Annotated in this window: 51 protein-coding genes (2 of these 51 running past the window's edge); 30 read left to right on the forward strand and 21 right to left on the reverse strand. The window is 46.4% G+C overall.

Translation table 11 applies throughout. The annotated features are described in order from the left end of the window. The 5 genes from hflK to HMPREF1222_RS03680 form a co-directional block, all read right to left on the reverse strand. Positions 1–823 carry the 5' portion of an FtsH protease activity modulator HflK gene (gene hflK / locus HMPREF1222_RS03660; RefSeq protein ID WP_016518256.1) on the reverse strand. The gene continues 116 nt to the left of window position 1, outside the view, so the window shows 823 of its 939 coding nt (coding positions 1–823); the start codon lies at positions 821–823; its stop codon lies beyond the left edge, outside the window. 241 nt (positions 824–1,064) lie between these two features. Then, positions 1,065–1,532: a protein-export chaperone SecB gene (locus HMPREF1222_RS03665; RefSeq protein ID WP_016518257.1), complete on the reverse strand. Its 468-nt coding sequence runs from the start codon at positions 1,530–1,532 to the stop codon at positions 1,065–1,067. Beyond that, positions 1,514–1,795 carry a hypothetical protein gene (locus tag HMPREF1222_RS03670; protein WP_006189886.1) on the reverse strand — a complete coding sequence of 94 codons (282 nt, stop codon included), beginning with the start codon at positions 1,793–1,795 and terminating at the stop codon, positions 1,514–1,516. Before HMPREF1222_RS03670 ends, HMPREF1222_RS03665 begins: the two co-directional genes overlap by 19 nt. Beyond that, positions 1,792–2,292: a hypothetical protein gene (locus HMPREF1222_RS03675; RefSeq protein ID WP_016518258.1), complete on the reverse strand. Its 501-nt coding sequence runs from the start codon at positions 2,290–2,292 to the stop codon at positions 1,792–1,794. The genes HMPREF1222_RS03670 and HMPREF1222_RS03675 overlap by 4 nt, the downstream gene beginning before the upstream one ends. A gap of 145 nt (positions 2,293–2,437) precedes the next feature. After that, positions 2,438–3,391 (reverse strand): D-2-hydroxyacid dehydrogenase, encoded by a 954-nt coding sequence (locus tag HMPREF1222_RS03680; RefSeq protein WP_016518259.1) that lies wholly within the window; start codon positions 3,389–3,391, stop codon positions 2,438–2,440. Positions 3,392–3,640: 249 nt separating this feature from the next. Between HMPREF1222_RS03680 and HMPREF1222_RS03685 the strand changes: the two genes are divergently transcribed. The 5 genes from HMPREF1222_RS03685 to HMPREF1222_RS13390 all read left to right on the forward strand — a co-directional run bounded on the left by HMPREF1222_RS03685 (position 3,641) and on the right by HMPREF1222_RS13390 (position 11,270). Continuing rightward, the gene (locus HMPREF1222_RS03685) at positions 3,641–5,776 is read left to right on the forward strand and encodes a TonB-dependent receptor plug domain-containing protein (protein ID WP_016518260.1); all 2,136 of its coding nucleotides are present in this window, start codon (positions 3,641–3,643) and stop codon (positions 5,774–5,776) included. Between the two features lie 13 nt (positions 5,777–5,789). After that, a complete protein-coding gene (locus HMPREF1222_RS03690; protein WP_016518261.1) occupies positions 5,790–7,049 on the forward strand; it encodes a hypothetical protein in 1,260 nt (419 codons plus the stop codon). Between the two features lie 120 nt (positions 7,050–7,169). Beyond that, positions 7,170–9,053 (forward strand): dentilisin complex subunit PrcA, encoded by a 1,884-nt coding sequence (gene prcA / locus HMPREF1222_RS03695; RefSeq protein WP_016518262.1) that lies wholly within the window; start codon positions 7,170–7,172, stop codon positions 9,051–9,053. Between the two features lie 15 nt (positions 9,054–9,068). Beyond that, positions 9,069–10,937 (forward strand): dentilisin complex serine proteinase subunit PrtP, encoded by a 1,869-nt coding sequence (gene prtP / locus HMPREF1222_RS03700; RefSeq protein ID WP_016518263.1) that lies wholly within the window; start codon positions 9,069–9,071, stop codon positions 10,935–10,937. A gap of 162 nt (positions 10,938–11,099) precedes the next feature. After that, positions 11,100–11,270, forward strand: coding sequence for a type II toxin-antitoxin system HicA family toxin (locus HMPREF1222_RS13390; protein ID WP_196799915.1), 171 nt, complete (start codon positions 11,100–11,102; stop codon positions 11,268–11,270). A 124-nt stretch (positions 11,271–11,394) separates the two neighbouring features. Here the strand turns inward: HMPREF1222_RS13390 and HMPREF1222_RS03705 are convergent, their stop codons facing one another. The 5 genes from HMPREF1222_RS03705 to HMPREF1222_RS03725 all read right to left on the reverse strand — a co-directional run bounded on the left by HMPREF1222_RS03705 (position 11,395) and on the right by HMPREF1222_RS03725 (position 16,571). After that, entirely contained in the window at positions 11,395–14,043 is a 2,649-nt protein-coding gene (locus tag HMPREF1222_RS03705) for a cadherin-like beta sandwich domain-containing protein (protein ID WP_016518264.1), read from the reverse strand. Positions 14,044–14,150: 107 nt separating this feature from the next. Continuing rightward, positions 14,151–14,819 carry a hypothetical protein gene (locus HMPREF1222_RS03710; RefSeq protein WP_016518265.1) on the reverse strand — a complete coding sequence of 223 codons (669 nt, stop codon included), beginning with the start codon at positions 14,817–14,819 and terminating at the stop codon, positions 14,151–14,153. 28 nt (positions 14,820–14,847) lie between these two features. After that, the gene (locus HMPREF1222_RS03715) at positions 14,848–15,513 is read right to left on the reverse strand and encodes a TonB family protein (protein ID WP_016518266.1); all 666 of its coding nucleotides are present in this window, start codon (positions 15,511–15,513) and stop codon (positions 14,848–14,850) included. Then, entirely contained in the window at positions 15,494–15,895 is a 402-nt protein-coding gene (locus tag HMPREF1222_RS03720; protein ID WP_016518267.1) for an ExbD/TolR family protein, read from the reverse strand. The genes HMPREF1222_RS03715 and HMPREF1222_RS03720 overlap by 20 nt, the downstream gene beginning before the upstream one ends. Then, positions 15,882–16,571 (reverse strand): MotA/TolQ/ExbB proton channel family protein, encoded by a 690-nt coding sequence (locus HMPREF1222_RS03725; protein ID WP_016518268.1) that lies wholly within the window; start codon positions 16,569–16,571, stop codon positions 15,882–15,884. The genes HMPREF1222_RS03720 and HMPREF1222_RS03725 overlap by 14 nt, the downstream gene beginning before the upstream one ends. Before the next feature lie 156 nt (positions 16,572–16,727). Between HMPREF1222_RS03725 and HMPREF1222_RS03730 the strand changes: the two genes are divergently transcribed. The 7 genes from HMPREF1222_RS03730 to HMPREF1222_RS03760 all read left to right on the forward strand — a co-directional run bounded on the left by HMPREF1222_RS03730 (position 16,728) and on the right by HMPREF1222_RS03760 (position 24,879). Further along, the gene (locus HMPREF1222_RS03730; protein WP_016518269.1) at positions 16,728–17,147 is read left to right on the forward strand and encodes a hypothetical protein; all 420 of its coding nucleotides are present in this window, start codon (positions 16,728–16,730) and stop codon (positions 17,145–17,147) included. Next, positions 17,125–18,270, forward strand: coding sequence for a nucleotide-binding protein (locus HMPREF1222_RS03735; RefSeq protein ID WP_016518270.1), 1,146 nt, complete (start codon positions 17,125–17,127; stop codon positions 18,268–18,270). Before HMPREF1222_RS03730 ends, HMPREF1222_RS03735 begins: the two co-directional genes overlap by 23 nt. A gap of 10 nt (positions 18,271–18,280) precedes the next feature. Beyond that, the gene (locus HMPREF1222_RS03740) at positions 18,281–20,482 is read left to right on the forward strand and encodes a FapA family protein (protein WP_016518271.1); all 2,202 of its coding nucleotides are present in this window, start codon (positions 18,281–18,283) and stop codon (positions 20,480–20,482) included. An 11-nt stretch (positions 20,483–20,493) separates the two neighbouring features. Next, a complete protein-coding gene (lgt, locus tag HMPREF1222_RS03745; RefSeq protein ID WP_016518272.1) occupies positions 20,494–21,483 on the forward strand; it encodes a prolipoprotein diacylglyceryl transferase in 990 nt (329 codons plus the stop codon). Between the two features lies 1 nt (position 21,484). Continuing rightward, entirely contained in the window at positions 21,485–21,931 is a 447-nt protein-coding gene (locus HMPREF1222_RS03750) for a hypothetical protein (RefSeq protein WP_016518273.1), read from the forward strand. Positions 21,932–22,072: 141 nt separating this feature from the next. Beyond that, on the forward strand, positions 22,073–23,626 hold the full coding sequence (locus HMPREF1222_RS03755) for a 5'-nucleotidase C-terminal domain-containing protein (RefSeq protein ID WP_425314951.1): 1,554 nt from the start codon (positions 22,073–22,075) through the stop codon (positions 23,624–23,626). A gap of 77 nt (positions 23,627–23,703) precedes the next feature. Further along, complete coding sequence (locus HMPREF1222_RS03760) at positions 23,704–24,879, forward strand: YibE/F family protein (RefSeq protein WP_016518275.1); 1,176 nt, start codon at positions 23,704–23,706, stop codon at positions 24,877–24,879. Positions 24,880–24,903: 24 nt separating this feature from the next. Here the strand turns inward: HMPREF1222_RS03760 and HMPREF1222_RS03765 are convergent, their stop codons facing one another. The 3 genes from HMPREF1222_RS03765 to HMPREF1222_RS03775 all read right to left on the reverse strand — a co-directional run bounded on the left by HMPREF1222_RS03765 (position 24,904) and on the right by HMPREF1222_RS03775 (position 27,422). Continuing rightward, entirely contained in the window at positions 24,904–25,182 is a 279-nt protein-coding gene (locus HMPREF1222_RS03765) for a type II toxin-antitoxin system YafQ family toxin (RefSeq protein ID WP_006189829.1), read from the reverse strand. Then, a complete protein-coding gene (locus HMPREF1222_RS03770; RefSeq protein WP_006189830.1) occupies positions 25,175–25,384 on the reverse strand; it encodes a hypothetical protein in 210 nt (69 codons plus the stop codon). Before HMPREF1222_RS03770 ends, HMPREF1222_RS03765 begins: the two co-directional genes overlap by 8 nt. A 76-nt stretch (positions 25,385–25,460) precedes the next feature. After that, a complete protein-coding gene (locus HMPREF1222_RS03775) occupies positions 25,461–27,422 on the reverse strand; it encodes a RecQ family ATP-dependent DNA helicase (RefSeq protein ID WP_016518276.1) in 1,962 nt (653 codons plus the stop codon). A 191-nt stretch (positions 27,423–27,613) separates the two neighbouring features. Here HMPREF1222_RS03775 and HMPREF1222_RS03780 point away from each other — a divergent pair, with 191 nt between their 5' ends. Both HMPREF1222_RS03780 and HMPREF1222_RS03785 read left to right on the forward strand, forming a co-directional pair. Then, on the forward strand, positions 27,614–29,230 hold the full coding sequence (locus HMPREF1222_RS03780) for a DUF438 domain-containing protein (RefSeq protein ID WP_016518277.1): 1,617 nt from the start codon (positions 27,614–27,616) through the stop codon (positions 29,228–29,230). Beyond that, positions 29,230–30,432, forward strand: coding sequence for an alanyl-tRNA editing protein (locus HMPREF1222_RS03785; protein WP_016518278.1), 1,203 nt, complete (start codon positions 29,230–29,232; stop codon positions 30,430–30,432). Before HMPREF1222_RS03780 ends, HMPREF1222_RS03785 begins: the two co-directional genes overlap by 1 nt. Positions 30,433–30,614: 182 nt before the next feature. On the opposite strand, the gene HMPREF1222_RS03790 is transcribed toward HMPREF1222_RS03785, so the two are convergent. Then, positions 30,615–31,484 carry an alpha/beta hydrolase family protein gene (locus HMPREF1222_RS03790; RefSeq protein WP_016518279.1) on the reverse strand — a complete coding sequence of 290 codons (870 nt, stop codon included), beginning with the start codon at positions 31,482–31,484 and terminating at the stop codon, positions 30,615–30,617. Positions 31,485–31,598: 114 nt separating this feature from the next. On the opposite strand from HMPREF1222_RS03790, the gene uvrC reads away from it, so the two are divergent. Next, the gene (uvrC, locus tag HMPREF1222_RS03795; RefSeq protein WP_016518280.1) at positions 31,599–33,596 is read left to right on the forward strand and encodes an excinuclease ABC subunit UvrC; all 1,998 of its coding nucleotides are present in this window, start codon (positions 31,599–31,601) and stop codon (positions 33,594–33,596) included. Here uvrC and HMPREF1222_RS03800 read toward each other — a convergent pair. Both HMPREF1222_RS03800 and HMPREF1222_RS03805 read right to left on the reverse strand, forming a co-directional pair. Then, positions 33,591–34,490, reverse strand: a complete 900-nt coding sequence (locus HMPREF1222_RS03800) for a radical SAM protein (RefSeq protein ID WP_016518281.1) — start codon at positions 34,488–34,490, stop codon at positions 33,591–33,593. The genes uvrC and HMPREF1222_RS03800 overlap by 6 nt on opposite strands. Before the next feature lie 6 nt (positions 34,491–34,496). Continuing rightward, a complete protein-coding gene (locus tag HMPREF1222_RS03805) occupies positions 34,497–35,279 on the reverse strand; it encodes a sulfite exporter TauE/SafE family protein (protein ID WP_016518282.1) in 783 nt (260 codons plus the stop codon). Positions 35,280–35,440: 161 nt separating this feature from the next. On the opposite strand from HMPREF1222_RS03805, the gene mraZ reads away from it, so the two are divergent. From mraZ to HMPREF1222_RS03855, 10 genes are all read left to right on the forward strand, one after another. After that, positions 35,441–35,890: a division/cell wall cluster transcriptional repressor MraZ gene (mraZ, locus tag HMPREF1222_RS03810; protein WP_016518283.1), complete on the forward strand. Its 450-nt coding sequence runs from the start codon at positions 35,441–35,443 to the stop codon at positions 35,888–35,890. Positions 35,891–35,895: 5 nt separating this feature from the next. Next, positions 35,896–36,843: a 16S rRNA (cytosine(1402)-N(4))-methyltransferase RsmH gene (gene rsmH, locus HMPREF1222_RS03815; protein ID WP_016518284.1), complete on the forward strand. Its 948-nt coding sequence runs from the start codon at positions 35,896–35,898 to the stop codon at positions 36,841–36,843. Between the two features lie 5 nt (positions 36,844–36,848). Continuing rightward, positions 36,849–37,130, forward strand: a complete 282-nt coding sequence (locus HMPREF1222_RS03820; protein ID WP_006189855.1) for an FtsB/FtsL family cell division protein — start codon at positions 36,849–36,851, stop codon at positions 37,128–37,130. A gap of 4 nt (positions 37,131–37,134) precedes the next feature. Next, the gene (locus HMPREF1222_RS03825; RefSeq protein ID WP_016518285.1) at positions 37,135–38,526 is read left to right on the forward strand and encodes a UDP-N-acetylmuramoyl-tripeptide--D-alanyl-D-alanine ligase; all 1,392 of its coding nucleotides are present in this window, start codon (positions 37,135–37,137) and stop codon (positions 38,524–38,526) included. After that, positions 38,523–39,659, forward strand: coding sequence for a putative lipid II flippase FtsW (ftsW, locus tag HMPREF1222_RS03830; protein WP_016518286.1), 1,137 nt, complete (start codon positions 38,523–38,525; stop codon positions 39,657–39,659). The genes HMPREF1222_RS03825 and ftsW overlap by 4 nt, the downstream gene beginning before the upstream one ends. After that, positions 39,659–40,498, forward strand: a complete 840-nt coding sequence (locus HMPREF1222_RS03835) for a cell division protein FtsQ/DivIB (RefSeq protein ID WP_016518287.1) — start codon at positions 39,659–39,661, stop codon at positions 40,496–40,498. The genes ftsW and HMPREF1222_RS03835 overlap by 1 nt, the downstream gene beginning before the upstream one ends. After that, on the forward strand, positions 40,491–41,735 hold the full coding sequence (gene ftsA / locus HMPREF1222_RS03840) for a cell division protein FtsA (RefSeq protein ID WP_016518288.1): 1,245 nt from the start codon (positions 40,491–40,493) through the stop codon (positions 41,733–41,735). Before HMPREF1222_RS03835 ends, ftsA begins: the two co-directional genes overlap by 8 nt. Before the next feature lie 16 nt (positions 41,736–41,751). Next, positions 41,752–43,032 carry a cell division protein FtsZ gene (gene ftsZ, locus HMPREF1222_RS03845; RefSeq protein WP_016518289.1) on the forward strand — a complete coding sequence of 427 codons (1,281 nt, stop codon included), beginning with the start codon at positions 41,752–41,754 and terminating at the stop codon, positions 43,030–43,032. Positions 43,033–43,181: 149 nt separating this feature from the next. Further along, entirely contained in the window at positions 43,182–44,039 is an 858-nt protein-coding gene (locus tag HMPREF1222_RS03850) for an Rpn family recombination-promoting nuclease/putative transposase (RefSeq protein ID WP_016518290.1), read from the forward strand. Positions 44,040–44,251: 212 nt separating this feature from the next. Beyond that, complete coding sequence (locus HMPREF1222_RS03855) at positions 44,252–45,145, forward strand: tyrosine-type recombinase/integrase (protein ID WP_016518291.1); 894 nt, start codon at positions 44,252–44,254, stop codon at positions 45,143–45,145. 12 nt (positions 45,146–45,157) lie between these two features. Here HMPREF1222_RS03855 and dpaL read toward each other — a convergent pair whose 3' ends face one another. After that, entirely contained in the window at positions 45,158–46,369 is a 1,212-nt protein-coding gene (gene dpaL, locus HMPREF1222_RS03860; protein WP_016518292.1) for a diaminopropionate ammonia-lyase, read from the reverse strand. A 556-nt stretch (positions 46,370–46,925) separates the two neighbouring features. On the opposite strand from dpaL, the gene HMPREF1222_RS03865 reads away from it, so the two are divergent. The 3 genes from HMPREF1222_RS03865 to rlmB are packed head-to-tail and all read left to right on the forward strand — an operon-like array spanning position 46,926 to position 49,390. Further along, a complete protein-coding gene (locus tag HMPREF1222_RS03865) occupies positions 46,926–47,138 on the forward strand; it encodes a hypothetical protein (protein ID WP_016518293.1) in 213 nt (70 codons plus the stop codon). 18 nt (positions 47,139–47,156) lie between these two features. Beyond that, positions 47,157–48,563: an MBL fold metallo-hydrolase RNA specificity domain-containing protein gene (locus HMPREF1222_RS03870; protein WP_016518294.1), complete on the forward strand. Its 1,407-nt coding sequence runs from the start codon at positions 47,157–47,159 to the stop codon at positions 48,561–48,563. 2 nt (positions 48,564–48,565) lie between these two features. Then, entirely contained in the window at positions 48,566–49,390 is an 825-nt protein-coding gene (rlmB, locus tag HMPREF1222_RS03875) for a 23S rRNA (guanosine(2251)-2'-O)-methyltransferase RlmB (RefSeq protein ID WP_016518295.1), read from the forward strand. A 304-nt stretch (positions 49,391–49,694) separates the two neighbouring features. On the opposite strand, the gene HMPREF1222_RS03880 is transcribed toward rlmB, so the two are convergent. The 4 genes from HMPREF1222_RS03880 to cfpA form a co-directional block, all read right to left on the reverse strand. Then, positions 49,695–50,474, reverse strand: a complete 780-nt coding sequence (locus tag HMPREF1222_RS03880; protein WP_016518296.1) for a TrmH family RNA methyltransferase — start codon at positions 50,472–50,474, stop codon at positions 49,695–49,697. A gap of 144 nt (positions 50,475–50,618) precedes the next feature. Beyond that, entirely contained in the window at positions 50,619–53,297 is a 2,679-nt protein-coding gene (locus HMPREF1222_RS03885) for a putative PEP-binding protein (RefSeq protein WP_016518297.1), read from the reverse strand. Between the two features lie 9 nt (positions 53,298–53,306). Then, entirely contained in the window at positions 53,307–54,341 is a 1,035-nt protein-coding gene (locus HMPREF1222_RS03890; RefSeq protein ID WP_016518298.1) for a hypothetical protein, read from the reverse strand. 225 nt (positions 54,342–54,566) lie between these two features. After that, entirely contained in the window at positions 54,567–56,618 is a 2,052-nt protein-coding gene (gene cfpA / locus HMPREF1222_RS03895) for a cytoplasmic filament protein CfpA (protein WP_016518299.1), read from the reverse strand. A gap of 183 nt (positions 56,619–56,801) precedes the next feature. Here cfpA and HMPREF1222_RS03900 point away from each other — a divergent pair, with 183 nt between their 5' ends. Continuing rightward, positions 56,802–57,464 carry a vWA domain-containing protein gene (locus HMPREF1222_RS03900; RefSeq protein ID WP_016518300.1) on the forward strand — a complete coding sequence of 221 codons (663 nt, stop codon included), beginning with the start codon at positions 56,802–56,804 and terminating at the stop codon, positions 57,462–57,464. A 62-nt stretch (positions 57,465–57,526) separates the two neighbouring features. Beyond that, positions 57,527–57,671, forward strand: partial view of a pallilysin-related adhesin gene (locus tag HMPREF1222_RS03905; protein ID WP_016518301.1) — the 5' portion only. The gene runs 1,289 nt beyond the window's last position; only the first 145 of its 1,434 coding nucleotides appear in the window; it begins with the start codon at positions 57,527–57,529; its stop codon lies beyond the right edge, outside the window.

A 57,671-nucleotide genomic window follows, 5' to 3' on the forward strand; every position in this document is an offset into this window, starting at 1 on the left:
GCCGCTTGGTGATATCGGGCGCCTTGCTGTATTCGACATACACCGCATTAAATCGGGCAACATCCCCTTCAGCCTTGTTGACCCGTTCCGCCGCATAGCCGCGCGCTTCTTGAATCATCCGGTCGGCATCGCCTTTCGCTTTGGGGATTTCCTTGTTGTAGGCTTCTTTGCCTTCGTTAATCATCCTGTTCATATCCTGAATGGCGATGTTAACGTCCTCAAAGGCTTGCTGCACGTCTTCCGGCGGAACAACGTTTTGCAGCTGCACCGACGAAACCGCAATGCCGAGCCCCAGCTGCTTATACTTTTCGTTCATAATCTCCTTTGCGGAAAATTGAATTGAGTCGCGTTCCGATCCCATAATATCCAAAATAGCGCGATCGCCGATTAAACTATTGATCGCCGCAGTGGACACATCGCGGACGGTGTTAATCCGCTCACTCGCTTCAACATTGAACAGCCATGCCTTAGGGTCGATAATGCGATACTGCACCGTCCATTCAACATTGATAATATTGAGGTCACCGGTCAGCATAGAAGATTCGCTTACGATATTGTTCCGGTACTGACTCCGGTCGGAAGCCATCGTAGTACGGAAACCGAACTCTTCTTTTTGAACGGTCGTAACAGGAATATGGTACACCCGTTCGACAATCGGGATAATAAACTGCAACCCGGGCTGTAGCGTCCGGTTGTACTTACCAAGCCGAGTTACCACCCCGTTATCCGTTGTCGAAACAACGGTAAAACTGAAAAATGCCAATATGACGAGCACAACCGCTGCACCTATCGCAACAAGCTGTCCGTTTTTTAATTGCTTCATAAGTTCTCCTCTTCAAATAGACCATTTAAAATATTTAGAGTTTCCCGGTAATTGTTTCTATTTCTTGTACGGTTAGACCGGTAGCTTGTGCGATTTTTTCGGTTGATAACCTCATAGCGTATAAGTTACGTGCAGTTTCGAGGGCTTTACGGTGGGAACCTTCTGCGAGCCCAAGGGATTTACCTTCGGCAAGACCTCTCCCTTATTCTCATGAATACCGGAGACTTATTTTAACACTATATCACCTTTCGATGACTTTTATCTTTGTATCATGTGCCATTGCACTAACATTTATCAGCGGCATAATAGGAACAGCAAAACCTGCATTATACAATGTCTGAGAAATGACAGCTCTTACATAGGGAAATAAAATCGTCGGTCCCTGTATTCGTGCTAAAACATCTTCTTGCTCTTGGGTAAAAGCCCCCGTGCCAACGAACAAGCCCGTAATTTCAAATAATCCGTTAGCCATTTCATGCCGATCTTTCCGGGAGACTATAGAAACTTGAACTTTTATACCCGTCACATATAACACCTTGTCCGCAACGTTCTTATATTTTGAAGCATCTCTAAAAGAAAAAGCATACTGAACTTCATAGTCATCCTGCTTACCGGCAAGCGTTAAAAGGGATGGCTCTACAGAGAATTCTATGTTGGTAAGCTTATATGAATCAAACTGGAAGCCTGATTTTACGCTGCTGTCATCCACTGCATTTCCTCCTCTTTTAAAAGAGTATACGTATTAGTATTTATAAGGTCTCCTTCTTTTTGATACGAAGCAGAATAATTCGCATCTGATTTTAGGATTATCGAATTATGACTATCACAGATAGTATTATACACTATGTTCTCAAAATCTTTTTTGAATGAGGGAGAATTTTTATAAAAATAGTCAAAGAATTCATCGTTTGTCATTGTGCAGAAAAAATCGCATACTTCCGCAAGTTTTTTCAGTTCTTCATCTCTTCTCATTGTTTTACCCATTGCCTCTTAGTTACTAAGTGCGGATTGTTCCGTACAGTATATACATCGACGCATTTTCCCGTCAATTTAGAACCATAAAGCAAATCAGCTTCCGGTTTTTTCTCGTAATACAGATGCGCTTTAATACCTGTGTAGGTATCGGATAATATTTTACATGTCTCAAAAAGATAATTTAGTTTCAAGCCTAACTGTGCCGGTTTTATACCTTTTTGTTGCATGACAGAGTTAAATTTATCTGCGATTCTTGAAATATACTGAAGTTTTTCGTCATCCGTTAAATCCAGTACGTCCGTCAAATTTAACTCTGCTTTTACAATACTCTCTTTATGCTTTTCTGTAAGCCACCATTCGGCACGAGATTCGTGCTCCCAAAAATACATTCCCTTGCCTAAAAAATCAGTATCATTGCTATCAATTATAAGATAATTCCGATTAGTGATAAACTCAGAACATCGACTGCGGTCATTAGCATGATACCCTATCATTTTGCAGACAATTTCTCCCCTTTTCTAAATCTATATCAAATAGTATCATATTCCTTGAAATTATTTCAAGTATTTTATTTCCACCCCGCCCCCTCACAACCGTTTAAAATATTTATATGCGTTTGCCCATTTTATAATAACCTTTTTATACTACATTCTGCGGTTTGCCGGAAAGAAAGCTTTTTAAATTATCCGCGGCAATATGCAACAGCCGTGTCCGCGCTTCGCGGGTTTGCCACGCAATGTGCGGCGTTATGAAGCAGTTGGGACAGCCGAACAGCGGATGGTTTGCAGGCGGCGGTTCAACGCTTAGAACATCGGCCGCATAGCCGCCGATGGAGCCTTTTTTCAGTGCGGCGGCAACCGCTTCATCATCGATAAGCTGTCCGCGGCCGGTATTGATAATGAACACACCCGGCTTTACTTTCGAAAGCGCCGCGGCATCGATTATTTTTTCGCTTGCACTGTTAAGCGGTGCATTCAAGCTGATAATGTCGGATTCGGCAAGCAAGGTTGCAATGTCAACCTGCTTTGCTGCAGCAAGTTGAGGTACCGTTTTAGGCGAACGGTTGACGTAGAGTACCCGCATTCCCATCACAAGCGCAATTTCCGCAACCCTTTGCCCGATGTGCCCAAACCCGATAATACCGAGCGTCTTCCCCGTCAGTTCAAACGTCGGAAACGAGGTATAGCAGAAATGCTCACTGCGGCTCCACTTGCCGTTATGCACCTCGTCGCTGTGTTCTTTTACATGCCAATAAAACTGTAAGATGAATGCAAATACCAGCTGTGCGACGCTGTCCGTGCTGTAGCTGGGGATGTTCGTTACGGTGATACCGGCCGTGTGCGCAGCTTCTATGTCGATAACATTATAGCCGGTTGCCAGCACACCGATATACCGCAGCTTAGGTAAGCGTGCAATCAAATCTTTTGAAAACACAATTTTATTCGATAAGACCGCCTCGCAGTCTTTTACCCGCTCATATACCTCATCGGGCGCGGTTTTGTCATATATCGTGATATCGGCAATATCCTGTAAAATACGCCACGACAGATCTCCCGGATTAAGCGTGAAGCCATCCAATACAACAACTTTCATAACAAATTCCCTCCATGTGATAAAGCTTTTTTTTATTATAGATTTTATAGGTTAAAATTATAGATTAAAAATGCCTTTTTTTCAATTATTATTGAAGACATCTAAAAATCCAACCGGGTTTTCAGCAATACCCGCGAATCTTTAAAATGTAAAAAATTTTCATAAAGTATGAATGTCAACGTTGACTTATCTTTTTAATTTATATATAGTGGGTGCCGCTAAAAATAAAAATAGAGAACGGTAAACATTATGAAATACTATAAAAAATGTATGATAGCAGCAATGGTATGCTGTAGTGTTCTTTTATCCGCGCAAGAAACTGAAAAGCCCCCGGTTATCGTCGTTACCGGAAACAAGATTGAACAGGTTGCCGAAGAGTCGGTTGAAAAAGTAACGGTTGTTGCCGAAGAAAAAATAGCCGAAATGGGCGCAAAAAATGCGGCGGAAGTGCTGCAAAATATTCCCGGCGTTACCGTAACGGAACATCCGATGGAAGGGGTGTCCATGCAAGGCTTCAGCGGCGCTTACGTCAAAGTGCTGATCGACGGGGTAGCAGTCGGCGGAGATGTCGGCGGCGCTTCCCCTATTGCGCTTATTCCCGCTTCGGACATAGACCATATCGAAATTGTAAAAGGTGCGTCGTCCGCCTTATACGGTTCGGATGCGATGGGCGGCGTTATCAATATTATTACAAAAAAGAACCGGACAAATTGGTCTGTCATTACAAAGCAGGAAATAGATATCCATAAGCACTATTACGGTATGGCCGGCTTCTCCTTTAAAAATAAGGCGTTCGGGATACAGGGGATAGGTTCATTTGACAATATGCCCGGTATGATAACCCGCAATGCCGATCCGCTCGGACGGCAAATAGATACCTTTATTTTCCCCAAAACACGCATGGGATTCGGGAGACTTACAGCCGACATTTATACCACGTACGGACCGGTAAAGCTGTACGGAGTATATACAAATCATAACCGTTATATGAATCAGTCGGAAGATATTGCAAACCGATTTATCAGCGAAAAGGGAGAAGCCGGTATAAAAAGCTCGCTGACATTCGGAGAAATGGCACAGGTCAATATTTTTTCAAGCTACAAATACTTCAAACATATCTTTGATGAAATATATACGGCATCGGGAACTCCAAACCGACGGAATTCAGTATTCCATGAACTTGAAAACGAGATTAACGCTAACTTTGATTTTTCCATCGCACATTCATTACTCGCAGGTATAAACGCAAAATGGGCGATGATGCAAGGCAGAGAGTTTCCGAAGCCCAAACATTCAGTGTTGTTAGGACTGTTCACCCAATACACATGGAATATGCAGGGAGAAGGCGTACTGCGGCTTATTAGCGGATTACGTTTTGATATTGCCCCGCCTCTACAAAAAGGAGAAGGCACTTTAGCCCAGTTTACCCCTAAATTCACCTTACGATACGACCCGCTGGATTCCCTCACGATTCGCTTTTCTTATGGAATGGGCTTTAAAGTTCCGACCTTGCAGCAAAAATATTGGCTGTTTTTCCATTCCGCACCGGCGAACTTTGTGTTATTAGGCAATCCGGCGCTCAAACCGGAATACTCTCACGGTTTTAATGCATCCATCGAATATAAACCGGTGAAAGGCCTGACATTCGGTATAAGCGGTTACTTTAACTATGTAAATAACCTGATATTCGCAGTTGAAACCGATAAACGGACAGGCACATTTCCCGATGCGAACGGCGTTCTCCATAGGGTTACCGGTATCCGCCAATATCGGAATATCGACCGTGTTATGACAACCGGCGGAGATTTTTCCGTTCAATACCAATGGAAATGGATAGAAACGTCGCTGACATACACCATTGCCGGTATGTACAATTACGATCCTCAAAATAATCGGTATTATCACGGCGCCTATTTTGTACCTCATCAGATTAAGTTCAACATTACCGGCATTATTCCGGTCTGGCTGACACGGATAACAGTAGGCTTGAGTTGGGATGCGCCGCAAAATATCCGCAGCGGATATGACATCAGGGCAGCCGATAAGCTGAAATTGACTGATGAAAACTATATTGCGAGCCCTGATAAGCTGCTGCTCAACCTGCACATCAGCCAAAAGTTCTGGAGCGACCGTATCGAAGTATACGCCGGTATAAAAAATGTACTGAACAACATCAGCTTTATGAAGGGAACCGACGGGCGCTCAATGAAAGACTTCTACGGTTTGCAGGAAGGAATTGTAGGATACTTCGGTGTCGGAATTAAATACGATGCCGCTCCTTCTAAAAAAGGACAGGCGCCTGTACAAGAAACGGAAACTCCTACCGTAAATATGCCGATGCCGTCCGAAGGAACGATGCCGATGATGCCCGGCGTACAGCAATAAGCGAGGAATGATGATGAAACGACATATATTGATAACACTGCCGATGCTGTTGTTATTCGGCTTAATAAGCGGATGCACGCCGGTAGTGGTAAAAACTCAAGATAATGCGATAAAGAAAGATACCTATACCTTTACATCCGTAAAGCTTCCGGCTGAGCCGAAACGGCCGTTCCCGACGGTAAATGTCGATTACGATAATCACAACCGGATGATTTTTTTCGATTTTAATACCGGCATACAGAAAACGGTAGACAGCGATGCCTGGGATATCGCCATTGTTGTAGGAGATACACCCGATAACATCCCAACCGGTTCAACGGCTTCGGCACCCAAAGCAATATATGCGGTAACAAATTCCGGGGATTACGGTGAACATGCCCGTTTGCTTCCCTTTAAAGCAGGCAAAACATCTGCCGATTATGCGGGGCAGCTCTTGAATAAAATTCAGCAGGCATCGTTTAAGTACGGAGAGCAGGAACTTTCTCCCTTCCAAAACGACCCCGATACGGATGCACCGGTTGCAAATCCGTTTTATACGGCGCTAGAAACCGGAAAACATTATTTATTAAGAACCGGTAAAACCGACGATACGGCAAAAGTATATGAAATTTGGTTTGACGGTATAACGCCGGCTGTCGGAGCTTCCTTCACGCTGCACGTTAAACCGGCGGAACTTTCACAAGCAGAGTCTTCGGAAACAAAGCCTAAAACCGTAACCGGCTTTAGAGCGGAGTATACGCTAACCGGAAACATAAACGGCGATTACAGCTTTAACTACATTAAGCTTGGTACCGATTCGGCACGGATACTTGATAAAGACCATGACGGCATCCCCCAAAAAAACGAATGGCAGCTCCTCTTTATACGAACCAATGTATACGCCAAAGAAATGGGGGAACTATTGGGAACGGACGGTATTGTCAGTACGTCGTCCATTCTTACCAACTCACCTGCCGGTGTAGAAACAGCGGCTCTTTACGGATGGGACTTCCCCGAAGTAACGGCAATTCCCGATTCGACGTATTTTGCCAAGCAAATCGACGGAGTCGGCAAGGGATTTGCCAATTCTCTAAACGATAATTCCGAAAAGCGCCGGAAAGCGTGGTACTACGGCTTAAGCATGCCGCCGACTTTTTATTTATCGCGCATAACATACATTTTTAAATGGGAGACGGCTTCCCAAACCCATTACGCTAAATTCCGGCCGGGAACCTTTTACGGCTCAAACGGTGAAAAATTTTGTGTAACCTTCCGCTATGCGGTAACCCCGTAATAGGGCGCCTATAAAAGAACCTAGTATCAACTATTAAAAGTATCGCCGTAACCGTATAGCCGAAAAAAATAATATTCCATAAACGATATTACATATTTTCAAAATATATATGGAGAAATTATGAGAAAATTACACTGTTATTCTTTGTTTAAGAGCGCGGCAGCATTATGCTGTATCGGTACACTTGTCTGTCTGTTTGCGGCTTGCCCTAACGGACAAACACGCAAAAATCAAGCCACTGTTATCGTTAACGTACTGGATTCGGTAGGAGGGGTTCCCATTACGGAACCGGCCGCGCTTACCGTATATAAGGTCGATACGGAGCGTTCATTGTATAGCCAAGTGCAGGTTATCAATGGGACAGCCCAGCTCTCCCTTCAAAAAAATGAACGGTATGATTTCAGTTTGGGCGGAACGGAAAACGGGCGTGCAGCTTCCGCCATTGAAAACTATTGGATTAGAAGTGCGGATATACAAACCGTTACGATGATTCAGCGCATGATTCAAAAAGGCGCACGCCCCGAAGCACCGTCAATCCAATCCGTTACACTAAACGGCAAGTCGTTCGAGGACGGCGGCGTCTGGGCGGGGGCAGCCGGTCAAACAATGAAGCTGCAAATCGTATTCAAAGCACCTTCGCGGGCGATTCAAGCGAGGTCGACCGACACAAACTTCGGCTGTGCCATCGGAGTCGGAACGGCGCCTTCCTTCTACAACAACATTGCCTCCGCTTCACCGGACTGCGAGCGCAACGCGGACGGAAGCTGGAAATGCACTGCAAACTTTGCACTCCAAAAGATTTCTTTTCCCGATGAATTTAACAATTTTATTATTACCGCGTATGATGTTGCCGGTAACCGTGTAGAACGGCATATCAATTCAATTCAGTTTAAAGAACGCCGACCGGCTTTAAAAACAATAGAAGGGGCTTCGATTCAAGAGTTTAGAGTTGAAATGCGCCGCTACCCTCACTCGTTAAAGATTTTTAATACGCAACAGCAATCGGAACTGCGGCCGCGCAGTATTTCTCCCCACAACGGAGAAAGCACTTCATACGAAGTGCTGCTGTGGTTTCAAATTAAAGATCTCGCATCGCAGGATTTACCTATTAGAGGCTTTGATATATACCGGCGCGTACAGGGACAATCCGCATGGACGCTCGTAGGCCGCAAGCAATACGCAGCCGATTACACAGGCGAACAGGACTCCCGGTATTCCACATACATGGGATTTCACAACGGCTACGATACCGACCCGTCGCTTGAGGAAGGAGTAACCTACGAATATAAAGTAGAGCCTTTTACCGACGGAACTCATCGTCTCGTTTCTCCTACTGCAACTGCACGGCTGCTACCGGCCTCTACCATAGAGTTAATAAACCCTGCGGATAACGGCGTTGTAAAAAAGTCGGAACTGGATAAGCTCAGCTTTTCCTTTAGAATAACCAATCCTGCTATCTGGGATAACCGGTTGGCTGATTCATTTATGTTCGGATTACTTGTTACCGACAAAACTTCAAGCGAAAATGTAATATTTGCCGGAAAAATAAGCGTGTACCTGAAACGATCGGCCGGAAGGAGATTAGGACTGCAATATGCCGTATCGGGGAATCCGAAAGAATACTCCTTTGCAGAATTACAAGAACGAGGCTATATCCCGGCAGATGCTACAGAAGATGATTTTATTTCGTACAGCAACGGCATCGTAACGATTAAGCCCCGATACCTCACAACAGCCGGATTCAATCATCCGTTATTCAGAGATGCAGCGTTTAAAACAGGCTATACCTATAGCTGGGACATTCTCGATTGGGGGAAAGATGCAAAAGAGATTCTTGATAACGAACCGGCAGAATTTACAGCAGTGTGGCAGAGTAAAGATATAGAAGGCCATGAGATTCCCTATCCTACCGAACCGCTCAGTTCAAGCGAAAGCTTTGTAAGCCATCTTAGATATCCGGGCAGTTTAAACGGACAGTGTTATTTTAAAGTAATAGACGAATAAAGAGGGATGAGATTTATGATCAAACAAAAAAAATTCCGTTTTACGCTATTTTTTATAACGTCAGCACTTGCCGCAGTGTTTGCAGGCTGTGCTATGGGCTTTGTCAATAACAGTGCAAAATCAGACGGAACAGGTAGTGTGCATGGCACAGCGGATTCCAACACAGTGTTCAATTCCAAATGGATTATCAGCCAACAGGAGCGGCACGATAAAGGTACTGTTGTTCGGGAAGGATACTCGATCGTCAAGACCGTGGACTCCTTTAATCCGGATAGTTTTACGGCCTTAAACGGCAGCGTTGCCGCAACCCAAGACTTACACGACGGATACCTGTACTTCTTAATAAAAACCGAATCCGACGCCGCACAGTTCCGTACGGCAGTGCGTACGCTTGAAGGAGTACTCTATGCACAGCCCGACTATCACTATGACGCGCCTGCGGCAATGGTTGATAACACTGCCCGCCCGCCGGTTAGGAACCGCGGAGCAGCCGGCAAAGGGACTTTGGGTACAGCTGACGGCAATCTTGATAACGACCCCAAAGCAGCCCTTGCCGATTGGGGTTTAACCGCAACCGGCGCCCTTGAAGCGTTTAAACGCTATGATGCGAAATATCCGGTACTTGCAGCCATTATCGACACCGGCGTAAACAGCTTGCACGAAGATTTTTATGATAAAAATAACAAATCCATTATTCTTTATGCGAAATCTTCGCTGCATAGAGGAGACGTTACACAATATACTAACCCCATACCCATATCGCTCGATGAAAACTGGGATAACCACGGCCACGGAACCCACTGTTCGGGAACCATCGCAGCCGTCGGAAATAACGGTATAGGAATTTGCGGCGTTTCCCACGCGAACACCAAACTTATCACATACCGCGGCTTGGATGCATCGGGAGGAGATACCTATGCAACCTATTCGTGCCTCGGAGACCTCGCCGAAATAATTACCGAGCTGCGTAAAGAGCCCGGCTCGCGCAATTCCGCAGTTTTTGCGGGGTTACCGCCGGATGTCATCAATTATCCTCAGCTGAGACAAAAAACGGTTCCCGTTAATTTATCGCTTGGAGGTCCTGCAGGACACCCATACGAGGTGGAGATGATGAATAAAGCATTGGCAGCGGGGGTATTACCGGTTATCGCCATGGGTAACGACGGAAAAACGCTTGCCGAATATCCGGCAGCACTGCAGGGAATTCTAGCCGTAGGAGCCACTACGATGGATGACACGCGCGCTGCATTCAGTAACGGCGGAACTTGGATGAGCGTGTGCGCCCCCGGAGAAAGCATTTACAGCTGCGGCAACGGCGGACAGAACTGGGCGAATTCTCATTCACCCGATGTAAAATCAAGCTACAGATGGATGAGCGGAACATCGATGGCAACCCCGTTTGTAACGGGCGTAGTTACCTATCTTTTATCGATTAATCCCGATCTCAGCCCATACCAGATTAAGGCACTTCTTGAAAATACCGCCGATAAGATAGATCGGGGCTCACCCTACGGACAATATGATTCGCGCGGTTTTTCAAAATGGTACGGCTATGGGCGGGTAAATGTACTAAAAGCGACGGAAGCATTAGTTACCGGAAGCAACATCCCTGCCGAAGGAAGCGTATACAGTGAAAAGGCGGTAATGATAACACTGAAGAAAGCAGGGGCTGCCCAAAAAAAGACTCCGGTATGGCTGTACGAAAAGGCAACGGGTATTTGTGCAGCGGTCGGCCTTACCGACGAAACTAACGGAATTGTCCGTTTTTACGGCTTGCGCACCGGTCTTGAGTATGAAATAGGCGTTAACGATGCCGGCACATACAAAACATACATCATTACCGCTACAAACGATTCCGATATCGACTATACATTTTTATTGTAAAAAACTTTAAAATCAGTGTAATTAAAAATTATAAACTGTTCCGGCCAAAAGCCTCTGAAAGTTATATAAGGGAACGGGGATGTCCTGAAAGTAACCAACTTTTGGGACATCCCCGTTTTCATCTATTGACAACACGTGTCATACGTATTATATCATATAGATATGAAAGGCAAAGACCTTTTAAAATTATTATTAAAGGACGGTTGGGAATTAATATCGGTGAAAGACAGCCACCACAAAATTACAAAAGGCGGAAAAACTGAAATTATCCCAGTACACACGATAAGGACATCAAAAAAGGGCTTTTGTCTGCCATATTGTGCAAAAAATTAGATCTGGCACTGTAGTGCGGCTTGCAACAAGTGTTTGCCCTCATCATCCTCTACCTACAAAACAAAAGCCCGCTGCTATGCAGCGGGCTTTTGTTTTGTGTTTTATTTATTTTTAATCAATCGGCTTACTGTGCAGCTTTTAAATTAATTGTGCAATTATTTCCAGATGCTGCCGTTTCAAAATCAGTTACCGTATCGTAATACAGAAGAGTATCCTTACCGAATATTTTCTCATGTATGTATACGTCTATTCTGCACTTACGTCCTATCGGTATGCCGCACAGCGGTATATCCGTCGGGAAGCTTATTCCGCTCACCGGAAGTTCATTGCTTACAAAGACTACATCCTCTTGTTTAACCCACCACTCGTCATCAACTGCAACAATACTCATCGTTGCGTTCGCAGGAATGGTAAACTCCGACTTAATTGTTACCTTAACGGTCGCAGTAAGTACCGTATTTCCCGTTATGGTAACCGGTACACGTGTTACGCCGACAGCAAGCCCTTGAATATTGAAGGCTCCGGCCTTTATGTCTCTGAGTCCGTTCGGAAGCTCTTTTAATGCATCTAAAGGTAAAACGGCTTTAAATGTAGTCGATCCGGTTAACTCTGCCTGTACCCATTTTCCTCCTTTTTCCATTTGAATAGGTAAGCCGGAAGAACCTACCCATATATCAGAAACGTAGCCGGAAGGATTGGTAAATGAACCGGTTACCGTTAACCCTTCTGACGGTAAATTGCTCAGATCGATCGTTTGTCCTTCCACAATATTCTCGATTTTTATCGTTGTTGCGGGCAGCGATGTAGGTTTAATAGTATATTCTTTTCTATCACCATTTTGCGCAATAACCGGAATTTTTATTTCTTTATCAAACGGTGCAAAAAAAGCGTTTGTCAGACTTCCCCGCCAACCGTCAATGTACGCTTTTTGACTTTCCGGTGTCGCCGTTACTCTAATTTCCGTAACACCGAAGGGCAACGTTACCGTATAATCCGTTTTTGTAGATACAAATGTTTCGTTCAATCTAATTTCATAAAATTTATAGCCGTTTCCGTAATACTGAACTTCGAGATTAGTCAGCGAATTTTTATTTTCAGCAGCCGTATCTACTTTTTTTATCCACAACGTATAGACATTCGGAGAGTATTCGTCAACTACCAATACATCTGACAGAAGGATTATCTGCACGCGGACATACCCCGGTGACGTCAGCATCTCCTTTGTTAAATCGATTGTTTCCGAGCCGTTAAAGTCCTTTGCGGCATCTTGATTGATTTTAATTTTCATCTTGGTAGTGACGGGAAATTCCGGTGCTGCGGTTATCGTTGTGCTGGGAAGATCTTTAGACACCGTCGCGTCAAAGTTTTTAGAACCAATCTTTCCTTTTTCTTTATACTCGTCCAACCATTCTTTATAAAAATCGTTTAAACCGGTACCGCTGAACGTTGCAAGGACAAAGCTGCCTGCTGGTCTATTCGCTTTAACGGTATAGGTTTTCGTGGTAAGTGCGTTTGCCGCAGTAACGGTAATAACAAAAGTGTTCTCGCCGGCTTTTAACGGTGTAAACTTTGTGCTTTTACCGGACTCTAAAAGAAGAGAAGCACCGCCATTTGCAGAAACAGTCATGGCAGCATTTGCTTCACCGGGTGTTGCAGTAATATAAAACTCATTGCAATACGCATTCATTGTGCACGTATAGGTATCCGTTGCCGGATTGAATGCAGCGGCTGCATCGATGAACGTTTGCGGAATTCCTCCAAATTTACTTTCCAATGTCAATGAACCGAGTGTAGCGTCGGAAGAAGCGTTGGCTGGCGCTTTTCTTACGGTTAGCGTATATTCATAGGTATTGGTAGAATTATCTGCTTGCACTGTCGTTACTTTTATTACATTATTGCCTTCCTGCAGCGCATGTATTTCCCCGTCCACAATTGTCGGATTAATACCGGTATCTGCCGAAGCCTCTACTTTTATTCTATTGACGGTTGCCGGAACCGCAATCGTATAGGAAGAGTTGTATTTCTGAAAGCGCGGTGAAAGCGCAAACACTTGGCTTTCATCATCCGCATTTTTTACCGTAATGCCGGTAAGTACGGGATCTTTCGGGGTAAGTGCAGGATCGAGGTAATGAATAGTTATCTTCTCCTGTTCTTCAACACCGTTATGTATAACTTGCACCGTTAGTGTTTTTTCTGTTTCCTTATCGCCGAAGTCTACATCTACCGTTTTTGTTTCAGCACCGTCGATTTTTACGGTGTCTGCAGTATCAAATGTTTCCACCTGCACTTTTGCTTTTTTCGTTCCCACACTTGCAACATAGCCGGCATTGCCTGAATAACTTACCCGAGCTTCGTTACCATTATTGTCGGTAACGGTGATTTTATTCAGTGCACCTTTATAATACCGGAGCGTTAGGGAATGGGTTTGTTTAGCATCGTTATAGCTAATAACGACAGTAACCGTTTTGCTTTCTCCATGCGTGGAAAATGTCAATTCTTTTTGTTTTGTGTTTTCACCGTCTATCAACACCTCCGCATTAAACGGTCGAACGGTTACAGTAAGTGTCGCCTTATCGGTCTTTACCGTTGCGCTGTGTGCGGTGCCGTCATCGGTAAGGCTGCATGCATTACCTTCCGCATCCGTCACGGCAAATCCTGCGGTTATGGTTGCCGATCCGTTGCCGGAAGTACCGACATTGGGATTACAACCGGCGATAATAATAATAGTTAAAAAAAGAAAAATAGTACAAAAATACTTTTGTAAACTTTTCATATAAACTCCTTGTTCCATTCCGTTGTCCGGAAACGGAACGATTAAAAGATTAATTCCGCCATAAGGCGGTATACGAATACGCAGAGCATCCTTTCGGTATGCTTCCGCTATTGTTTTACTCCTGCATTCATTGCCGACGACATCGAATTATGCGAGCCTTCAGGTATTGTAGGAAATGTCTTCCGTGTTGCTACCGTATCGTATTCAACATGGAAATGGATATATACTTTCCCGTCTTTTTTATAGATAAAACCTTTAATGGAGGTCTGTGAAGGCACAGTACGAGGCTCATCGCTGCGTTTAGGATAAAACGATAGGGAACCGTTTTTACCCTCAAACGAAAAAGACTTTCCATCCGATGCAGGCGTAAGAGTAAACTCAGTATCGGACAAGGCTGTTTTTTCAAATTCATAGCCGATATCTACCGGCATATTTTCATATACCGTTTTTTCGGCTCTAAAAAATAAATTATTACCGACAGATGTCCTGCCGAGTCTAATTTTTTCCGTATACGGTCCATATTGCTTCCCGTCCATTTGTACATACGTAGAACCTTGGTATCTTCCAAGGACATCGGCTTCGGAAATCTCTTCCAGCTCCGCAGCAGGCGGCAGCTTTCCTTCATCCGGCTCAAACTGGTCGGTACGATTAGGGGTATTTCCCATGCCGCATGCCGAAAGCCCAACAACAAGCGCTAAGAGAGCGAACACAGCAAGGATTCCTCCTGCATAGGCCTTAGCCTGAAAGCGCTTAAAAAACCGGAATTTTTGTTTCATAATTCCACTCCTTCATTTTTCTTTTTCCTTATCCTTCAAGCCGGTACTCCAGCGTAACCGTCAGCTCAATTTGTTCCGGCGCGGAATCTCCCAACGGAAACGGAGCTGCGGCGCGGACGCTTGCAAGTGCCGCCTCATTTAAGAACTTATAGGGACAGGGGCTGATAATATCCGCTCTGACAAGCTGCCCCGAACCGAGCACAAGAACGCTCAGGGTAACGGTACCCTCCTGATTATGTTTGCGTGCGGCCTTGGGGTATATCTTTTTTGCCGCTATCCGCTGCAGAATAATAGCCCTTGCATCAGCAACAGAAAGACCGCCTTGACCGGCTGTACCGGCAGCAAATTCTTCCTGCGCAGTCTCCGATGCGGCCGCAGCCGAATCGAGCTCGGCGGCTTCCGTTTCCGCAGCCGGTTCAGGTTGTTCTTCTTGAATTTCCTGCGGGGTTGCTATTTTTTCCGGCGCCGGCGTCTGTTTTTTTTCCGCAGGTTTCCGTACCTGCTGCTTTTGCGGTGCGCGGGGGGCTGCCGGTGCAGGCAGCGGGGGACTCTGCATTACAAATTGAGTTTGTCCCGGCGCCGGCATATCAAACGAAAAGTGTAAAAATGCGGCGGATATAACGATAAAATGCAAAACAGCAGCAGCCGCAAAAACTGCAACGGAGGCAATACCGTTAGTTTTGCGGATAATCATGTTTTACCGCCGCATTCCGTATGCCGCTCTTGTTCAACACATCCATAACCGCAACAAATTGTTTAAACGCTAAATCTTTATCACAGGATAGAAATGCCGCCGCATTGGGATTTTCCGCCGTTCGTTTTTTTAGAAATGTTTCCAATTCGGCTAAATCATAGCGCTGCATACCGATATATACTTCCCCATCTTTATTTACGATAATCTCTATATTTTTTTCGCGGACCGGAGCACCGGATTCGGCTTCCGGCAGGGCGACTTTCATTACCGGTTTTTCAAAAGTAGAGCCGATCATAAAAAAGATGAGCAGAATAAAAACGACATCAATCAATGACGTAATATTAATTTCAGCCTTCCGGCGCTCCGGTTTAAACCGTTTCATTACAGTTCTCCGCGCCCCCGGACGGCAGATTGGAACTCACGTGCGTCGCATGAAATTCGTTCAATACGGAAATCAGCTGTTCCATATCGCGAACTCTCCGCGTACTTACCCAATCGAACAATTCATATACGGCAAAAGAAAAAATTGCGGTTACCAATCCGGTTGCGGTTGTAATCATTGCTTCCCAAATACCGCCCGATAGCACTGCAATATCCACACTGCCGCCTAAAGCCGCAATTTTTTGGAATGCAGCCATCAAGCCGGTAACGGTTCCCAGCAATCCAAGCAGCGGGGCAATGGCTGCAATACGCGAAAGCAAAATAAACCCGCGTTCCTGCACGGCTATCAACCCCTGTACGGTACGCTCAAAGGCTTCCTCAAGCATTCCCGCTTGGGCAAATCGATACTCAAAAAAGACCTCACCGACACTTTCAATGCATGAGTTATGCAATTCTTTCCTTTTAAAGATATCTGCCGGAAGTTCTTTTTTATTTAAAAAAGCGGTTTCGCATTCTTTTAGAACAGCATAAAAAATTTTCCGTTTATACCGTGTCGTTATATAATATACAAGCCGCTCTGCCGCTGCAGCAAGCGCGATAATATAGAGCAGTAAAATAACATAATTTACTGTTTTGCCTTTTTGCATTAAATCGATAAAATAAAATAGTCCGTCCACGATTGATCCCGCCCCTTAATGTAACCAGGGGATTACTTATTTTCAATGGGCGCAATATTACTGAAAAATATTTCATTTGTCAAGAAAATTTTCTTCAAAAAAACGGAAAATCGGCGGCCCTTGACCTAACCTACTCTTGCGCATACACTCTATCGGATGAACAAGAAAACGGTTGCTGCCTATTGTGCCGCTTTTGTATACGAAATAATAAAAGTTTTTTATATTGCTGTTTTTTCTTCCAATTCTCTGCAAGAGACGGCATTCTCCCGGTACAGCGCACTTGCAGCGCTCTGCGTACCGGTACTCTTATGGCTGATGCTGGCATTAAACGAGAAAGCCTTTCATTGGGCGCTCTACGCAGCGGCGTTGTTCAAATTAACTTCCATTTGTGCGGAATCCCTCTGTATTTTTCGGCGGGAATTTGCTATAATAGGAATTGCTTTCGCCTCGGCACAAATCAGCAGCGGTTTTGATTTTTCAAAGGAAGTCCTTTTTTTTCTCGCAGCCGATACCGTGCTGCTGTTTTATTCATTTATAAAAGGGAGTGTGTATTATGCAAATAATACCGATTGCTAGCGGAAAGGGAGGGGTCGGGAAAAGTCTTCTTTCCGCGAATCTTGCAATTGCACTCGGTCAGGCAGGAAAAAACGTGCTTATTGCCGATTTGGATTTAGGGGCATCGAATCTTCATTTAGTCCTCGGGCAGCAATCGAATGCGCATGGAATCGGTACTTTTTTGTCGGGAAACTCGTCCTTTGAAGATACTATCGTCAACACCGGCTACCCGAACGTACGTTTTATCCCCGGAGATTCCGAAATTCCCGGCTTTGCAGCCTTAAAAGCTTCCGATAAAAACAATTTAATTAAAAATCTGCTTAAAATGGATGCAGACTATCTTATACTGGATCTCGGCGCAGGAACACACCTCGGCATTCTGGACTTTTTTTTACTTTCTCCTCAGGGTATCGTCGTTACGGCGCCGTCCGTTACCGCTATACTGAATGCGTATCTTTTCCTAAAAAACGTCGTATTCCGCATGCTTTACGGGGCATTTAAGCGCAATAGTCCCGGTTTTAAGTACCTCGAAAAGCTCAAAACGGATTCATCGTCCATGCAGAGGATGTACATTCCCCGCATCATCACCGAGCTGGAAAAAGTCGACCCTAAAAACACCGAACTGTTTTTATCCAATCTACGGAAGTTCAAACCGCGGCTCATTATGAATATGCTCGACGATCCGAAAGATGCGGATAAAGCATTAAAAATCCGCCGTTCATGCCAGGAATACCTCAATATCAACTTGGAACACCTCGGCGTTATTTACAGGGATATGATACAGGATACGGCGCTTGCATCGCGGCTGCCGGTAATCCTCTATAAACCGCAGGCGATGATTTCACAAGCAATCTACCGCATTGCCGACAAAATCTTACAATCCGAAACCGAAACCTTTCAAAATGCAGCGGATTATGCCGAATATACCGACGAAACATTTCAGTCTGCCGAACTGGAGGCTGAAACGGACTTCCGCTCAAAAATGGGATATATCGAAGACCTTATCGGAAGCGATGCATTAACGATGAATGATATCGCCGAAATGCTCAAGAGTCAGCAATATGAGATTTCCGTTTTAAAAAAGGAAAACGCCCTGTTAAAACGGAAGATAAAAACAGCCCTTGAACAAGGGTATCGTATATAAGCGGTACAATATGAAATGGACGATAAAACAAAACGCGGGCAATAAAAAGTGGTACTTTTCCGTTAGCGACGTAGAAAATGCGGAGAACTGCGTATTCCCGAGCTATGAAGAAATCGCAGCGCAGGCTCAAAAACAAGGACTCCCTGCCGAAAACCTCATCAATGCGCGGCAATTTGAACGTTATTTTGATAAGGTCTTATATGGCAAGACATTGCCGCTCCCGCTCGAAATCGAACTTGATTCGTCCTTTGACACACGGCTGATTATTGAATCGGATAAAACCAAGGCAACCCTGTATATCCGGAAGGCAAAAGATACACCGCGCAATATCGATAAAAAGCTTATCACCACAATGCTGAACAACAGCGGCATAAAAAACCTCGATTTTAAAGCGCTGGACGAGAAAATAAACGACTTTATCGAATCACCTGAGCGGGAAATAGAGCTTGTTATTGCAGAAGGCACGCTGCCCGGCCGCGGGAAAGACAGGGCGCTTATTCCGCATATTACGAAACTGGGAGAAGAAGCAGACCTCCTGCTGCGTAAAAAGCTACTCCATGCCGTAGAAAACGCTCGCGAGCAGCCGCAGATGATATACGACAAAGATTTTCCGCTTTCCGAAGCGCAGTCTCTTTCGGTTGTTACAAAACACGATTTATTGTTTGAATTTTCAAAATCGGAACCGGGAGCAAGCGGAGCGGATATTTACGGAAACGCCATTCAGGGCTTACCGGGGAACGACCCCTTTGTGCTCGATTTGCGTAACATCGTACAAACCAACGACGAATTAAAGGCTGGGTGCAACGGTATCCTATTATCGGCGGAAAGTCCGGACGGGCTCAAGCTGCGCATTATTCCTTATAAAGACGCAACGGTTAAAGCCGTTATCAGCGACGATAAAATGGAAGCGTCCCTTATCCTCGAATCGGGAAGAGGCGCAGGTACCCGCCTTTCGCTTTCCCGATTACGAAAGGCCTTGGACGAAGTAAACCTGCCTCCCGACCGGTATAACGACAAGATACTGCGGGCAGCCATTTACGAAGCGCGCCTTTCTTCCGCACCGGTTGAATTTACCGTCAGCAGGGGTATACCACCGGTTGCCCCGCATTCGTATCAATTCGACTGGAAGGTGGACTTCGGCCATTCAAACACAGTTTCGGTAAAACGGGGAGAAACTCTCCTCGAAACGCTCTTTCGGGAAACGGGCGAAAAAGGTTCCGACGTATTCGGAAATACAATAGAAATCAATAAGGCGGCACTGTTAAAACTGCCGCAAACCGATAACACAATCCGCATTATCAAACAAGGAAAAAAAATCTCGTTCGTGGCAGCCGTACACGGAGAATTGATAAAAACCGGAGAAAGGCTCAAGATACTTAATTCAAAGATTATCGATACCGATGTGAATAAAGAAACCGGCGATATCATCTTTGCCGGCGATGTGATTATCAATGGAGACATCGACACCGACCGTAGCGTAAAAGCGGGCGGCTGTTTAACCGTCAACGGAGATGCGGGCGTATCGTTAGTATATACGAAGGAATCGCTTCTAATGAACGGCGGCATACGCGGAGAACACCGCGGTACGGTATGGGCAAAGAACACCATGGCGCTCCACTTTGCCGAAACGGCACGGCTGTTTGCAGGAGGGAATATTTATATCAATGAATACAGCTTCCGCTGCGTTGTTAAAACAAACGGCGAGCTGATTATGAACGGAGAACCGGGCAGCTTTATCGGCGGAAATGCCCATGCCGCCCGCGGAATCAACGTGCGCAATTTAGGCGACTATAAAACCGTCCGCACGATTATCTCTTTCGGACAGGACTATCTGATAAAAGATAAAATAGAGGTATACGAAAAACAAACGCAGGAAAATCTGCTGGAAATTGCGCGCATAGAAGCGGAGTTAAGCGATACGGAAACACCTGCCGACCGCATCCAAGAACTGCGGGAACAAAAAGTCATATTGCTGAAATCAAATACGGCGCTCGGCATAAAAATTTTTAAGCTGAAAGAAAATTTTGAATCGCATATTCCCTCGGAGATAAAAATAACCGGCACCGTGTATCCGGGAGTTATTTTGGAAAGCCACGGCCGGTATTACGAAGTACGCGAGCCGGCTTCTCATGTCATATTTACCTTTGATTCAAAACAGGGCAGAATAGTCTGCAAGCAAATTGAAGATAAAATAGAACTTACGGCGGAATAAGAGGTGTTTTTATGATTTGTGCTATTCAATATCCGTCGTGGATTAAACCCGAAATTATTCCGGGCTTTCCTTTTTTACGGTGGTACGGCTTTATGTACCTTGTCGCTTTTACGATAGCCTTTGTGCTGTTTAAGGTGCAGGTAAAAAAAGGGGAATTACAACGGTATGCAAAAAGTGAAAAGCCTATTACCAATGAAGATATCATCGATTTTTTTACATGGTCGCTTTTAGGATTGATGCTCGGTGCACGGATTTTTGCAACCCTCGTGTACGAACCGACATGGCTTTACTGGCAAAAACCGTGGCTGATCTTTTGGCCGTTTTCGGAAGCGCGGGAATGGACTGGTTTGCAAGGAATGTCATACCACGGAGGCTTTATCGGTTGCTTCTTAGGCGCCTTTCTCTGGACAAAGCGGCATAAGCAGGATTTCTTTGCATGGGCGGATACCGCAGCGGCGGGAATACCGCTCGGATACACCTTCGGCAGAATAGGTAACTTTTTCAACGGCGAACTGTACGGGCGCATTACGGCGAGTCCTATCGGCATGATCTTTCCGTCGGTGCCGCTGCACGACTGCTTTCCCGTCAAAGAAGAATGGGTACGGGAGTTCGCAGCCAAAGCAGGCGTCGCCATACAGGAAGGTGCGCAATATGTCAATTTACCCCGCCATCCGAGTCAGCTGTACGAGGCGCTTTTTGAAGGAGTTCTCCTTTGGGTTGTAGTATGGCTGGTACGCAATAAGAAACCGTTTAACGGCTTTTTATTTTGCTTCTATACAATCGGCTATGGGTTTGTCCGTTTCTTTATCGAATACTTCCGCCAGCCCGATTATGAATTGGGGTTCCGGATTGCCGCCGCTGCGGACAAAGCGAATATTTATATCTTTAACTCGTTTAAAAATATTTCTACCGGACAGATATTTTGTTTTATGATGATTGCAGGCGGCCTTATCGGTATCGCTCTTTTAGCCCGCTATAACCGGAAAAGGAAGCGTGGATAAGATGCTGCCGCAAAAAAACCGGAACGATATGGTTACCTTTTCGCTCTTTTCGGCAAGGGTTCGAGCAGGCTATGCTGTGATGCTGCTGTGTATCGGAGCCGCCTCCGTTCTTATGTATAGTGAACGGCATGAGCTGCCTATTATTGGAATAATATTGGGCTGTTTTTCGCTGTTTGTGCTGTGCTATGTAGACCGCTGGCGCTTTAACTGCGCGGAACAGACGGTAGAGTACCGGGTAGGCCTTGTGTTTTTTGCGTTGCGTACGTGCTATTCTTTCTCCGACATCGAAACCACGGAAACGGAGCGCTTTATCAAAGGTGTCTTTAAAACGCAGTTTGTAAAGTGTATATTGTGCTTCCGTACCGGAGAAAAAAAGACGGTCTCCATCTTCCCCGCACGCAATAAAGGACTTGAACGGCAATGGGAAACCGTTTCCGCCCTGTTTTAGAGATTCCCGTAACTTCTGTTTTTTAGCGCTTTTTCCTTGCATTTTTCGTCTATCCGTTTTACACTGAAAAGTAGGAGGAGTATGCAAATGACGCAGAAAAAAGTTTTTAAGGCGCTGTTCGTTGCTTTGGCGACTGCATTTATGCTGTTCCCGTCGTGTAAAACAACCGAACCCGCTCCTGCAGCTGTACCTAAACAATATACAGCTATTGAAGCCAAAGCACCTGCCAATCAGGTAGATGTTCTATTATTTAACGACTTCCACGGCAATGTCGCGGAAGATACCCGTCCCGGCAAAGGAAGAAACGCCGGTATGGCAAAGCTGCTCGGCTATATGCACACAGCTCAAAGGGAAAATCCGAATACGATCATCGTATCCGGCGGCGATAACTATCAAGGTACCGCTATTTCCAATTTGACGTACGGTGCACCGGTTTCCGCAATGATGAAGGCTATGGGAGTCCCTGTATGCGCTGTCGGTAACCACGAGTTTGATTGGGGTGTAAGCCACATGAACCAGTGGCAAAAAGAGGGCGGATTTACCTTCTTAGCTGCAAATATCGTGGACAAAAACACCAAAAAACCTGTCTCTTGGGCAAAGCCGTACATGATTATCACCAAAGGCGGATACAAAATTGCGTTTGTCGGTTTAGCACATCCCGATACTGTCCATTTGGTAAAGGCCGAGCATGTCAGCGGTTTGGAATTTACCGATCCCGTCGAGGCAGGACAGCAATGGGTTGATTACCTGCTAGCAGGAAAGGCCAAAGAAGGAAAGCCGGACGCCATCATCACCTTAACCCATATCGATTCCGATCAAAAAGGTGAAGAAATAAGCGGAAATGCAGTTAAACTTACTCAAATCAAAGGATTGGATGCGGTTCTTTCAGCTCACAGCCACAGAACGGTAGCAGGTGTCGTAAACGGTATGCCGATTATGCAGGCCTATTGCCACGGTAAAGCAGTCGGAAAACTCAGTATTACTTTTGATGCAAATAAAAAAATTACGTCGATCACTCCTGCTGTCGATGAAATCGGCAGTCATAAAACAGATATCATAGTCGATGAAGAAGGTATTGCAATTTACGACAGATACAATGCCGATCTTAAACCGATTTTAAGTGAAGTGATTGGAACCGCTGCCGGGGAATTTACCCATAACCGAAGCGAAAAAGGCAGTAATACCCTGCTCGGCGCATGGGCGGCAGAAGTACAGCGCAAAGTTGGAAAGGCTGACATTGCTATTCAGAACGGAGGCGGATTACGCCGGACGCTTGCTGCAGGTGATATTACCATCGGCGATATGTACGAGATCATGCCGTTCGATAACTTCTTGGTTACGTTCGATCTTACCGGAGCAGAAATTAAAAAAGCGATTGACCACGGTATTATGAACCCCAACATCACGGACGGGCAGTTTGCCGGTCTTCGGGTTGAATACGACGGTACAAAACCCTTTGAAAACCGTGTTACTTCCATCGCATTATCCGACGGAACCCCGCTCGATATGAACAAATCGTATAAGGTTGTTGTCAACGACTTTATGTTCCCCGGCGGCGATAAATACGATTTCTCCAAGGCAACCAATGTAGTCGAAACATATATTCCGATTCGAGATGCCTTGATCGATGAAATTAAAGCGGCAAAAACCATTACGCCGAAAGCTCCGGATTACATCAAAGATATCAGCAAATAGCTAAAACGGAGTTTTAACACAAAACAAGCAATGTATGTTCTCTCGTACATTGCTTGTTTTTCTTTTCGGTATTTATCATGCAGCAGAAAATCAAACAGTCTTTTATTTTTTTTATTTTTACAGCTATCCTTACAATACAGCTTCCCTTATTTGCAGAGACAGACACTGATTCAAAAGATGCAGGACTGCGATCTTATTACGACACGCAGCTTAATATGCCTAAGAACCAAGTGGTAAAAGCGCGCGTTATCGAAATCGTATACGATGACCTTGCGGAAAGCAGGCCGGATGTTCCGATTGAATCCGACTTCCGGTATCAGCATTTAAAAATAAAAATTTTAACCGGTAAACATAGGGGCGAAGTGTATACTGTCCGGAATACGATTGAACTGGCAATTCCGTATCGGCTTATTTTCCGTCTCCATGAAAAAATGATCTTGCAGTTGGATGAAGATGAAACGGGAAAAATCATCAACTTAAAAATCTATGAACGCGCACGGGACACCAAAGTGTATGCGCTCATTGTCATATTTGCGGCGGCGCTTATTCTCGTCGGCAAAAAAAACGGACTAAAAGCTCTGATCACACTCGCTATTACCGTAGGACTTATCTTTGGGATATTTCTCCCCTGCATTATACGGGGCATGAACCCCATCCTATTGGCGCTTGCCGTATGCAGTTTTGCTACAGTCATTACACTGCTGATCATCAGCGGAAATAATAAGAAAACCTATACGGCCATTATGGGCACCATCGGCGGTGTTATCATCGCGGGTATATTCGCATTTATTGCCGGTAAGCTACTCGCGCTGACGGGGCTGGGAAACGAGGATGCGCAAATGCTCGCGTTTATACCGCAGCATCGCAGGATAGACTATCAGGGCTTACTGTTCGCAGGTATTATGATCGGCGCACTCGGTGCGGTGATGGATGTCGCAATGTCCATTTCTTCTGCAATGTGGGAAATTGTTTCCGTAAGCCCCGACATATCAAAAAAACAGCTGATAAAATCGGGCATGAACATCGGCCGCGATATTATCGGTTCGATGTCGAACACACTCATCCTAGCGTACGTCAGCACTTCCATTCCGGTATTGCTGCTGTTTATCTTATTTCCCAACGGATTTACCGAAATTATCAACCTTGAACTTTTAGCATCGGAAGTGCTGCGCGCAGTGGCGGGAAGCATCGGCCTTATCTGCACCATTCCGATTACCGTGCAACTTGTTGGGAGATTGCATCATAAACCGTGAGAGGGAGAATAATTCATAACACGCTTATTTTTTAAATAAGTCGCTGTGAGTACCGGTTCTGCTTAACTCAAGAATGAGAGAATCTTCAATTACTCTATAAATCAATATCCAGTCAGGACGGATATGGCAGTCGCGATAATTTTTCCACTCACCGGAAAGCGGATGGTCTTTGTATATCTGAGGCAGCGGTTCTCCCGTTTTTAATAAATCGATTACTTTTTCAAGCTCTTTAGGATTATAGCCTCGCTTAACGGCAAGCTTATAATCTTTTTTAAACTGGACCGTATATCGAACATTAAGCATTTAAAGCATCCATCAATTCTTGGGTAGACGTATATATAGGGCTCAAGTTTTTGCCGTCTTGGGATTCTTTTAATATCTTTGCGGTTTGTTCATTGGGAACTTCGTCATAGTCGGTAAAGATTTCAATATCTTTTTTAAACGGTAAGAGGCTCTCTAATACTTGCAAAAAGCGTTCATCTGCATTTCTTAACATAATAGTCATAATTGCCGTTCTCCTTTGACCTGATTATATCATATTTATTGATAATAGGAAATGGAACGAAATTCCCATAATGCGATTACCTTCCCGCATCTTCCACAAGCCGTAAAAACGCCGAGCCGAATTTTTCCGCTTTTATTTCGCCGATACCGAATACGTTCAGCAGTTCACGCGCCGTACGCGGCTTTTTGAGTATGAGGTCTTCGAGGGTTCTGTCCCCGAATATAACATACGGCGGGACGTTTTCAGCTTCGGCAGCGTGTCTGCGCCATTCTTTTATCGATTCATATAACGCCGCATCTTCCTCATTCAAGGAACGTACAATTTCACCTCGTTTATATTCGCCTTTGTTATGTGCAGTATTATTCTGCTTAGAACCGACAGCGTGTTTTTTAGCTTCATCGTGCTTCAAAGCACGCCCCCCGATAAGCTCGACTGGAAGTTCGATTTTTGCGCGAGACGTAAGCGTTTGTTTTCCGATTTCGGTTATGCTGAGCACATTGTAGTCACCGGTTTTTTCGATAAGCCCCGCATCGATGAGCGCATCGGAAAGTGTAAACCAATCCTCTTTTGAAAGCTCTTTTCCGATTCCCCACGTTGAAAGTTTATCATGCCCGTTTTCGAGAATCCGTTTTTGCTTTGAACCGAGCAGCACATCGACGATATACAAAAGCCCGAACCGTGATTGCGTGCGATATATGCAGCTCATAAACTTTTGCGCAGGTATGGTAACGTCCTGCATTGGAGACAGCGGGCTGGAACACACATCGCAGCACGGAAACTTGCTGATTTGTCCATAAGAGTCTTCCTGTCCGGCAGTACCCATCTGCCCGTCAGCGTGTTCGGCTTTCCCGTCAGCTGCCGCCGGGACAAACCGTTCTCCGAAATATGACAGCAGAACATGACGACGGCATGTCCGTGCGGAGGCAAACCTCAGCATCGCCTGCAACAGCCGTTCGGAATTGGCGCTGTCCGCCACATCGCTGAAAAATGAGCGAATCTTACGCGCATCGCCTGCGCTGTACAAAAGCAGGGCGTGAGACGCAAGCCCATCTCGTCCCGCCCGTCCTATCTCCTGATAATACTCTTCAAGCGACTTGGGTAAATCATAATGGATAACAAAGCGGACGTTCGGTTTATCGATCCCCATACCGAATGCAACCGTCGCAACCATAATCCGTACCTTGTCGCGGATAAATTGCTGCTGGTGATCTCTCCGTTCCTCGTCGGAAAGCCCCGCGTGATAATTGAGCGCCGAATAGCCGGAGTCCTTGAGCTTTTCGGTGAGCGTGTCTACCTGATTGCGGGAAAAACAATAAATGATGCCGCTTTCGCCGCTGTGTTTTTCGATACAGGCGATGACCTCACGCAATGCATTCTTCTTGGGGCGCACTTCAAGGAAAATATTCGGACGGTTAAACCCTGCGATAAAAACTTCCGGTGCTTGCATCCGGAGGTTCACCGTAATGTCGGCTCTCACCTGTGCCGTCGCAGTCGCCGTAAGCGCAAGACACACCGCACCACTAAACTGCGCGCGGACATTCGAAATTTCCAAGTAGCCGGGTCGGAAGTCGTGCCCCCACTCGCTGATGCAGTGCGCTTCGTCAATGGTAATACAGCTAACCGGCACAGATGCGTCATGCAAGATAGACTGCGTACGCTCCGCCGCAAGCGCTTCCGGGGAAAGATACACCAGCTTAACGCTCCCCGACTTGATACGCTGCACCGCATCGAGGTATTCATCCCATTCAAGCGAGCTATTCAAAAAAAGCGCGCTCACCCCGTTTCCCACAAGGGACGCAACTTGATCCTGCATGAGCGAAATCAGCGGAGAAACGACAAGCGTAATACCGCTGAACAAAAGCGCCGGGATTTGATAGCACAAAGACTTTCCGCCTCCGGTCGGCATAACCGCAAGCGTATCGCGCCCCGACAGCACGGACGCAATCACTTCCTTTTGCATCGGACGGAATTCATTGTAACCGAACCTTGTTTTAAGCACCGCATGCGCACGCATCAGCAGCTCATCATTTTTTTCCATAAAACGATTATACCCGTTCCGCACCGCTTGCAAAAGAGATTGACTTGACGCACCGCATATATTCCTTTATCCTCATTGTAAATAAAGGTTAACGAAAGAGAACCTCTAAAAACTTCAGTGTTTAGAAGATGCTCGGAAATCTCTTAAAGCCGAACGGACTCTTAAATCGTAACCTTTAACGGAGGATACTTATGGAAATGAAACAGTCTTTAGCCGGAATAGATGAAGCAAAAATGAAGACAGTTATTCAGCTGAAGAATGATTATAATACAGGAAAAATCAGTTTAGCGGATGCCAAACGGATATTGAAAGAGAAGGTCGGCACTCTCAAGCCGTATGAGATTGCCCTCGCAGAGCAGGAACTTAAAGAGTTTGACGAAAATGAATGTCAAAAAGAAGACATTCAGAAAATGCTCGAACTCTTTGAAGATGTTATGGATACAAGCCGTCCTGACTTGCCCGATGATCATCCTATTATGTGCTATTACCGCGAAAACGATGCGCTGAAAAAAATCCTTTTTGAAATTGAAGATCTTGTGCAATATCCGCTTATCAAAAATCAATGGCTCGAATTATATGACCGGCTGGATCAGTTCAGGATACACCTATCCCGTAAACAAAATCAACTCTATCCCATTTTGGAAAAGAAAGGATTTGACCGGCCCACCACAACGATGTGGACATTGGATAATTTTATCCGCGATGAGATCCGCGACGCGCGTAAACTGCTTGAAGATGATTCCGATGACCAATTTATCGCGGTACAGCCTTCGATTGTCGCCGATGTTCGTGATTTACTCCAAAAAGAAGAAGCGATTTTATATCCCACTTCACTTGCGATGATCAGCGATAAAGAATTTGAGGAGATGAAATCCGGCGATCGGGAAATCGGCTTTGCATGGATAAACGGCAACGGAACAAATGAGGCAAATGATAAAAGCGGTTCCGGGCAAGCGGTACAAACTGCGCAGGCATCTTCTGCGCAGACTTCTTCGTTAACGGAAGATTTAGCCGCGGTGTTACGCAAACACGGTTTGAATGCCGGCGGCAGTTCGGTTTTCGATGTTGCAACAGGTAAGCTGACGCTTGAACAAATCAACTTGATTTATCGGCATCTGCCCGTCGATCTTTCGTATGTAGATGAAAATGAAACGGTCTGTTTTTATTCCGACACGGAGCACCGTGTATTCCCGCGCAGCAAAAACGTTATCGGACGAAATGTTAAAAACTGCCATCCGCGGGCGAGTGTTCATATCGTAGAAGAGATTATCGAAAAATTCAGATCGGGTGAACAAGACTCCGCAGAATTTTGGATCAATAAACCCGGAATCTTTATCTACATTTTGTACATCGCCGTCCGCGACGAAAACGGAAAATTCCGCGGTATCCTCGAAATGATGCAGGACTGTACCCATATCCGCAGCCTTACGGATTCGCAAACGCTGCTTACGTGGAAAAAAGGAGGCAAGGTAAACGGTCAAACCGTTATCCAAGAACATCCCACCGAATCCGGTAACGGAAATACAGCTGAGGTACATACATCGGGTACCAAAAATCCGCACGGGAATCATGGGAATAAAAAACTCACCGCAGCGGACATTACAGCCGAAACATTTTTAAAAGATATTTTTGCAGATTACCCCGCATTAAAGGATCAAATGGAAGAAATCAGTCCCAAGTTTAAAATGCTGAAAACGCCGCTTGCACGGATCATGCTGCCTAAGGCGACAATCGCCATCGCAAGTGAACGCACCGGTGTCGAACTGAATACTTTAATTGAAGAAATAAAGAGGCGGATCGGAAAATAATGGAAAACTTTAATGCACGGTATTACCAAAAACCGTACGTCAACGAATTTGATGCAACGGTTATCGCGTGCTCAAAAACCGAGAGAAGCTATGAAATTGAACTGTCGGATACGGCGTTTTATCCCGAAGGAGGCGGACAACCCGGCGATAAGGGCGTCCTCTTTGCCGAAGGCCGGCAGGAACGGGCAATTCACGTATCGGATACTCAATTTGAAGGCGAGCGCATCGTTCATATTGCCGATGCGGAACTTGCCGCCGGCACAAAGGTTCACGGAGTATTGGATTGGGTAAACCGCTGCGATAATATGCAAGGGCATTCCGGCGAGCATATCATTACCGGCATCCTTTCCAAAACGTACGGGTATGAAAATATCGGCTTTCACATGGGCGAAAGTTTTATCACCATCGACTTCAACGGCCCATTGGATGACGGACAGGTACTCGATACCGAAAGGCGCGCCAATGAAATTGTCCGCGAAAACCTCCCGATTCAAGAAAGCTTTCCGAGCGCCGAAGAGCGCAAAACAATGCAGTACCGCAGCAAAATAGAACTTTCGGGTACCGTACGCATTATCACCATTCCGGGACTCGATTCGTGCGCGTGCTGCGGAACACATGTTACCGCCACCGGCGAAATCGGACTTATTAAAATCATTAACTTTACCAACCGGAAAAAGGGCGTCCGGTTGGAAGTTCTCTGCGGCAGAAAAGCGGTACTGGCGTATGAACAAGAGATGGAACAAGTACGGGCGATTTCCCGCTGCTTATCGGCAAAGCCTACCGAAGTGCAGGAAGCGGTGGAAAAATTGAATGCCGAGAAAGGGAAGCTACAGCAACAGCTGCATGAAATGACCGAAAAATATCTAAAACAAAAAGCGGAAACGGCGGCAGATACGGCAGGAGCTCCCGTCTATTTTGAAGACGGCCTCAGCATCGAATATTTACGCTGCTTCTGTAATCAACTGTTAGCAACAGGAAAACGGCACACCTGCGCAGCGCTTTCGGCGGTTGAAGCGGAAGGAGCGCAGTCTCCGGCATACAACTACGTTATTGTCAGCAATGCAATCGATTTAAAGCTGCACGTAAAAACCTTAAACGGACAGCTCAACGGCCGAGGCGGCGGAAACAGCTCTGCCATCCAAGGAACCTATTTTGCCGACAAAGAGCTTATTGTGGAAACGCTTACCGGCATATTGGGGTAAACAACCGCATCAGAGGTTTTGTTATAACATCACGAAAAGAGCAAATTGTACGCTGCTCTTATTCTGCGGTATTTGATCCGCACCTCCGATGCGGCTGCGGCGGCACCGCCGCCTTTCTGTCATTGCAGAGCCTTCATAGGGAACCTCTAAAAACCGAACCGAGTTTTTAGAGATGCCCTCCCTTATAATGTTTTTTTAAACCATGAGATCGTTTCGCCGGTAAGCGTATGCAGCATACTTAAATCACCGGAAAACACAAGGAACGTATGGTCGGCGCCTTCAAGAATAAGCGCGCGGCTTTTCTTGTTTTTAGCCCCGGCCGCTATCGTTTGTGCCACCGAAGGAAGCACCACATCATCTTCAGAACCGGCTATTGCTAAAACCGGTGCTTTGATTGCGGCAAGTTCGGCAGGATAATCGATAGCCATTGCATTTTCATAATAGGCGGGGCTTTGTTTAAGCGGTGTCCGCCATGAATACGTTACTTCATAATAGCCGTTTTTCTTTGCTATTTCGTATTGTTCTTCTTCATTACTTTTTTGATTATATGCTCCCGCCCATGTAAGCACGCTTTTAAACACATCGTTCCGTGCTGCCGTTAAAAGCGCAAGCCTTCCGCCTTGGCTCCATCCCATAATACCGATTCTTTTTGTATCGATATTCTTGAGTGTGCAAAGATACCGATAACAGCTCATGGCATCTTCAATCCCCTTATCATAGGTAAAGTCTATATAATCCCCCTTGCTGTCGCCGTTTCCGATGTAATCGAACCGAATTGTTGCAATACCGGCACGGGCCATTTCGGGCGCAGTATAATCGTAGGCCATACCTGCTTCATGCCGGTTTGAACCGTTTCCATGCAGCATAACCACTGCCGGGAATTTTTCATCCGCTTTTCCTTTAGGAAGCGTCAACGTGGCAGGAATTTCGTGATCGGCGGCGGTAATGGATATATCTTTTTCGGTATATTCATACTCCTTAGCGCCTGCAGAGGCAAACACCGGTACCAGCAGTACAGCCGATACGCATACAAAACAAAGCAATTTTTTCATATATGCTCCTATAAAAAATTGTTGCGGGATTTTAGCATAGTTAATCATCGTTCTACAATACGGGAGGGTTATGATATTGCCATTGCGGGCAGGTCTTAGTATTATCCTTACGGTATGAGTGAACAAGCGGACGTGCGCGAAGCGCTTCATCAATATGCATTGTCGGCGCCTAAAACCAGCGGCGTGTATTTGTGGCGGGATGAAAAAGATATTGTGATTTATGTAGGCAAAGCGAAATCGCTCAAGAATAGGCTGAGTTCGTATTTTGCTTCGCGGCGGGATATTAAAACCCGGATTCTCGTTTCGCGTGCACGCCGTATCGAATATATTCAAACGGATAATGAATATGAGGCGCTGCTACTTGAAAATAATCTGATAAAAAAATACAAGCCGCGGTATAACATCAATCTTAAAGACGGAAAAACCTACCCCGTCCTTAAAATTACCAATGAGCGCTATCCTCGAATTTACCGGACGCGGCGGATACAAAACGACGGCGCGCGCTATTTCGGCCCCTTTCCCAATGTACCGGCCATCGATGATTTTTTATCGCTCGTCAAACGGACGTATGGATTGAGGCAGTGCAAGCACTTAAAAAAACGGGAACCGTGTTTGTATTTTCATATCGGCCGGTGCAGTGCGCCGTGTGCCGATAAAATTTCGGAAAGCGATTACCGGAAGGATATCGATGAAATTGCGTTGCTGCTTGAAGGAGATTTGAAAAAGCCGCTCGCCGAATTAACGGAGAAGATGAAAGCCGCCGCCGCTGCCCGTGAATTTGAAAAAGCCGCCCGTATCAGGGACGGAATGGAGGCGGTACGGGCGCTCCGCGGACAAAACACCGTTGAAGACATGGATCCGGAAGCCCGCGACTATATCGGGTGGGCGGCGGAAGGAGCGCTGATTACCTTTACGGTCTTTAAAATGCGGGGCGGCAAGGTTGTCGGCAGGGATTTATACCGGACGGAAAGCCTCAAAGATGAAGCCGAAGTGCTGCCCGAATTTCTCATTGCATACTACACCGACCCTAAACAGATTCCGCCGCATATATTCGTGTGTGCGGGGCAGGAATACGAACTTGCAGAACAATGGTTTGCCGACCAGCTCGGTGTCAAAGTTACCATCACGGCGCTTCCGTTGGATGGGCAAAAGCATCACCATGAAACAGATACGGCTGCATCTTCGGTTCCCGGCAATACAGCAGAGCCGGTTGCCGCCGAAAAAACGCCCGTATACGCCGCCCGTATTGCTGATACAACCGGTACACCTGATAGAGCCGAGTCAGCTGATACAGCCGATGCGGCGGCGGCCATGCCTCCGGCTATTCTGCGGCGGCATAAAGCGGCGCTCGCAATGGCTCAGTTTAACGCCAAAGAGGATGCTGCCCGCCGCATCAAGGAGCTCGGCGATTTTCCCGCGTTGGAGGAACTGCAAAAGATATTGTCGCTTGACCGCCCCCCCCACCGCATCGAAGGCTTCGATATTGCGCATTTACACGGCAAGTACACGGTTGCCAGTCTTATCTCGTTTAAGGACGGCAATCCCGATAAAAAAAACTACCGGATTTTCAGACTGCGCACGACGGACGGCATTATCGATGACTATGCTTCCATGCGGGAAGCGGTGGCGCGGCGGTATACCCGTTTGTTAAACGAAGCGGCGGAACTGCCCGACCTTGTTATGATAGACGGCGGCATCGGTCAAGTGAATGCGGCCAAGGCCGTGCTCGACGCGTTGGAGCTTGATATTCCTTTGGTCGGCTTGGCGGAAAAAAACGAAGAGCTTTACCGGCCGCATATCAACAAGCCGATTGTACTGCCGCGGCGGAGCGCAGCCCTGCGGGTACTGCAGCGGGTACGCGATGAGACGCACCGGTTCGCCAACACCCGAAACAACAGGCTGCGGTCAAAAGAGGAACTGCACTTGCAATTTGAACAGCTGCCCCACATCGGGGAGAAACGGGCTGCGCGGTTGCTGCGCAGCTTTTCAAGTATTGAAAAGCTTGCAGCCGCTTCCCCGGAAGCGGCTGCCGCCGCCGCGGGAATTACGCAGGCTCAAGCGGAGGAAGTCATTGATGCCGCCCGGGAAACGGCTCTTAAAAATGCCCTATAGGTAGTATTTCCGGTGTTCAGGATAGACGCCCCGTGCCAGAACACGGTTGACTTGCGCAAGCATCGCGTCCCTATCCTGCGGCAGCGTTCCTTTCAGCGTTAAAAAGTTGGAGGCGTGGTTTGAGCGGAAAATAACCGGAGCAGTCATTTCTTCAACGTGTATATTTTCTAAGATCAGCTTTAATTCTTTAACGACCTCTTCGATCCCGACAACCGTATACTTCCCTTCGGCGGCGGCCTTGGTAAGATAGCTGCCGTCCTCTAGCCGCAGCGTTAAAAGCCCTGCATAGGTCAAATACATTTTAGAGATAATCTCGCCGGTTTTAATTGCGTGCTGCGTGTTGTCCCGCTCCGCTCCGTTAATCCCTAAAATAAAGGTTGCCGACAGCTCCATTCCCGCATCCTTCACCTTGTGGGAAAGTTTGATCAGTTCCGCCGCCGTCGTACCCTTGCGGATAAACTTCAACGTTTCATCGTCGCCGCTTTCCACACCGAGATACAACAGCGTCAATCCCTTTGAGGCTAAAAGCTTTAATTCTTCCGGAGTCTTCTGCCTGATATTGAGATGGGTCGCATAGCAGGACACCCGTTTGCACTGCGGAATAACGGCGGCAACCGCATCCAGCACTGCTGCCAAGTATTCCGTCGGAGCGGTTAACGCATCGCCGTCCGCTAAAAACACCTTATCGATATGGCGGTAGTGCTCGGCAAACATTACAAGTTCCTGCTTCACCGTCTCAATCGGTTTGATATGGAATTTCTTTGTCTGATACATTCCGCAAAAGACGCAGCGGTTATACGAACAGCCGATCGTTACCTGTAGGATTAAAGAATAAGCTTCGCTCGGCGGACGATACAGCGGATAATCGTAAGGATCGTAAAGAGTATAGTTCATAGGCTCTTATGAAAAAACCAAGGTTCCGAAAACATCGTAAAAGAGCTTTCCGAACAACAGTATGATGACGCAGATCATCAAGGGTTTGATAAAGGCTGTGCCTTTTTTTATTGCGAAGCCTGCTCCGATATAATTTCCGATTATACCGAATACGGCGGCGGGAACCGCGATGGAATAGATCACTTTGTTGCCGAATATGACGGCGATGAGCGATGCATAGTTCGATGCAAGGTTCAATATCTTGGCATTACCGGAAGCGGTTTTAAGGTCGTACTTCATCCATGCGGAGAAAACGATAATAGCGATGGTTCCCGTTCCGGGGCCGATCAGTCCGTCATAGAATCCGATAACGGAACCGGCGCCGGCCGCCAAGAGGAAGGCCTTCTTTTTGGGTATACCGGCCGACTGATTCTCGGTACCGAAATCCCGTTTTAACAGTAAAAGAACGGCGACAATCGGGAGAACGACAACCAATGCGGTTTTAAGCGTTTCCTGATTAATCATCAGCGCCAATCTTGTACCGAGATATGAAAATAAAACCGAACACACCGCGGAAATTGCGGCAACCTGCCAGTCGACCGCTCCGTTTTTAAAAAAGCGTGCTGCGGAAAGCGTCGTACCGCACGCCGCAGAAAATTTGTTACATCCGATTGCCGTATGGGGAGGAAGCCCGACAAAAAGATAGGCAGGCAGCGAAATTAACCCTCCGCCTCCTGCAGCGGAATCGACAAAGCCCGCCAAAAAAACAAAAAACCATAGAAACAAAAGCGCCCAAATACTTAACTGCATGGACTTATCCTATCATCATTTTGATGCTTTGTATATGACATATCCCGGGCAAACGCATCTTAATACTGATCGCACAATTATTGGCAAAAAGAGCATTGACATTTATCATTTTACCGGTAAAATGATAAATAGTGGGTGAAAGTGGGGGAAAGTAGGTAAAAGTGGAAAAAAGTGTGTTTTCGGGAGAGTATAATAATACGCTTGATGAAAAGGGGCGTATTATGTTTCCTGCAAAACTACGCTGTTTACTGCCGGGCTCACAAGTAGTGATTACCCGTGGAATTGACCGCTGCCTATGGATATTTTCTCCTGAAGAATGGGCATTGCTATCCGAAAAAGTTATGCAATCCGCTTCGTTGTTTCAGGCAAATTCCCGTCTTATCTTGCGCCGGCTTATCGCTCCGGCACAGGAAATAGACATCGATAAGGCGGGACGTGTTTCAATTCCCCAAAGTTTACGTGAATACGCGCAGCTTGAAAAAGACTGCGTGCTATTGGGCATCAACCGCTATCTCGAATTATGGGATGCGGACGAATATCGAGCTTATCTGGAGGGAAGCGAGGCGGATTTCCATCAAGCAAGCGAGGACTTGGGGCTTATTCGTTTTTAACATGTATGAACTTTGTACACACACCGGTTTTATTACAAGAATGCCTGCAGCTGCTTGCCCCGGAAACACCGGATCCGCTTCTTATCGACGGAACCCTCGGCGAAGGCGGTCATAGCGAAGCCTTTTTAAACCGCTTTCCGCAATTAAAAGTCATCGGCATCGATGCCGACCCCGCCATTCAAGCAAAGGCCAAAGTACGGCTTGCCCCGTTCGGTAACCGTGTACGGTTTTTTTTAGGCTGGTCGGATGATTTTTTCGATCAATATCCTCAGGATAATCCTGCGCCTTCGCTCATATTATTTGATCTCGGAATCTCTCTCTTCCATTATACAGAATCGAAACGCGGCTTTTCGTTCAGCGCCGACGAACCGCTCGACATGCGGATCAATCCGGATGAATCGCTGACGGCCGCAGATATCGTCAACACCTACAGCGAGAAAAAGCTGGCGGATGTATTGTACCTCTACGCGGAAGAACGTTTTTCGCGGCCGATTGCCCGTGCTGTCGTTGCGGAACGGGAAAAACACCCTTTTACGGAAGCGCGGCAGTTAAGTGAAACCGTATTCCATGCCGTTCCCGCCCGTTTTCGGCACGGCCCCATACACCCTGCAACCAAAACCTTCCAAGCGCTGCGGATTGCCGTTAACAGCGAACTCGACCGGCTGCCGCGCCTGCTCGAAAAAGCCTTTGCGTGCCTTGCCGAAGGGGGAAAAATGGGCGTTATCTCCTTTCATTCACTGGAAGACCGCATCGTCAAACTTTTTTTTAGAGACCTTGCAAAAAGCTGTATTTGCCCGCCTGAAATGCCGATATGTACATGTGGAGGTATGCCCCGTGCCGCTTTGCTTACCAAAAAGCCGGTCGGCCCCTCTGCCGAAGAGACTGCCGCGAATGCACCGTCCCGCAGTGCCCGTCTCCGTGTCATCAAGAAGCTTTCTTTGAGGAGGTCTTAACCGATATGAAACGCCTTGCCGCTTTGATTCTTACCGTAAGCATTCCGTACTTATTTTTCTTAACCGTTAAACAATCGCAGGTCTATAATGCGCTTGAACGCGAAGTAAATGCATATAACGATGAGCAAAACCGTCTCATCGCAGAAAATAAACGGAAGATTTCGGCTATTTCCATCCTCTCCAAACCGCAGCGAATTGAAAAAATCGCCGTTGAAGAATTGAATATGCAAAAAGCGGATTCCTCTCAAATCATCCGTATCTCCTTAGATAAAGAAAAGAAGGGATAACACCATGCTGCTGGGATTCGAGGCGCTCTGCACGGCTGTCGCAGGCACATTTATTTGCAATTATTCTCATTACGCAGGTTTCAATTCCGTTACGACGGATAGCAGAACCGTGAATCCCCATGCTCTTTTTATTCCCCTGCGCGGTATGCAGCAGGACGGACATCGCTATATCGAACAAGCCTTGCAACAAGGGGCTGATTGTGTCCTTGCCGATGCAGCACACCTCGACATTCAAGAGAACGCTCAGCATATTCTCGTTCTCTGCAAAAGATATGAGGCTACCTGTATCCGTGTTGAACACACGTTAAAAGCATTGCAGGATGCTGCGGCCGCCTATCTGGAGCGATTTCCGCAGCTGCTTAAAATCGGGGTAACCGGTTCAAACGGTAAAACGACGACGAAAGAACTTCTTGCATCCATATTTGCACAGAAATACCGCACTGTAAAAAACGAAGGCAACCTCAATTCGGAAACAGGCTTGCCGCTGTCGGTTTTTACCATAACAAAAGAGCATGAAGTAGGCATTTTTGAGCTCGGTATGAATCGGAAGGGAGAAATTGCGGAGCTTGCCGCAGTCCTGAAACCGAACATTGCGGTTATCACCAATATCGGTACCGCACACATCGGAATGCTCGGTTCTAAAGACGCTATCGCTCAAGAAAAAAAACACATTTTTTCCTGTTTTGATGAAACCTCCGTCGGATTCGTCCCCGCTCAGGATAAGTATGCGGAGTTCTTACAAGACGTGCCGCACGGAAAAATAGTTACTTATAGCGCTGATCCCGACGCTTATACCCTTGAAGGACTCTCAGGCGCTGAGATACGGTATAAAGGGGAAACCATCCACTTACCGCTTCCGGGCAAACACAATGTGCACAACGCCTTTGCCGCGATTGCTGTTGCGGAATACTGCAAAATCCCGCTGCAGTCGATAAAAGCGGGCATCGAACAGATGCAGGCGCTATTCGGAAGATCGCAAATTATCCGCGGGCCGGTAACCTACCTGCTCGATTGCTATAACGCCAATCCCGATTCCATGAATGCAGGGCTTGCGCTCTGCGCCAATATCCGAGTAAGCGGCAAAAAGATTTATGTCCTTGCCTCGATGAAAGAACTTGGTTTTGAATCTCATGAAGCGCACAAAGCCGTATGTGCAGCAGCTTTCGATTCCGATGCCGACGCATTATTTTTTTTCGGCAGAGAGATGTGTATGGCAGCCATCGAGCAAGAAAACGCTGCAAACAAACCTTTTTTCTGCTTTACGGAAGGCTATGCCGATAAACTTCGCGACACGTTAGACGGCTTATTAAAACGAAATGATTTTGTATTCCTGAAAGGATCCCGCAGCCTTGAACTGGAGCAGTTTGAACCGATTCTGAAAAAGGAGCGGGTATGATGCAGCACACTATCACCGTTGAAAAGAACATCAACCGCGACCGGTACAGCTTCACATTTATTCTACTCGTGCTCATCATGGCAGGCATCGGCATTGCAGTGCTCTATTCGGGTTCCCTTCATTACGCCGAACGATTCTTTGACGACCCTTCGTATTTTCTGGTACGCCAATTCCGCAACCTCATTGCAGGAAGTATCGGCCTCATTTTTTTTTCATTTTTCAGTTTTGACCGTTTACGGAAACTCCTCCCCTATCTGTTGATATGCGGTTTTATCTTTTTGTTACTTCCCTTTATTCCGGGAATCGCCTCGCCGCGGAACGGTGCCAGCCGCTGGATTTCCATCGGAGGATTCAGCTTACAGCCGTCCGAGTTTATTAAACTTTTACTCATTGTCTTTCTTGCAAACTTTTTCGATAAAAAAGCGGATCAATTGGACGCACCACTGATTTCCATATTGCCGCCTTTTTTTATAACGGCGATCTTTGTATTGCTGGTATACCTTGAAAGCGATTTTTCGAGCGCCATTTTTTTGATGCTCATTTTTATGATCATGTTTTTTGCCGCAGGGGGACCGCTGCTATGGTTCCTCAAAGGCTTGATCGTTACCATCCCTTGCGCAGCCCTGATGGTCGTTACTTCAACCTACCGGATGAAGCGCGTGCTGTCCTTTATCTCTCCCGATAGCGACCCGCTCGATACGGGCTATCAAATTAACGCAGCCCTCGAAGCGCTTGCAAGCAGCGGGCTTTACGGCACGGGGATAGGGAACGGCGTGCATAAAATTTCGAGCGTACCGGAAATATATTCCGATTTTATTTTTGTTGCGTGGGCCGAAGAAATGGGCTTTTTAGGTGTATGCGGATACCTTGCGCTCTTGCTTACCTTTACCGCAGTAGCCTACCTCATTGCATTTTCGTGTAAAGACCGTTTCGGCTGCTATGTTGCCTTCGGAGCAGCTTCCGCAATTATCCTTCAATCCTTTTTAAACTTAGGGGTTGTTGTCCGTCTGCTGCCTGCCACCGGTATTCCGCTCCCCTTTTTCTCATTCGGAGGATCTTCGCTTATCACAACACTCTGCCTCTGCGGACTGATTATAAATGTTTCAAGCTATTCAAAAAGGAGTGCCTCATAATGTCTGATATTATCGGCGTACAAAACCGCACATATACCGAATCGCTTCCATCTCCTCAGACCGTAAAAAAAACCAAGGGAAGGCAATTTCTTAAAATTGTTATTCTGCTGATGCTGTTGTTTTTAGCAGGCGACTTAGTATATTATCTTTTTATCGTGCCGTTTAATTCAACGGCGAAGATACAGCTTTCAGGCCTCGACACTATTCGCGAAGCGGATCTAAAAAAAGCAGCCGGCCTAACCGGAATGGAAAAATGGGGAAAAATCGATAAGGATGTTTTATTGCATCGGATTACAAGCTACCCCGTCGTTGCGGAAGCGCGTGTCGTTAAAAAATATCCGGACAAGGTGCTGATTGATATAACCGAACGGAAACCGGTCGGCGTATTGCTTGCAACGGTGGGCGGCCGCACTGTCCCGATGGAAATAGATAAAACGGGAACAGTGTTCAAAGTTGCTTCCCAAAAAGATCCTCAAACCCTGCCTATTATCAGCGGCCTTTCTTTTCAGACGATACGGGCGGGGATGAAGGTGCACAAACGGCTCGTACCGCTCTTTAAGCAGCTGGATATTCTGCAGAAAAAAAATCCGGCCTTACTCAGCGAAATTTCCGAGATGAAGATCGAACAGAAAAAATACGGCGGGTTTGACCTCATCCTGTATCCGGTACGAACGCAAGTTAAGGTACATACTGAAGGCACATTGAATGAGGAAAAATTACAGTATATGATATTAGCCTTGGATGTCATACGGGAACTTGATCTTAACGCAAAGATTGAGGAGTTGGATGTACGGGGAGGAACTGCTTCCTACCGTTTAAGAGGGGAAACCGATGAGTGATGTCATAGTCGGATTGGATATAGGCACCAGCGCAATCAGAGCCGTTGTCGCTGAAAAACTCGAAACAGGCGTACTGCAAATTATCGGTGTGGGAACCGGCGTTTCGCAAGGCTTACGGAAAGGAACCGTTGTCAATATCGAAAAGACCGTACAGGGAATTCACGCAGCGGTAGAAGCTGCAGAGATGATGTCCGGCGTGGAAATTACTCACTGCATCACCGGAATAGGCGGTACCCATATCGAAGGGATTAATTCCCGCGGCATCGTCGCCGTTACCGATAAAGGAAAGGGAAACCGCGAAATAGACCAACAGGATATTGACCGTGTGATAGAGGCTGCAAAGGCTGTTGTGATTCCGATGGATAGACGGGTTATGCATGTTATCCCCCAATCGTATATTGTCGACGATCAGCGCGGTATTGCGGATCCGCACAATGTCATCGGCGTCCGTATCGAAGCGGAAGTACATATTATTACCGGATCGGTTACCTGCATCAAAAACATCGTAGACTGCGTAAAGCGGGCTAATTTACAGGTTGATGCGCCGATGTACCACGGCTTAGCTGCCGTAGAATCCGTTATGACGCAGGAAGAACAGGAACTCGGTTCGGTGCTTATCGACATCGGCGGAGGAACAACCGATATTGTGGTAATGTCGGGCGGAGCGCCGGTACTGACCACGGTGCTGCCGGTGGGCGGAAGCCACGCTACAAACGATTTGGCGATTGTAAAAGGGCTTTCTACCGAAACCGCCGAAAAAATAAAGATAACCGACGGGTGCTGTTGGCAGCCGCTTATGGATGACAATAAATCGGTACTGATTTCCGCACCGGGCGGACGGGCGCCTATACAGATTGAAAAAGCGGATATATGCGATATTCTGCAAGCCCGCATGGCGGAAATTTTTACGATGGCAAAGGATAAAATCGCACCGGCGGCTGCTTCAAACCGGTTTGCAGGTAATGTAATTCTCTGCGGCGGCGGTTCGCTTATGCCCGGCGCTACGGAACTTGCCTCGGAAATCTTCGGCACGCCTGCAGTACGGTTAGGTATTCCGGGAACATTCGGCGGTTTAACGGGAGAATACCGCAGTCCGGAATTTGCAGCCGTGCTCGGACTGATTTTATCTCAGTATAAACAGCACAGTCCCGTAGGAGAAGAAAAAAATAAAATTGAAGCCGATTCGGGTAAACTTGTCGGTAAAATAAAAGGTTTTTGGAAAAACTTATTTGAATAAAGGGGAGGGGAAAAATATGGATTATCAAGTGATGCAGCAAAATGAAATGTTACCGGTTAATCCCACCGTTATTAAAGTAATCGGCGCAGGTGGAGGCGGTTCGAATGCGGTGAATAGGATGATGGAGTGTAACATACAGTATGTCGATTTTATCGTTGCGAACACCGATGTACAGGCGCTCAATTATTCAAAAGCACCGATGAAATTGGCAATAGGTTCCAAGTTAACCGGAGGGCTCGGCGCAGGCGGAAAACCGGACGTAGGCGAAAAAGCTGCTATGGAAGATACCGAAATTATTGCGAATGCTGTCCGCGGGGCACACATGGTGTTCATCACCGCCGGTATGGGCGGAGGAACGGGAACAGGTTCGGCGCCGGTTATCGCAAAGATAGCCCGCGATCAGGGAGCTTTAACGGTCGGTGTTGTTACAAAGCCCTTCGCTTTTGAAGGACGGGCAAAGATGCGTACCGCCGAAGCGGGGATTGAAAAGCTCAGGAAGAATGTCGACACGCTGGTTGTTATCCCCAATCAGCATTTATTAAACCTTGTAGACAGCAAGCAGACGATAAAAGATGCCTTTGTTATGGCGGACGACGTACTGCGTCGTGCCGTGCAGGGGATTGCCGATATCATTACCAAAAACGGATTGGTCAATATCGACTTTGCGGATGTCCGCTCCACGATGGCCGGTCAGGGCGATGCGCTGATGGGCGTCGGTACCGGATCGGGAGAAAACCGTGCGGTGGATGCGGCCACCAATGCCATCAACAACCCGCTTTTAGAGGATTCTCATATCGAGGGCGCAACGCGGATATTGGTTAATATTTACGCATCGGAGATGCCTTCTACGGTGGAGGTCAACGATATTATGGAAATCGTTACGGCAAACGCCAATCCCGATGTGGAAACTATCCACGGTATTACCGTCGATGAAACCGACGAAGCCATGAAAGACAAGATCACCGTAACGGTTATCGCGACGGGCTTTCCTACCGATACGGATCCCGTTCAAAACACGGTGCAGAATCAGGGGCAGGCGGCGGGAGCAACCGCACAGCAGGAACCGCTCCATACGCCGTTTTTACAAAACGATTTTATTTCGGCAAGCGAATGGGCAAAGCTGCAAACACCTCAGCAGCCTACTCTCCCCGGCCTCGGCCCGCGGAATGCAGGAATACCGGCAACCCCGCCGCCTCAACCGGCAATGACCGAAAGCCCGCGGCAGCCCATCCGCGTCCAACTCCCCGGCGCCAACACCGACCTCGATGTGCCGGCGTACCTACGGAACAAACGATAAGGATAAGCACATCCGACAATACAATTCTCACAGTTCACAGCACACTCCGCTGCTGTGAACTGCTCACTCATTTTATTTCAGCATAGAACAGCTTGCAGCCATCTGCCTTTTTGCTATAATAATAGCGAGATGACAGGAGCAAATATACTATGGAAAAAGAATTTGACGAACTAACTATAGCTGATGATTATATGTTCTACCGCGTAATGGAAGACCCTGAAATCTGTAAAATGCTTCTAAACAGGGTTTTGCAGGGTAAAGTAGATACGATAACCGAAATAGAATTACAAAAGACAATAGACGATGCAGGGCGGGCAAAAGGCGTGCGGTTTGATGTTTGGGCAAAGGACTGTAACGGTCGTATTTACGATATAGAAATGCAGGCCATCGACAAGAAAGACCTTGCAAAACGTATAAGGTATTATCAAGCGGCCATCGATGTTAGTATCTTGGGAAAAAGTAAACCGTATGAAAGCCTGCCCGATACATTTATACTCTTCTTCTGTACGTTTGACTATCTTGAGAAAACCTTACCTGTTTATACTTTTAAGACGATGTGCAGTGAGGATAGTCGGATAGAACTAGGTGATGGGGTAACGAAGATAATTATAAACAGTAAAGCGGCGGAACACGAGAAGAATGAAGAACTGAAAGTATTTTTAGAGTACATGAACGGAAAAGTCAGCAACGACGAATTCATCCAAAGGCTAGAGCAACGGATAAAAGAAGTAAAAGCAAATGAAGAGTTGAGGAGGGAGTATATGTTGGTAAATACTATTGAGAGGGATGCACGGAATGACGGATGGAAAGCCGGCATTGCGCAAGGTATTGCGCAAGGTATTGCGCAGGGTAAATCTCTTGGTCTTGCAGAAGGTGAAGCACGAGGTTCCCATCACAAAGCTCTCGAAACCGCGCGGAACTTACGCTCTATGGGCTTATCAATCGAAAAAATCGCACAAGCTACCGGTCTAACCGTACAAGAAGTGGAAACAATTGCTGTATCTTAATACAAAATTCTGCAAGCGTATTGAGTAACAGCCGGTACGATTTACTCTAGGAGAAACAGGGTAAGCACATCAGACAAATTGATCAAAACCGCAAAATAATTGAGATTGTGAGACCATTTGACCGCGAAGCGGTTCAATTCTGGTCGAGCAAACTCAATTATTTTGCGGGGAAATTCAAAAGACGTCTGATGTGCTTACCCTGACAAACAACAATGACTGAAATACAACTGCGAGCCTTTTACGGGTATCTGATCTCGGCGGAGGCGCGGGCGCAGCTTACGGCAAAAACCTATATCAACACTATGCGTCTCTTTCAACAGCAGCTCGGCTCGGAGCGCCTTATCGAAGACGCTTCCGCGGACGACTGCATCGGTTTTCTCCTTGCACGGGCGGGAGAAGGCGTAACGGGAAGAACGCTTGCAAAAGATCAGGCGGCGCTCCGCTCCTTTTACCGCTTTTTGCAGCTGGAAAATGTCCGCACCGATAACCCTGCAGAGCAGCTGGAAAGCCCCCGCCGCGAAAAAAACTTGCCGCGAGCGCTTGAGCTCGACGAAGTAGATAAGCTCTTAGCCGCAATCCCGCTGGATACGCCAAACGGCATCCGCGACCGCGCCCTGTTTGAGCTGATCTACTCGGCGGGGCTGCGGGTAAGCGAAGCAGTAACGCTCTCGCTCGAAGACATTTTCTTTAACGAACAGCTGTTGAAAGTACGGGGCAAAGGCGGCAAGGAGCGCATCGTTCCTTTCGGAGCGCAGGCGGAAGAGCGGCTTACTGTTTATTTAAAAACCGCCCGCCCTCTCCTTCTCAAACCGGCACACAGCGAAAACACCGAAACAACCGGAGCGGTGTTCTTAAATCACCACGGCGAACGGCTTACCCGTAAAGGCATTTGGAAACGCTTACAGGAAATTGAACAGCTCAGCGGCGTTACCACAAAAATCCACACTCTCCGCCACTCGTATGCAACCCACCTGCTCGCAGGCGGGGCAGATCTCCGCTCCGTGCAATGCCTGCTCGGTCATGCAAGCATCGCCACCACTCAGATTTACACCCATATTGAAGACAAAGAGTTGGAAGCCTACCACCGTAAATTTTTTAAGCAATGAATGTCTCGACGGCTATATCGACGGATACAATCCTTCCCAAACGATTTTTTTGTACATATCGGGATCGGTGTCTCCTTCCGTAGAAAAGCACAGTATCTTTGAATTCTTATCGAGCTTTAATGCCGCGCGTAAATCCTTCATATCATCGTGCTGCATAATTGAGGCTAAGAGGCCGAACGGTACCGCGCCGGATTCGCCTGAGGTAACCGGTGAATCTCCCTTGATGGGTGCTGCGAGCATACGCATACCGCGGGCGGAAACCCAATCGGGCGCCGATACAAAGCAGCTGGTATTATTTTTGAGGATATCCCACGAGATGGTGTTCGGTTCGCCGCATGCAAGTCCCGCCATGATTGTTTGCAAGTCTCCCGTTACAAAGTGCGGTTTCCCATCGGCTGCCGTCGCAGACCGGTATAGGCAGTCTGCCGCGCGGGCTTCTACGACAACGGTAACGGGACAATTATTGGGGAAGAGATTTTTAAAATATCCCTGAATTGCACCGGCAAGCGAACCGACTCCCGCTTGTACAAAGATATGGGTAGGACGGTCTACTCCTGCCGCCTTGAGCTGTTCCGCAGCTTCAAGCGCCATCGTACCGTAACCCTGCATAATCCACGCGGGGATTTCTTCGTATCCTTCCCATGCGGTATCCTGCACCATCACACCGTGTTCGGTTTTTGCGGCAAGCGCGGCTGCCATACGCACACATTCGTCGTAGTTAACGTTTTCGATGGTAACCTGTGCTCCCTCTTTGGCAATGTTATCGAAGCGGGTCTTTGTAGAACCTTTCGGCATCAATACAACCGATTTTTGACCGAGCTTATTTGCAGCCCAGGCCACACCGCGCCCGTGATTACCGTCGGTTGCGGTAAAGAAGGTAGCCTGCCCGAACTCTTTCCGCAGTTTTTCACCGGTTAATACTTCGTACGGAAGTTCCGAAACATCTTTTTTCAGCTGTTTTGCAATATACTTAGCCATTGCAAAGGAACCGCCGAGCACTTTAAACGCATTTAAGCCGAACCGCCACGATTCATCTTTGATAAACACCGAACCGACGCCGAGCATATCCGCCATCTTTTTTAGAGGCACCAGCGGAGTCGGCGCGTATTGCGGGAAACTTTTATGAAATTCATGCGCCTTGTTGATTTCGTCTAAAGCCATCACCGCAAGCTGTTTGTTGCCCGTTTTCGGAAGCTTATTTTCCGTCCAAAGAATCTTTTCCATACATCACTCCTGTAAAACCTTTAAAATAGAGCATTGGAATGTCCCAAAAGCAGGCTCGTTTTTCACATCCCCGGCTATTAGGGCAATCGTCCAAAAAATTCAAGTTTCGGATAGCTCCATTTCTTATTCAAAAAAAATTTGTTTGAATCAAAATATTTGTTTGTTAATCATAGCACAGATACAAGTTATGTCAAGTTCAAGAAGGGCAAGCGTATCAGGCTGTTTTTTAGCAGCCCCGCATAATCATTGAGGCTGTTCAACCAGAGTTGAACCTTTTCGCGGTTCAAATGGTCTCACAACCTCAATGATTATGCGCCTTTTATCTACTCTACCTGATGCGTTTGCCCCTCTACAGAATAAAGTGTGCGAAATTTTGGGTAAAATTTCGCACAGCAAGGAATATAAGCGCTTGGAAGATTTTAGGTGCGTTTGGGCTGTGGTCTAAAGCTCCGCTGCTCGATGCCGAAACTATAAATAGTAGAAAGATGCCGTATGCATCAAGCAAATGATTATGTTTATCGGTGTATGGTATTTTTCATTATGTGGAGGGTAATGTATGAAATTGTATTCAATCAAAAGTAATCCGGGCGATGTGTCTTATTTTTCAATCCTGAACGAGACGGACAAGGGATATTTTATCCGCATCTGCCACGATAAAGAAGGATACGAGAAAATCAGCGAAGAATTTCTTGATAATGATATGTTTGCGCTATGCCTGCGCACAGGATATATCAGTGAGGTTCCTGCAGAATCTCACGGAGTCGCTTAATCGAGTAAGAATTTCTTTATGAGCATCAACGTGTATTCTCTGGGAGCCGCAGAGGAAGTAACCGGTTCAAAGCATATCCTCGACGTTGACGGATATTTGTATCTCTTTGACTGCGGGGCTTTCCAAGGGAAGCGGGCGGAAGCCGATAAGAAAAATCGAGACTTTGGCGTCCCTGCCGATAAATTAACCGCCGTGGTTCTTACCCACGGCCACTACGACCACTGCGGACTTTTGCCGCTGTTGGGCATACACGGGTTTGCCGGCAATATCTATGCGACGCCTGCTTCACGGGATATTGCCAACCTCGTTTTGATGGATTCAGCCCGCATACAGGCGCGGGATGCCGAATACCTACAAAAACAGGCGCTCAAAAAACACGAAAAATTCGACTGGAAACCGCTTTTTACCGAAGAAGATGTCGTACAAACCATCAATCAATTTGTAACGGTTTCCTATCACCGGCCGGTATGGATTGGGCCGAATGTTCAGCTCGAATTTTACGATGCGGGACATATTCTCGGCTCCGCGATAGCGTTTATCACGGCAAAAGATTCTACCGGCAAGACCGTAAAAATTGCATTTACCGGAGACCTCGGCAGAAAGAATAAATCGATTATCCGCGACCCGGATATCATTCCCTCCGCCGACTATATTATGATAGAAAGCACCTACGGGAACCGCCGGCACGAGGATATTCATAACGCGATGGATATGCTGGAACATGCGGTCAATGATGCGGTAAAGATGCGCGGTAAAATTATCATCCCCGCTTTTGCCGTTGAACGGACACAGGAACTCATCTATTATTTCCATCTGCTGACGGATCAAAAAAGAATTCCCTATATTCCCATCTATGTCGATTCGCCGATGGCAGTCAACGCAACGACAATCTTTCAGGTGCATCCCGAATGCTTTGACCACGAAACGCAGGAAGCCTTTGTCAAACACCATAAGAATCCGTTCGGCTTTAATGCGCTCAAGTTTATTACGAGCGTTGACGAATCGAAAGCACTCAATGCGATGGAAGAACCGATGGTTATCATCAGTGCGGACGGTATGTGCGAATTCGGCCGCGTTACGCATCATCTTGCAAATAATATTTCAAAACCTTCGACAAAAATCATGCTGGTAGGATATATGGCCGAAAATACGCTCGGCAGACGCCTGCGGAATCGTGAGCCGGAGGTAAAGATATTCGGAGAATGGCATCCGGTTCGCGCGGAAATCCTTCAGATAAATGCATTCAGCGCCCATGCCGATTATGTTGAAATTGTCGAGTGGCTCGATAGCCTCGACACCGGAAACTTGAAAAAGCTGCTGATGGTTCACGGCGAACCGGACGCACAGAGTTTCTTTCAAGCGTACCTACAAGAGCACCGCTATGAATCGCACATAATGAAATACGGCGATGTAATTGAGTTATAACGATGCAGATTATCACCGGTTTTCACGCAATTGAAGAATTACTGCGGGCGGTTGAAGCGCAGTTAGAAAAAAATTTTTCAGGAACAAAAAGTTCCCAAATAGGAAAAAAGGCCGGAGGCGGCAAGACGCCCTCGGTACGGCTCAAACTTTTTTACGCCAAGCAGGGACCGCGGGTAAAAAAAATTTTGGCACAGGCGGAAAAACTTTCCGTTCCGATAGAGCGGCGGACTGACGCCGAGCTTGACAAGCTCGTTGCGCCGTTACCTGAATATCTGCAAAATCACCGCGGGATTATCCTCATCGATGAACGCCCGCAGGAGCAGTCGCCCAAGCTTTTCTCCGATGCGCTGCTTGCCGAACTTGCTTCCCGCCCTAAGGCCTTTGTCGTCGTCCTTGATTCAATCACCGACCCCCACAATACCGGCGCCATTATCCGCAGCGCCGACCAATTTTCCGTCGACGCCGTCGTGCTCCCCGAACGGAGATCCGCCGGAGACTTTCAGACCGTTAGCAAGATCAGCGCGGGCGCGGCGGCGTGGGTTCCGCTGTTGTATACGGCGAATTTGGTACGGACGGTGGAGGAACTTAAACGCAACGGCTTTTGGGTATTCGGCGCCGACGCGCAAGGGGAACCGCTTCCGCACACAAAGTTCCCCGATAAAACGCTGCTCATTATGGGCAGCGAAGGGTCGGGAATCAGCCGCCTGCTAAAAACCTCCTGCGATTCCTTTACGGCAATCCCTACCTCCGGCAAGCTGGACAGCCTCAATGTCTCGGTCGCTGCCGGTATTTTGATGTACGAGATACGCCGGCAGCAAAACGGATAGGGGGGATGCAGGGTAAACGCATCAGGCCGTTTTTTACCACCCCCGCGGGAAAATTGAGACTATTCGACCAGAGTTGAACCTCTTCGCGGTTCAAATGGTCTCACAGTCTCAATTTTTCCGCGGTTTTTATCTACTCTACCTGATGCGTTTACCCATTTGTTGGAAAAATGTGCGAAATTTTAAACAAAATTTCGCACAGAAGGAAGGTAACCGCTAAAAATATTTTTGATGCGGTTGCTCTGACGCGGGGACAATATCGGTTGTCTATTTTAACAGTTATTCGTGCAGTTAATACCACGATGCTCTACGTCAGGTTTGTTGATTCCCGCCGGAGTTCGGCAAGCGCGGAGCAAAAGAGCGTACCAGCCTGCGCTACGTTAAGACTTTCGATAGCGCCACTGCCGCTGATTTTAACCAGCACATCGCAAAGCTTTTTCGCTTCGGCGGAAATGCCGTGCTCCTCATTTCCAAGCACTACAACAACCGCCTCATCCGCCCTAACCAGCGACGGAATATCCTTTAAGCTGCGGTATGCCCGATGATCAGCCCCTAGCCTCATCAAATAACCGCTGCACGCCTTTAAAAAATGCTCGGCGGAAGGGGCGGTATATAGGGTGATAAACTCCATCCCCCCTTGGGCAATCCGGTAGGCGCTCGGAGTCAGCTGAGCCTGCGCATCTTCCCCGCTTATCACGATATGCTCTATGCCGAAAAAGGCTGCGCTGCGGATGACCGCTCCGAGGTTATTCGCATTCCCGATACGGTCGCACAGTAACACTGCAGCCTTACCGGCCTCCCACTGTTTAATCCGCTCCGGTGTTACGGCAGCGATGCAGGGTTCTTCAATCATTGCGACAACCCCTTGGTGATGAACGGAACCGCACAGCTTTTCCAATTCGGCATCAGACTGTACCAGTCGATAAAGCCGCTTCCGCTGCGCAAGGTATTTACAAAGAGCGCCGAATGTCCGCGCCCTGCTTCCGGCAAAAAAAAGTCTGGAAATTTTTTCGGGATGTTCGGCAGCGAGCGCTTTTACCGCTTCAAAGCCGCACACCGCCAATTCTTTTTGATGTAATTCACTCATACCGCAAGTTATAAACGGAAAATAAAAGAAAGGCAACCGCTTAAAATGAGCAGTTGCCTTGTCTTATTCAGATTTTAGATATGTTACTGTTGGGAACGGAGATGTCACAAAAGCCGGTTACTTTCTCGGCATTCCCAAGTCCTCTTACTTTGAAGCTTTTTTGCGCGTAAGCTTGCGCCCTTCGTTTTCCGCCTTTTCCAATTCAGCCTGCGCAATTGAAAGAAGCGCAATAGGTACCGAATAAGACGAGCAGGAAACATAATCCAAACCGGCTTTCATACAGAAGGGGATGTTTTCAGGACGGGCGCCCTGTTCACCGCAAAGGCCGAGTTTGAGATCGGGACGGGTAAGCCGGCCGCGTTCAATCGCGATACTGATAAGCTCCCGCACTCCCGGATCCAAAATCGCAAACGGATTTCCATCTATCAAATCGTATAATGTGTAATCCGGCATAAAGCTGTTAAAGTCATCGCGCGAAAGACCGAGCGTCGTTTGGGTCAAGTCATTGGTCCCGAACGAGAAGAATTCCGCATAGCGGGCAATTTCTCCTGCGGATAACGCAGCAACCGGTAATTCAATCATCGTACCGATTTTGAAATCGATCGGTTTCGCTTTGAGCTGAGTCCGCATTTCTTGTTCGATTGTGCGGATACCCAGATAAGCATGGCCTTCAATCTTCTTTCCATACGCAATCTGTTTAAGCTCACGGAAATTCATAACAATCGGAACCATGATTTCGACATGCGTTTCAATACCTTCTTTCTGCAGCTTGTAAGCCGCTTCAAAAATTGCACGCACTTGCATTGCATAAATCTCCGGATAGGAAATCGCAATACGGCATCCTCGATGTCCAAGCATGGGGTTTACTTCCGCCCGTATCGCAATCGATTCCGCCAAAGCCTTTTTACTGACGGTTTTCTTCGCTTCGTTTTTAAGATAGTCAACAAACCCGTCCAGCTCGGTTTCATTATGCGGTAAAAATTCGTGCAGCGGCGCATCCAAAAGACGGATGGTAACTTCACGGCCATTCATTACTTTGAAGATACCGTAAAAGTCTTCCATTTGAACTTTTTGAAGCCGGTTGAGCACTTCAATACGTTCTTCCGTTGTTTCGGCAAGGATCATCTCTCTAAAGATATTGATACGCTTAGCATTAAAGAACATGTGTTCAGTGCGGCAAAGCCCGATGCCTTCGGCGCCGAAACTGACCGCCAAAGCAGCATCACGGGGACTATCGGCATTGGCGCGTACATGGAAGTCTTGGATAAACGAGCGGGTAAGATCGATAAAATCAAGCAAACCGGATGTTTTAGGATCGGGTTCGATTAACTCCGCTGCACCGAAGTATACCGTCGACTCACCGTAATAAGGTACTTGTAAGGTGATATAATCCCCTTCTTTAATAGTAATACCGTTGATAACGGCTTTATTCGTCATAATTTTCATGTCCGGACGGACTAACGAAATCTTTCCGTACTGACGCGAAACAACGGAAGCATGAGCCGAATAACCGCCTTCGTTAGAAAGAACGCCGGTGGAAACTTCGATTGCTTTTACATCTCCAGCATAACTGGCCGGTACACAGAGAATACAACGGGTATCGGCGCTTTGCAGACGTGCAATACGCTGTGCTTCGATCAACGAATCGGCGCTAAAGTATACGCGACCTACCGCTGCACCCGGAGCGCCTGCAATACCGCCTTTTGAATGCTGCAGATTTTTAACACTTGCCATATTGATGACCGGGTGTAATATTTCGTTTAGCTGACCGGGTTTAACGTTCTTTACAACATATTCCGCATCAACAATTTTGCGGTTGTATAAATCGAGCAGGAAGTGCACTAATGCAATCGTACTCTTTGCTTCGACGGATTTTTGCTCGATAAGCCACAGCTTCCCTGCTTCAATCGTAAAACGGATTTCCCGGACATCTTTACTGTGGTCTTCCAACTGCCATGCAATTGCTTCCAGCTGCTCCAAATATGCAGGCTTTATGTCGTTAATGTCTTTTCCAACGGCATCGACTTCATCGAATTTTTCTTGAAAGAACATTCCCTGCAATTTTTTTTCGCCGGTAACGATATTGCGGCTGAAGAATCTACCGGAAAAGGATTCCTTATCATAGTTTCCGTATACCAGCGGCTGAATCAGTAACGCTACATCGTTTTCATTATCGGGTTCAAGACTGAGCAGCGTACTGATGAGCTGAATGGTTTTATTCAGCTGCACTTCTGCGGTACTGAAAAACTCCTGCGGCAGATACGGCTGGTACATATCCATAACGGTTTCGCCCGATTCGGTACGTTTTTCTTTTTTTAGTTCGTTTCCGATTTTTTCCAACTGCTCTTTGTAGAGTTCCTGCTTAGCGCCGTCACCCTCTAATTCTGCAATCTTATACAAGATTGAGAAGATACCGCGCAGCAAAAACAGCACTTCATGGCTTGCAAAATCTTTTCCGACTTTTTTTTCAAAACCGCCGATTGTTGTTTTTGCCAAACCGAAGTTATGCAGCGTCGGATAATTGGCAATAACAAGGTTGGGAGAAATAACAAGCTTTAATAAAAGAGGATTTTCCGCATCGCCGAATTCTTTTTTAACCGCTTCACCCATCTTTTTTAAGAACGGACGCAGTAGCGGCAAAGCATTTGCTTGTTGCAAGTCTTGTGTAATGGTTGCATCCATCACAAGTCCGGGTACGATCGGGAGCCCAAGTTCCGAAAATTCATTCAGCTGGCGTCCGCGGATACCGAGGATCGTTTTATCGATATTACTTTTAAGCGATTCTTTATTACTGAAAAAATGGATTGATTTAGACATATTCATAATAAACTCCTAGAAAAGGTTAAGAACGGTGCTGGGAGAACCGCGCAAAAAAGCTTCAAAACGGGGACTTGCACCTTCGGCAAAGTATTTTGACAATTTTGACAAGTCTTTGATTTCTTCCCCTGCGACGGCAAACTGAATACTACTGCCGTGTTTTACCTTTCCCCATTTAAACAGCGTATTGATGTCGACAATCTGCTCACCGTCATAGAAGACGATAACCTTATTATGCGGGTACCGTGCATTGTAACTGCGGATAATCCGTTTCCACGCTTCAACGTTTCCGTTATGAAACAGTTCGTTGCTTACGATAACCGAAATTTGCTGCGATATACGGGTTTTACCCGACGGCGCTTGCATCTGCACAGAGGCGGCTTCACGAGAAGCTGTTTCTTTTGCTTTTGCAGTTTTTGCGGCTGTTTTTACTTTTGCAGCTGCCGAAGTTCTTGCCGGTTTCCGCGTTCGCCCTCCGGCAGATTGTTTTTTAATCTGAGGCGCGGCAAATACAAAAGGTCCGCTCAAAATCTTTCCGGGAATTGACGGTTTTGTACCTTCCAAAAGAGCTAGAAAAGCGCTGAATACCGCTTCTGCAACGGGTGTTTCTATTGCGCCTTTGTCTTGTTTTCCGACATAAATATTCAAAAGCTCATTTTTTTTCAGGGTTTCAAAAAGAGAAGCGTTTGCAGGATTTTTAGGGTTTATCACCAAAAACCCCAAATCGGGATGGTGATAGCCGATAACGATATCGACGCCTTTCCATTTTGCCGTTTCCGTAATGATATCCGTAGGTACTGCGGTTATTTCGCGGATATTCTTAGAAATCACTTTATATCCCCACATATCAAGCAGTATAACGGATAAAAATGCCGGAATTTCTTCATTTGTCAATTCTTTATTTTCAAGCAATATACCGATTTCATCGGCAATATTTTTTTTTACATTGCAAGCATCCAGAAGCGATAAAGCATTCTGAATATGTGTTACAGAGGCATTAAACCCCTGCTTTGTAGCAAGCGGTACATAAAATCCTAATGAATCGAGCATTCACTTCTCCTTTGCATGGCAAGGACGGTTTTAGAAATACTTATAAAAAACTTCCTTGCATTTACTTTTGGTCTTACGGGAAAAACATTCCTCAAGGAATCCTTCAATATTGTTTATCATATCTCAGAAAAGCAGAATGGAGATTCCCTATAGATAAAAGCCCTCCGAAACAAGCGTTTCAGGGGGCCTTTATCACATTTTAACTTATTTCCATTATGGTAAACTTTACAGAGTTCTTACACCGGATTTGCGTCCGCGGCGGCCTCTGCTTGCCGTATTATCAACAGCACCGGCTTTCTTGGTTCTAGCGGCGCCTCTGCGGCTGCGGGGTGCAGCGGGTGCATTAACGGTTTCTGCAGCAGGTGCTTCCAAACTCGGTGTCTCGTTCAGCATATCGATAAACTGAGCACGTCCGCTCGGGGTTACCGCAGCAGGTTCATCTTCTTCGCCTGAGCCGAAGGTCTGTGCAATATCGGCACGAACCGTTGAACGGCGGCGGCTGAATGAAGCAAACGCCTGATCCATAAAGCCTTTAGAAACTCCATGAAGGAATTCGTTCAATACGTTTGCCATACCGTCAAGCGTTGCCTTCTTGCGTTTGATGGAGGTGATATCCACGTCAAGCAAGAGTCCGGGCTGCATGTGGAAGGGGTTGATGAGGTAATCGAACTTGTTAAATTCCGCCTCAAGGAAAGCGAGCCGTTCTTCCATAACGCGCCGCTCAACCGGGTACTGATAGTCGTACATTTTCTTAAGCCGTTCACGCATAATGATAAGCTTTTTGCGCATCTTGTCTTTCTCGTAAACAAAGGTGCGGTTCATCTTTTCAACTTCAGTTTCGGCTGCGTTGACAAACGAAATTTCATCCCAGACTTTTGCGATGTCTTTGTAGGCAGGTTCGCCTTTAGGCATCTTGTATTTCTTCTGGATATGCTTTTCGTAGAGTTTTGCCAAGTCACCGAAATCGGTAATACGTACCATGAACTTCGACTTATCATATTGCGTCTGCAATACGTCCCAAAGGTGTTCAATTTCGGTTTCAAACGACCGGATCATTACTTCATACGCTTTGCGCTCTTCAATGAGCTGTGCATTATCGTAGTAGCGCAAACGGATTTGATAGCGTTCGTCGGGAAGGTTTGCAACGTTGGTATCATCGTATTCGCGCAGCAGCAGCTCGCGGGCATTTTTCAGGTTTTCAATGTATTGATAACCCATCTTAGAGGTATCAAGAATTGAAGTTAACGAGTTAATTGCCGTATTGAAGCCGCGGTTACGGATGTTTTCAATGTCGATGATGTGCTTGATATTCTCGCGTACGTTGAGCTGATCGAATGTTTCCGGATCGATTTCCGCTCTCAGGTTTGCAATGCGTTCCATTAATTCTTTTGAAACTACCGAATAGCGCTTGCTTTCGGGATTGTCAACATCATCGTCGGTAACATCGAGAACCTTTCCCATCTTTTTGAAGATGATTTCGCTATCGGTCATCTCTTCCTTACCCTCATCGATAAGTTCATCTTTGAGCTGTTCGATTTCTTTATCGATAAGATTCATCATGTGGTTGGAAAGTAAATCTTTGATTAAGTATTCCACCGTTACCTGATATTGGAAGATCGGGCTGATAAGCTCGGTATCGAGAATATTGACTGAAAGCTTTACATCCGTTACGGTTTTCGGTTTAAGAATATTGTCTTTAAACGCGCACTTTACGATTGAGTAGGCGTTTTCACCGCGGACGAAAGCTCCGACGTCGGTCTTTTGGCGCAGAAGCGAATTGGTTAAGGTTTCAAGATCATTGATTCCGCGCTGTACGTGCCCTTGCAGGTGTCCGTACATATTGACGATCGATTTTTCGATTTCACCGGTATTGAACTTATCGGCGCCGCCGACTTCATCCAACAGAGTTGCAATCTCTTTCGGAGTATAGCGGTTCAGAACCTTCATTTCCTCTCTATCGATAAATCCGCGGACTTTTTTGAGCATTTCATCTTCTGCGGTTACCATATAGCGGTTGAACATATTCTGATAGTTCTGGTTAAAGTAGTTGTATAACTTTTCTTTTAAACCGCCCATAACATCTAATCTTTCAAGAACGTCTTTGGGTAATTTTGTCGATAAGTGATGCAATACTTTATTGGTCTCTTCTTCAATCAGCTGATTCACTTCTTTCTGCTGATCGCGGTAATCCTGTGCCAACGAATTCCTTGAACCGACAGCGCTGGGCTTTTCGGGATGGAATACATTTGGACTTTGAGGTAAATCTAAACTTGCCATCTTACTGTCTCCTTATTGCAGTAGATTTATATCCGCATCGGATATACTAATACAATTGTCATTATAAGGCTATTTTATAAAATGTAAAGACACCTACCCTCTTTTTACTTTCTTTTTTTTATAATACTATACAATAAAACCGTGGTTACCCACATTTTATAGGGAGTTATAGAGGAGTTATTTATGTTGAAATTAAGATCCGTTCTTTTTATTTTTGCTTTCTGTATTATTTCAGTTACATCTTTTGCCGGTGAGAGAACCATTCCCGTCGATGTTTTTTTAATGATCGATAAATCAAAATCGATGAATGAACCCGGAAAATTTGACAGCTTGCATAAATGGGTACGCGATACGCTTGTTACCGAAATGCTGATACCGGAGGATTGGATTACCATTTGGGAATTTTATGAAAAACCGCATGAATTGCAAACATTAATTATCAAAAATGAAAATGACCGGAATGCATTGATAAAAACAATTGACGGTATTACTCCCGACGGCGCATTTACCGACATCGGCAGTGCACTTGATTCAATTCAAATTTCATTAAATAAACGCGGAAAAAACAATCGATATAAAATTTTGCTGCTGGTAACGGATCTTGAACAAGATGCTCCGTGGACATCAAAATACCGCGGAAAACAGGAATCATTTAAAAGTCCGTATCTTGCCGAAGCGCGTATTATCAAACATGATAATTGGTACGAAATAACACTGGATATGGATATTCAAGATAAAGTCGTCAAAACAACGAAAGAATTATATACGGATATTATTGATAATAAAGGAACTCCGCGCAGTAACGATGATCAAAATAAAGTGCTTATAACTGAAGAGAAAAACTAAGTATAATGTAGGCTGCCGGAATACTTGCAGCCTAACAAACCGTCAAGGATGTTGTTTTAACTATGAAAAAATTATTTTATGCAGTTTGTATTGCTGCTGTTCCCCTCATTATCGGCTTGTTGGCATATCAGCGTATCCTTCGTCAACGGATGCAGGTAATACCACAAAGTGCTCAAACGATTATTCCGGTAGCACCGCAGTCGCAAC

This window comes from Treponema vincentii F0403, assembly GCF_000412995.1.
GTDB lineage: Bacteria > Spirochaetota > Spirochaetia > Treponematales > Treponemataceae > Treponema > Treponema vincentii.

Excerpts from the sequence above, each read along its gene's own strand:
- HMPREF1222_RS03690 (WP_016518261.1), top strand. The coding sequence starts at position 5,790 with ATGAAACGACATATATTGATAACACTGCCGATGCTGTTGTTATTCGGC.
- HMPREF1222_RS03880 (WP_016518296.1), bottom strand. The coding sequence starts at position 50,474 with ATGAGTGAATTACATCAAAAAGAATTGGCGGTGTGCGGCTTTGAAGCG.
- HMPREF1222_RS03800 (WP_016518281.1), bottom strand. The coding sequence starts at position 34,490 with ATGAACTATACTCTTTACGATCCTTACGATTATCCGCTGTATCGTCCG.
- HMPREF1222_RS03890 (WP_016518298.1), bottom strand. The coding sequence starts at position 54,341 with ATGCTCGATTCATTAGGATTTTATGTACCGCTTGCTACAAAGCAGGGG.
- HMPREF1222_RS03820 (WP_006189855.1), top strand. The coding sequence starts at position 36,849 with ATGAAACGCCTTGCCGCTTTGATTCTTACCGTAAGCATTCCGTACTTA.
- lgt (WP_016518272.1), top strand. The coding sequence starts at position 20,494 with ATGATTTGTGCTATTCAATATCCGTCGTGGATTAAACCCGAAATTATT.
- HMPREF1222_RS03685 (WP_016518260.1), top strand. The coding sequence starts at position 3,641 with ATGAAATACTATAAAAAATGTATGATAGCAGCAATGGTATGCTGTAGT.
- prtP (WP_016518263.1), top strand. The coding sequence starts at position 9,069 with ATGATCAAACAAAAAAAATTCCGTTTTACGCTATTTTTTATAACGTCA.
- prcA (WP_016518262.1), top strand. The coding sequence starts at position 7,170 with ATGAGAAAATTACACTGTTATTCTTTGTTTAAGAGCGCGGCAGCATTA.
- HMPREF1222_RS03805 (WP_016518282.1), bottom strand. The coding sequence starts at position 35,279 with ATGCAGTTAAGTATTTGGGCGCTTTTGTTTCTATGGTTTTTTGTTTTT.
- HMPREF1222_RS03780 (WP_016518277.1), top strand. The coding sequence starts at position 27,614 with ATGGAAATGAAACAGTCTTTAGCCGGAATAGATGAAGCAAAAATGAAG.
- HMPREF1222_RS03735 (WP_016518270.1), top strand. The coding sequence starts at position 17,125 with ATGCAAATAATACCGATTGCTAGCGGAAAGGGAGGGGTCGGGAAAAGT.
- HMPREF1222_RS03675 (WP_016518258.1), bottom strand. The coding sequence starts at position 2,292 with ATGATAGGGTATCATGCTAATGACCGCAGTCGATGTTCTGAGTTTATC.
- HMPREF1222_RS03750 (WP_016518273.1), top strand. The coding sequence starts at position 21,485 with ATGCTGCCGCAAAAAAACCGGAACGATATGGTTACCTTTTCGCTCTTT.
- ftsZ (WP_016518289.1), top strand. The coding sequence starts at position 41,752 with ATGGATTATCAAGTGATGCAGCAAAATGAAATGTTACCGGTTAATCCC.
- HMPREF1222_RS03710 (WP_016518265.1), bottom strand. The coding sequence starts at position 14,819 with ATGAAACAAAAATTCCGGTTTTTTAAGCGCTTTCAGGCTAAGGCCTAT.
- ftsA (WP_016518288.1), top strand. The coding sequence starts at position 40,491 with ATGAGTGATGTCATAGTCGGATTGGATATAGGCACCAGCGCAATCAGA.
- HMPREF1222_RS03790 (WP_016518279.1), bottom strand. The coding sequence starts at position 31,484 with ATGAAAAAATTGCTTTGTTTTGTATGCGTATCGGCTGTACTGCTGGTA.
- HMPREF1222_RS03715 (WP_016518266.1), bottom strand. The coding sequence starts at position 15,513 with ATGATTATCCGCAAAACTAACGGTATTGCCTCCGTTGCAGTTTTTGCG.
- dpaL (WP_016518292.1), bottom strand. The coding sequence starts at position 46,369 with ATGGAAAAGATTCTTTGGACGGAAAATAAGCTTCCGAAAACGGGCAAC.
- HMPREF1222_RS03785 (WP_016518278.1), top strand. The coding sequence starts at position 29,230 with ATGGAAAACTTTAATGCACGGTATTACCAAAAACCGTACGTCAACGAA.
- HMPREF1222_RS13390 (WP_196799915.1), top strand. The coding sequence starts at position 11,100 with ATGAAAGGCAAAGACCTTTTAAAATTATTATTAAAGGACGGTTGGGAA.
- HMPREF1222_RS03720 (WP_016518267.1), bottom strand. The coding sequence starts at position 15,895 with ATGAAACGGTTTAAACCGGAGCGCCGGAAGGCTGAAATTAATATTACG.
- uvrC (WP_016518280.1), top strand. The coding sequence starts at position 31,599 with ATGAGTGAACAAGCGGACGTGCGCGAAGCGCTTCATCAATATGCATTG.
- HMPREF1222_RS03740 (WP_016518271.1), top strand. The coding sequence starts at position 18,281 with ATGAAATGGACGATAAAACAAAACGCGGGCAATAAAAAGTGGTACTTT.
- HMPREF1222_RS03850 (WP_016518290.1), top strand. The coding sequence starts at position 43,182 with ATGGAAAAAGAATTTGACGAACTAACTATAGCTGATGATTATATGTTC.
- HMPREF1222_RS03825 (WP_016518285.1), top strand. The coding sequence starts at position 37,135 with ATGCTGCTGGGATTCGAGGCGCTCTGCACGGCTGTCGCAGGCACATTT.
- HMPREF1222_RS03730 (WP_016518269.1), top strand. The coding sequence starts at position 16,728 with ATGAACAAGAAAACGGTTGCTGCCTATTGTGCCGCTTTTGTATACGAA.
- HMPREF1222_RS03680 (WP_016518259.1), bottom strand. The coding sequence starts at position 3,391 with ATGAAAGTTGTTGTATTGGATGGCTTCACGCTTAATCCGGGAGATCTG.
- HMPREF1222_RS03855 (WP_016518291.1), top strand. The coding sequence starts at position 44,252 with ATGACTGAAATACAACTGCGAGCCTTTTACGGGTATCTGATCTCGGCG.
- ftsW (WP_016518286.1), top strand. The coding sequence starts at position 38,523 with ATGATGCAGCACACTATCACCGTTGAAAAGAACATCAACCGCGACCGG.
- rlmB (WP_016518295.1), top strand. The coding sequence starts at position 48,566 with ATGCAGATTATCACCGGTTTTCACGCAATTGAAGAATTACTGCGGGCG.
- HMPREF1222_RS03885 (WP_016518297.1), bottom strand. The coding sequence starts at position 53,297 with ATGAATATGTCTAAATCAATCCATTTTTTCAGTAATAAAGAATCGCTT.
- HMPREF1222_RS03775 (WP_016518276.1), bottom strand. The coding sequence starts at position 27,422 with ATGGAAAAAAATGATGAGCTGCTGATGCGTGCGCATGCGGTGCTTAAA.
- HMPREF1222_RS03755 (WP_425314951.1), top strand. The coding sequence starts at position 22,073 with ATGCTGTTCCCGTCGTGTAAAACAACCGAACCCGCTCCTGCAGCTGTA.
- HMPREF1222_RS03770 (WP_006189830.1), bottom strand. The coding sequence starts at position 25,384 with ATGACTATTATGTTAAGAAATGCAGATGAACGCTTTTTGCAAGTATTA.
- HMPREF1222_RS03870 (WP_016518294.1), top strand. The coding sequence starts at position 47,157 with ATGAGCATCAACGTGTATTCTCTGGGAGCCGCAGAGGAAGTAACCGGT.
- rsmH (WP_016518284.1), top strand. The coding sequence starts at position 35,896 with ATGAACTTTGTACACACACCGGTTTTATTACAAGAATGCCTGCAGCTG.
- HMPREF1222_RS03900 (WP_016518300.1), top strand. The coding sequence starts at position 56,802 with ATGTTGAAATTAAGATCCGTTCTTTTTATTTTTGCTTTCTGTATTATT.
- HMPREF1222_RS03705 (WP_016518264.1), bottom strand. The coding sequence starts at position 14,043 with ATGAAAAGTTTACAAAAGTATTTTTGTACTATTTTTCTTTTTTTAACT.
- HMPREF1222_RS03765 (WP_006189829.1), bottom strand. The coding sequence starts at position 25,182 with ATGCTTAATGTTCGATATACGGTCCAGTTTAAAAAAGATTATAAGCTT.
- HMPREF1222_RS03835 (WP_016518287.1), top strand. The coding sequence starts at position 39,659 with ATGTCTGATATTATCGGCGTACAAAACCGCACATATACCGAATCGCTT.
- HMPREF1222_RS03670 (WP_006189886.1), bottom strand. The coding sequence starts at position 1,795 with ATGAGAAGAGATGAAGAACTGAAAAAACTTGCGGAAGTATGCGATTTT.
- cfpA (WP_016518299.1), bottom strand. The coding sequence starts at position 56,618 with ATGGCAAGTTTAGATTTACCTCAAAGTCCAAATGTATTCCATCCCGAA.
- HMPREF1222_RS03760 (WP_016518275.1), top strand. The coding sequence starts at position 23,704 with ATGCAGCAGAAAATCAAACAGTCTTTTATTTTTTTTATTTTTACAGCT.
- HMPREF1222_RS03865 (WP_016518293.1), top strand. The coding sequence starts at position 46,926 with ATGAAATTGTATTCAATCAAAAGTAATCCGGGCGATGTGTCTTATTTT.